This window comes from Coleofasciculus sp. H7-1 (assembly GCF_057473865.1).
On record NZ_JBYCCT010000042.1, the window covers coordinates 1 to 56,840 of the forward strand.

The window sequence follows — 56,840 nt, forward strand, 5'->3', positions numbered from 1 at the left end:
CGATTCCAGCCGTCTCTTTGCCACTTTTTCTATGCCCGGAATCATCTATTATTAACGTAAATCCTCTTCTTACCTTTGTTTGGCTGCATTGCTGCATTACTTGCAACCTTCGCTCGTTAACTTTTTCTAAGTCCCAGGTCGCTTCTGTTAAAAAATGATGCAATTGGTGGTAAACCACTCCTACTGCGTTGTTCGACATTTGAGTTAAATTTTTTCGCTCACTTTCCCCCAATAGTCCTCCCAAATAGTGCCTAAACCCTTTTTTTTGGGCTTGATGGCTGAAAACATCATCAAACCGACTGCACCATTTCTCAAAGCATGGAGGCATTGCGTCGGGTGTAGTTTCCTTCATGGGTATTTTTCAACGTGAACTTCTTATCTGGCATGGATCATAACTCATTTGGTTTTAATTCATTGTTTAAGTCCCGTTAAGAGGACTTGCGCTATCAGCCAACGATTTAAACCCCTGGCTGACTGAATTAAATTTGATGCGTCTTTTATCTGGGATACCAATGGGACGGAGAATCATCTTGATGATTATATTCTTCCAAAGACGTTACAGTAGTCGCGTTCAAATGATGTGCTTTCTGATTTTGAACGTATGCTACGGCTTGATCCAGTTGCTTACCTCCCAGAGAAAACACACCATATCCTTCTTGCCAACCAAATTTATTTGGAGAAGCAGATAATGCATGATTTAGATAATGGGCGCTACTACCTTTTATATTTTTAACAAAATCAGCAATTGATAAAGTCGGGGGAATGGAAACCACTAGATGAATATGATCTTCTATGCCACCGATTGCATGAACGATACAAGCGAGAGCATCAGCTTTGCCAATAATGTAATCATAAAGTTTAGTTTTTCTGTCAGGACTAATCAGAGGTTGCCGCTGTTTCGTCGCCCAAACAAGATGGTAGTAAAGTCGCCAAAGAGCCATTAAAACTATTCGCTGTTATTTAATATAATTTAGCTATATTTTTCGCTAGCCTGCCAGTCCGCCTGGGGTTTAAACCCCAGGCTAATAGCTCAAGTCAGTTGAAACTGACTAAAAAGAGCCAAAATAGCAATTAATTTGTTTAGTCCTCTTTAGAGGACTTGCGCTATGAGCCAGCGATTTAAATCGCTGGCGTGTGTGTTGTTTAACATAATTTAGCCACATTTTTCGCTTATCCGATAGTCCGCCTGGGGTTTAAACCCCAGGCTAATAGCTCAAGATAGTCCGCCTGGGGTTTAAACCCCAGGCTAATAGCTCAAGTCAGTTGAAACTGACTAAAAAGAGCCAAAATTTCAATTTGATTTGTTTAGTCCTCTAAAGAGGACTTGCGCTATGAGCCAGCGATTTAAATCGCTGGCGGATGTAGGCAAGACAGCTTACACACAATTAATCCACCTTCCGCAACAATGTTCCAGGTGCAACAACCCCCTCCACTGTCGCTATTCCAATTAAGCCATTACGCGATCGCAACGTTACTTTACCCGAACTACGTCCCCCAGCACCGATAATAGTAAACACCGTGCCATTAGCCAAATCTGCTAAACCTTTTTCATCAAAGCCACCCAACCACAACGTCGCTTTATTCCCTTTAATCTCGGTAATTACTGCATTTGCTAATAAACTTGGGTTGTTGATGAAATAGATGGGTTGCTTTTCATACCCACTGGCAACTTTCACCTCAAAACGGGGAGTTTGGTTATATTCCTTAGGTAGATTTTGAATAGCGTAGGCGATCGCATCTTCAACTGTGCTGGTTTGCTGCCAGAGATACTGCGTCAATAGGTAGGTAAAGATTCCCGCATAGAAGCCATTAAACTTAGCATCTGCCGCAGTTTGATTTGGATCTGTTGCCGCCAGGACAACTCCTTTGGCAACTCCCGCCTGATATCGCCTAACAAACTCTTCGCGAGAAAGATTCAGACGTGACAGCCACTTTTCTTGGTATAATTTTTCTTCTGGAGAAATCTGTACCTTGCTGCCTCCATCGCGCGATCGCACTCGACGATCCCTAGTGGCACCGCCAGAGTAACAGCTATCTAGAACAGCGGTGAAATTATCACTTTTCACAGCTGACATCAGCAAGAACAAGGTGTGTCCCATAATGTCCTTCACCACACCGCCTTGTTCTGGGTATCCAACAGGTAGCGAAGCATCAACCGGGACGAAAGTGCCATTTAATCCATTCTTGTCGTTACTTGAACTAACAACCATAGGATCTGGATCGAGAACGCGGGAACCATGCCCTGAGTAGTGATATACAACCACATCCCCAGGCTTGGCTTGCTTAATCAGATGCTCTTCAAATGCCTCTAGAATGCCAGAGCGAGTGGCTTTTTCATCTATCAGGGTATAAATATCTTTGGGATTAAAACCAAAGCGGTGAATCAGGAGATGACGCTGCAATTCCACATCACTGACACATCCCCGCAAAGGTTGAGATGAATACTTATTGATGCCGACGAGTAAAGCAATTTTGCGCGGGGTACTTTGTGCCAGAACCTTGCCGTAGCTTTCCGCTTGTTGATGAATATTTAGCTGACTTAGCCCTAAGGTTGCCAGAGTAGAGCCAGCGAATTGGAAGAAATGACGGCGAGAAATTCGTGCCATAATCACCCTATTTATAATGCTTTTTAAGGTGTTTCTACCTTAAGCGTTTATCTGCTAATTCAGGAATTTGTATCGGAATCTGTAACAGTAACATCTTATGAAGACTAATTTAAATAGAGACATCAATTTTTTCGGGAATATCTACTAGCAGTTCAACGATTAGCTAATAATGCAAAGTGCCATCCGGGAGAATTGCACTATTGAGCTGGACGCCCTCCAGAATTGCATTCTCAAAATCAGCATTTCGCAAATCCGCCCCCCGCAAGTCTGTTCCTCGGAGAATGGCATTGCTCAAGTCAGCACTAATGAGATTAGTTTGCCGCAAATCAGCCTTTGTGAGATCAGCGCCCGGTAACTTCGCCATCGTTAACGCAGAACCGGCAAGGTTAGCACTGGTGAGATTGGCTTTAATCAACGCAGCTAAATTCAAATTAGCGCCGCTCAAATTGGCACCGCTGAGATCGCTATTAATCAAGCTGGCACCGCCTAGATTCGCCCCCCCTAAATTGGCACCCCTTAAATCGGCAGCACTGAGATTGGCACCGGCGAGATTAGCACGCCTCAAGTCAGCCGCCCTTAAGTCCACATCTCTCAACTCAGCACCCCTCAAGTCACACTGAGGACATTGTTTAGTTTTTAGCAACTGTTTAACGTGTTCCAGATTGGCGGCTTTGAGTGGTGTTGCTAATCCCAAAAGTGAGAATAAAAGAGCGAACAGCCACGTTAGCGTTAGCGTAGCGAAGCGCCGATCTGCGTTAGTGTGGCATACGCTAAGAGCGATCGCGAGTCTTGTTCCTTTCATAATCTGCCTGCTGGAATTTGCCAAGATTTTATACTGGTGATAGTAGCCTTCGTCCTTGAGGAAAGCACATGGCTCCCAATCCCACCCTCATGCAAGCAGTTGAACACCTGGGCTACCGAGTCACGGTTGGCGATGTGGCAACCCAAGCTGGGTTAAATGTCAACATGGCTCAGGCTGGATTACTAGCTTTAGCATCCGACGCCCGTGGACACTTGCAGGTAGCAGAAACCGGCGAGATCGTCTACCTTTTCCCTAAGAATTTCCGGACAGTTCTCCGCAATAAGTTCTTGCGGCTGCGACTGAAGGAATGGTGGGAAAAAATTTGGAAGGTTTTGTTTTACCTGATCAGGATTTCCTTCGGGATTATCCTGATTGCTTCCATTGTCCTAATCTTTGTAGCGATCGCGGTTATTCTAATCGCCGTCAACAGCAGCCGCGATAGCGATGATTCCGGCGGCGGTCACTCTCACGGCGGCGGCGGTATGGTGTTTATGCCCCACTTCTGGTTTGGTCCTGACATCTGGTGGTTTTTCTATCCAGACTATAGCGATCGCTACCAGCAGCGTCGTGTCTCATCCCCCGAAGGAAAGAGACAGATGAACTTCCTAGAAGCCGTCTTCTCCTTCCTATTTGGCGATGGGAATCCCAATGCCGATTTAGAAGAACGCCGCTGGCAAGAAATCGCCACTGTAATTCGCAATAACCAGGGTGCCGTGACAGCCGAACAAATCGCACCTTATCTCGATGACATTGGCGAAGGCTGGGGCAAAGAATACGAAGATTATATGCTGAGTGTCCTCACCCGTTTTAACGGGCAACCGGAAGTCAGCCCAGATGGAGAAATCGTCTATCACTTCCCAGAATTACAAACTACAGCGCAAGAGCGAAATTCGCAGCCGGTAGGTGCTTATCTCCGAGAGCGTCCTTGGCGCTTTAGCCAAGCCGATAGCGGACAAATTATGCTATCCGCAGGGCTAGGTGCCGTGAATATTATCGGTGCTTTAGTTCTCAATTCCCTGTTGCGGGGTGAGATAGGGATTCAATTAGCCCAATCCGGCGGACTCATCGCCTTCGTACAGTCAATTTACTGGATTTTACTCAGCTACGGCATCGCTTTCCTGTCAATTCCCCTAATTCGCTATTTCTGGATTCAGTGGAGAAATCAGCGAGTTGAAGCCCGAAATCAACAACGACAAGAACGAGCCATCTTGTTGAATCAAGCCAATTCTGCTTTGCACAAGAAAATTGCTTATGCCCAACAATTTGCCGCTAAAACAGTAATCGGTCGCGAGGACTTAGCCTACACGACCGAAACCGAGCTTATAGAACAGGAGATCGAGCAAGCCGATAAGATTGATGCAGAATGGCAGCGTCGCCTAAATAATTAACAATTAAAAATTAAAAATTAAAAATGGGGAAACTTAATTTTTAATTTTTAATTGTAGCGATCGCTCCTGGGTGAGCCAAGCGATGTCACGAGTGTGGCTACCGCCTGCTTTGGGGCGGAAACAGTTGCCCCCTACTGCACTTTCATACTGGCGATCGCGGTGCGCTGGTAATAGTGCCCCAAAATTTGCTGGTAGTTTGTCCCCTGCTGAGCTAAATTGTAAGCCCCCCACTGGCTTAAACCAAGACCGTGTCCAAAACCACGACCGTTGAGCTGAAAACCCGTTCCTGTGGAACTAACGGTGAACAACGTACTCCTAAGGTTCAGCGCTTGACGCAGCTGACTTCCGCTCATCCGCCGCGTGCTACCACTCCCAACCACTTTCATCGTCATAATCCGTCCGCTGGGGGTAGTGCGTTCCGGTACCAGAGATTTAACGTTGCTCACACCTAGAAGCCGACTGAGTTCGTTGCGGGAGAAGCTTTTCTGCCACTGGTAGCCCGGTGTCCCTTGGTCGTAGTCTGGGACGCCGCGCAGGTAAGCCAGGGGTTGCGACCAAACATTTTCCACATTTTCCGTGTGTCCTCCAGAAGCAGAGTGGAAGACAGCGAGAATAATTTGACCGTTGTAGGTCAATACTTGCCCAGCGGTGGCATTCACAGCCATTTGCGTTGACTCAGCTTCGGTTTCCAGACCTTTGTAAACTTGCCAAGTCTGGGTATCGCCGACATCAAAAACACTATTGCCAGCAGTTTGGCGCTTATACAGGGCGTAGGAACGAGCGGCGACAGCTTGCGCCTTCAGGGCTTCCAGAGGCCAATTAGCGCTCATTTCCGAGCCTAAGACGCTGTAAAGATATTGTTCTAAATCAACTTGGTTGACGGCGGTGAGTCCTTTGCCAGTGGGAACCAATCGAGTGCGTCCCCGATACCAGCGATCGCCGATCCAAACATAGCCGCCACCCGTCGGTTCCACCAACAGTTGCGTGCTTTGCTTTCCGCCCAGCGCCACACCACCGCCTGTAGCACGGGCTTCCATGCCATCCATTGCCGCCATTTCTCCCACCACTCGACCAGCACTATCGCGGATTACGGCTTTGGTGGAACTGCCCACGGTAATCTTGCTGACACCTTCTTGAATCGCCACGCGCAGTTCCATCGCTTTAGCGGGAGCAACCAGCATGAGCCACAACAAGAAAGTCAGCCACCATTTAGAAGGATGTAGCCGCCCGGAGGACGCCTTCAAGAAGGGTAAGATGAAGCATGAATTCTGAAGCATGAAGGATTTCTGTTTGCCTAGAAGCTGTTTAGTTATCATTTATTAAAATTTCCTCACACGATGCCAAAGGGAGTGCTAGGTATACTCATCATTAAATTCCAGTTAAATTGAGAGCCAGAATCCTGTCCTTAAACTTCACTGAATTCAAGACCCTTGAGAGCAAATCCGCTTGTAAATTGGCACAACCCGCTGACTTTTCTTAACGTGGATATATTTACCATGTTTGTTGCCGGAGTGCTACTAATCAATCCTGTGAACTTTTATCCTGAGTCTTCAGAGGAACTGCGTGTTCCCCAGATGCTGTGTCAGGATAGTTACGGGAGGCAATTCCTAGACTTTGCGACCGTTTTCTTGCCAAAATGCAAATTACTTTTTTAGGGACAAGTTCCGGTGTACCGACGCGATCGCGCAACGTGTCCAGCGTGGCTTTACGGCTACCTCAACGAGGAGAACTCTGGCTGTTTGACTGTGGCGAAGGTACCCAACACCAGCTATTACGGAGTGACTTGAAAATCGGTCAACTGAACCGTATTTTTATCACCCATATGCACGGAGACCATACATTCGGCTTAATGGGTCTTTTGGCAAGCTGTGGTTTGGCTGGCAATGTTCAACGCATTGACCTCTACGGCCCCCCCGGTCTCAATGAATACCTCCGTGCTTGCAGGCAGTACTCTTCAACCCATTTTTCCTACCCGGTTCAGGTTCACACCGTACAACCGGGAGTGGTCTATGAAGACGAAGAATTTATCGTCACCTGTGGTCCCCTGAAGCATCGAGTCACTGCCTTTGGCTACCGAGTCACTGAAAAAGACCGTCCAGGGCGCTTCGATGTGGAAAAGGCTACAGCACTCTCGATTCCTCCGGGTCGGGTCTACGGGCAACTCAAACGCGGCGAAACTGTGACGCTGCTAGATGGGCGGCAAATTCATGGGGCAGATTTGTGCGGACCGACAGAAATCGGTCGCAAAATTGTTTACTGTACCGACACGGTTTATTGCGACGAGGCGGTGGAACTTTCGCGGGATGCGGATGTGTTAATTCACGAAGCTACCTTTGCCCATCAAGATGCCCAGCTAGCTTTCGATCGCTTGCACTCCACTTCAACGATGGCGGCTCAAGTTGCTCATGCTGCTAGTGTTAAGCATCTGATTATGACCCATTTCAGCCCCCGCTATGCCCCCGGTAATGCAATTGGGCTGGATGACCTGCTCAAGGAAGCGCGTGCCATTTTTCCGAGTACAGAATTGGCTTATGATTTTCTAAATTATGAGGTGCCTCGGCGGCGGCAGGAGGAATTAGGAATTAGGAATTAAAAATTAAACAAGGGAATCGTTAATTTTTAATTGTTCCGAAGCCGGTCGCGTATTTCAACGAGACGATTTTGATTGCTGACAGGCGATCGCGGTAGTGGAACTTCCGTGTTGGGCCAGCCCGTGAGATCGTTACAGGGACACAGCAAAGGCGGCATTCCCGCAGTCCGGACGGGTACGGGCATGGTGCAACGAGAACAGGGCGACATATCCCATGCCGGTGTCAGCAACTGGGCAATCGATTCTTCGGTGCCCTCTAAGTAGCAGTCCCCTGACTCTGGGGAGAGGATTTGCTGCCAGCAGTTTTCAAATTCTTGAGAGTAGCGATCGCCCCGAATCACGGGTTGCAGCAGCAGCGCTTCTTGACCATTACGAATCAAAACTTTTTTGCCTAACTGAAACCAATAAGCAAGATACTCTCTGACTTGGTGTTGAGATGCCATAACAACGCAGTTAACGGTAATACGTATAGGGTAATGAACAACTAGCTTTTTCTCAATTAGCCATGAGTCATTGGCAATTGCCAGTTTGCCTTTAAGTTTTTCTATGCTAGCGCCTATGATAATTTTGGTAAGGGCGTTCCCAGGTGGCTCAGGTTGAGAACGTGACCGGCAGTAACTAAGTAGACTGGGTTAGCGATCGCGCCTACTCGACGCACCAGCCCTCCCAAGCGATCGCGGAACACCCGACCGAGGGGATAGGCGGGAACAACGCCCCACCCCGCTTCCTCTGCCACCAAGATCGCATCACTGACGCTACTTTCCAAACTTTCCAGCAACTCCTGGCACGTCCTCTCCCAAGATTCATCGTCTTGGTCTAAAAAATTAGCCACCCAAGTTCCCAAAGAATCAACCAGGAGACAACTAGAATTCTGAGATGCCCGAATCGTTGCCGCCAGTGTTATCGGCACTTGCAGCGTTGCCCATTCGCTAGGGCGTCGTCGTCGATGTTGTTCAATTCGGGAAAGCCATTCTAGATCGTTGGGGTCAACTTGAGCCGTTGCCACATAGATAACTGGCTTACCCGAACGCATTGCCAGAGTCTCCGCCCACTCACTTTTGCCAGAACGGGCTGGGCCAGTCACTAAGATTAAATGCTTAATAGAAGTCATTCAGATGAGGTCACGAAGAACTTTTTCACCCGTTTCCGGCGAGTTGTGCATTAAAGTTAAATTCAACAGTGGCAAAATTTGTATCTTACCCACCTGTACAGTGTCTGGGTTATTCTAGCGGTCAGACTTCCCAAAATTTTCGTTGTGTCCATTGAGACCGTTAATCCTACCAGACAAATAAACAAATAAAATAGAAACAAAAACCCAGGAAAAGCAACAATCCCAATCTTTTAGAGATTCTAGCGGCAGTTAACAGGTTTGATTTGCAGGAGTGGCGTCAGATAACTATGAAACCAGAATTAAAACGGATTGAGACAACACTGGATCGATTGGCGGATCAAAGTCCTGTCATCGACAACCCGTCCCCTTGGGAAAATCAGCCCGATACGATGGGTTGGGGTTCAGAGGCATCATCAGATGCCAATCGCTCTATTTCGATGACGGTACAGCCTTTCGCTGACCAAAAGCAATCTGGCAAGACGCCAGTCCTGCCAAAATTAAAACCTCCCAGTTTCACCAACCATCGGAACGCTGCCAATCCTGCCTTGGCGATGACTCTGTTGCAAGAAATTGAAGTGATTGTCGGGGGTTGGCAGAAGGAACTCCATCAAATCTTGCGCCAAATTCAAGATATTTATCTAGAAGGGCCGATTGTTGATGGTTGGTTAGAGTCTCATTCCCGCGAACCGGAGGTTGGCGTTGAGGCGCTGCGTCAGGCGGTAGAAAAGGGTCATGCCAAGTCAGTACACCAGCTGATGGACTATGTAGAAGAACTGTGCAATCAACCCGATGAAAAGGTGACTTGTGAATCTCCACGGACTGGATACCGCCTTGTAGGAATGGATGAGAATGGTCAATTTTGGTCGCGTCCCTGTCCACCCGAACAGATTCCGAGTGTGAGTGTAGCGATCGCTCGTTATCAAAAGCTGCGCCTGCTGCTGAATCGCAAAGAGGATCTGGAAACCCGCCTCAGTCAACTGGCGGAAACACTCGTTGTTCTACATAGTCATCTAAGTGAGAATTAAAAATTAAAAATTAAAAATTAGGAATTTCTGCAATTTTTAATTTTTAATTTTGCATTTTTAATTGATCTAGCCCTAACCCCAAATTTATGACAGAGCCTAAAATTTCTGCGATTATATGTACTCACAATCGAGAGCAGTATTTAGGTGCTGCCATTGATAGCTTACTGAATCAAGATTTTCCGGATTTTGAAGTGGTGGTGGTGGATAATGCCTCCAGCGATCGCACATCCGAAATAGTCAAAGCCCGACCGGGTGTAAAGTACGTCTACGAAAGCGTTACAGGTCTATCTGTCGCCCGCAACAGGGGTGCCAAGGAAGCCAAAAGTGAAATTCTCGCCTATCTAGATGATGATGCCGTTGCTAGCCCATCTTGGCTGTCGGCACTCTATGATGCTTATCAAAGCAATGAAAAACTAGCGATCGCCGGTGGCAAAGTCACCTTAATCTGGCCCGATGGCACCACGCCTCCTCAGTGGCTTTCCCCCGGACTATCAGGGTGTCTGGGAGCATACGATTTAGGAGATTCCATCGTCTATATCAAACAAGCCGGTATGACCCCCAGAGGCTTAAATTACTCGCTCAGACGTACCTTTTTAGAGCAAATTGGGGGGTTCGATGTTAATCTGGGTCGAGTCGGCAAAAATTTGTTATCAAATGAAGAATTACACATGACAGAACGGGCACTGAAATTGGGTTGGCAAGTTGCCTATCTGCCTGACGCCTTAGTTGCCCACAATGTCTCTCCCGAACGCCTTGAACAAGCCTGGTTTTTCAGCCGGGGCTGGTGGCAAGGCATCAGTGAATGTTACCGCGAACAAATCGCTGGTAAGGCAGGACCGCGCCAGCTATTGTTGGGAGGCGAACGAATCGTGCGAGGTCTCTACAAATCTGTTAAATATTTTGGCGATCCCGCCCAACGGTTCGACAATCTGGTGTATGCCTACGGTCAGATGGGTTATTTGAGTGCAGCAATTCAAGGGATGTTATCTGCTCCTTTCAAAGTGCAAAGTCCAGAGTCGGAATTAAAGATTAAAAAAGAAAAATCTTAGTTTTTAATTTTTAATTGTTAATTTTTAATTGTTCCTTCATCCTTCATGGTCATGACCTCCACCCCCTCCAAACTTCCCGTTTCGGTTCTGATTCCCGCTAAAAATGAACAAGCAAATCTGGCGGCTTGCCTGGAGAGTGTAGCCAGGGCTGATGAAGTTTTTGTCGTAGATTCCCAAAGTAGCGATCGCTCGATTGAAATTTCCGAAAGTTACGGCGCAAAAGTTGTTCAATTTCACTTCAACGGTCGCTGGCCTAAAAAGAAAAACTGGGCTTTAGACAATCTGCCTTTTGGTAACGAATGGGTACTAATTGTCGATTGTGATGAGCGCATTACCCCCGAACTCTGGGATGAAATTGCAACTGCCATTCAGAATCCAGAATACGAAGGCTACTACCTGAACCGCAAAGTATTTTTCCTCGGTAAATGGATTCAACATGGCGGTAGATATCCCGACTGGAACCTGCGTTTGTTTAAGCACAAAACAGGTCGCTACGAAAACTTGGGGACAGAAGAAATTCGCAACACAGGCGACAACGAAGTTCACGAACACGTCATTTTGCAAGGCAAAGCAGGCTATCTGAAAAACGATATGCTGCACATTGACTTTCGGGACATATTCCACTGGCTGGAACGACATAACCGCTACTCGAACTGGGAAGCCCGCGTTTATTTAAATATCCTGACCGGCAAAGACGAAAGCGGCACGATTGGCGCTAATTTGTTTGGGGATGCGGTACAGCGCAAGCGGTATCTCAAAAAAACTTGGGTGCGCCTCCCCTTCAAACCGTTGATCCGGTTTATTTTGATTTACATTATTCAGCGAGGCTTTTTGGATGGGAAACCTGGATACATCTATGCACGGCTGATGAGTCAATACGAGTATCAAATTGGCGTCAAACTTTATGAATTGATGGAGTTTGGCGGTCAGTTGAACGTAGCGGCTGCCTCCTCCGTGCCTCCCCAACCGGTACCCCAGCCAGATTCATTAAAAGGAAGCGTGTAGGGTGTTGGAACCAGGCGAACAACCGCCAGCGATCGCGTCGGAATCTCTCGTTGATTTACGCCGTTACGACCAATCCTGGTTTGACAGAGGACGACCGGGTTGGTTTGTCTTGCTGTGGTGGTTGGTACAAGCGATCGCCTTCCCCTTAACTCCCCATCCCTTTAGTGGCATCCGCTGCTGGCTTTTGCGCCTGTTTGGAGCAAAAATTGGCACCGGCTTAGTCATCCGACCAACCGCCCGCTTTACTTATCCCTGGAAAATCGAAATCGGAGACTACAGCTGGATTGGGGATGATGTCGTTTTATACAGCCTTGACCGCATTCACATCGGTCAGCACTGCGTCATTTCCCAAAAAAGCTACCTCTGTACCGGCAGTCATGACATCCAAGACCCAGCTTTCAAGCTGATGACAGCCAGTATCACGATTGGCAACGGCGTCTGGATTGCCACAGATTGCTTTATTGCGCCTGGGGTTGAAATCGGAGCGAATTCTGTGATTGGGGCACGTAGCAGCGTTTTCGGCAACATTCCACCCCAGCAGGTTTGCTGGGGCACCCCCTGCCGTCCCCACTACCCCAGAGAAATTAAAAATTAGAAATTAAAAATGGGGGAAAGAATACCTCTTCTTTAATTTTTAAATGCAAGCATTTTTAATTTTTAACTATTCATTCATATTCCGGTAAGTAGCAACGGCTGACGGAGAGATTCGGTTTAAGTAGCGGAAAATCCAATACTTAAATATCGTGTCCAAAATGACAGGAAAGGTGGCAATAAATATAAAGTTAAAATCTCTGCTTTCTGGTAAGCCTAAATGCCTTGCCATTCCTTCCAGAATCACTTCCCAGCCGTGAGGAGAGTGAAACCCTACAAAGATGTCAGTGAACAAGATAATAATAAAAGCTTTAGCACTGTCACTGAGACCATAAACTACGTCATCTATAAAAGCTTTGAAAATTGCAATTTCTTTTCGGCTATTAAGAAGTAACAAGTAAAGAGAGCCAGCTGCAATTAGATCGGCAAAAACATTTTTGATAGCGTTGGCACTTCTTTGACTATATTCCTCCCCAATTTTTAATGCCTTCCCTTTGACTTCTTCTTCCATTTCCTCCTTAGATAGTTGAGGAGCGACACCGATTAAACTTTTAAATTTTAGTAATTCTTCAAATCTTTGTAATTCCTGAAAAGCCTCTTCTTCCAGATCGACATTTAGGAAGATTTCAGTTTTGTTTGGCTCCCGGAAGCGATCGACGAGAGGCCCAACCAAGAAAGTTTTACTTACTTGTTGAGTTAATAGAGGAACTAAAATTAAAACTAAAATAAACCGAATAGAAATAATGGTTTTCGTTTGGGAGGTGCGAAAACTTTGAACAACTTCTTCTTCTGAGTTGGGGTCAAAGTTTCTCTTGAGTCGATCTAGCGTACTCAAGATTGAGCGAGGCACAAAACTGGTTGTATCAGTCATTGTTTCAGCCTCCTCAGCCACTCGTTCGTCTGTAGGAAACAAAGTTGGCTGATTGACTAGATTCTTGGCTTCAATCCGGTCAACATTCCTCAAGTTCACTTCTACAGATTTAGATTTAGGGACGGGGACTAAGGCTGATGAGGAACGATTTTTTCCAGGCTTGTATTTAGATAAAACATCATCAATAAATTTAAGTTTTTCTAAAGTTATGGATTGTTTGTCTTGAAGGTCAAAATCCTCTCTTCTAGAATTTGCCGCTCCGGTCGTTTTTGTTTTTCTTGCTAAATCTGGATTAGAACCAGTCACTATTGAAGCGCTGACCTGAAACTCTGCCAGCCCAAATTTAGCAGTCTTTAAGTGATTTTTAAGTTTTGTTTCAAAATAAGACATGGCATTTTCACGGTATTTTTGGCAATCTGGGGAGATTTTTTTACCGTCAAAATGTTCATCTTCCAAAGCCTTAATCATTAAGGCTGCCTTATATGCCCGATCCAAGGCTCTCTCTGGGGTTTCTGAGAACCACTGGTTGGCATTCTCTAAGTAGGATTGGAGCTGTGTCAAGAAAGATAGTTTCATAATAGAAACCGAGCTATTACACAAGTATCACCCAGCGTTTAGCAATGTTAACGCAATCGCAGACCATCTGGATCGTCGGGCCGACTCGCAGTGGAAAGACAACACGCCTCGTAAATCTGTTTTGCCAGTGGGCTGAAGGGGAATCTCAACCGCGAGGTTCGCGTCGGAAGGCGGGAAGGCGGGCGCAGGCACCGACAATCTTAGTCTTTGCTGCCAATGATGATAATCGGAGCGAATTAGCTGACCGCTTGGTTACGGCGACACAGGGGCGGTATCCCATTCAATCTAAAACACCTCTGGGTTTCTTTCAGGATGAGGCGATCTTATTTTGGCCTTTGTTGATTCAGCGGTTGAATCTCAGGGCACAATTTCCAGTCAGACTGCGCCCGGAAACTGAGCAGGAGTTAGCCACCCGGTTGTGGCGTCCGGAGTTGGATAATGGTAGCCTCCAGTTTTTGGGGGTGAGCGAGTCTCGTTCGGTGCGTCGCGTTCTGGACTTGTTGCAGCTGTGCGCGATCGCAGGAAGACCCATTGAGGAAATTCCCAGTCTTCTCGAACAAGGTTTAGCAGAACAACAAGGGTTTGCCAGGGACGACGATCCGGTGGTGGAGCGTCCCGACTGGGCGAAAATAGGAACTTTGCTGATAGATTGGCGGCAATGGTGTTTGGAACGGGGATTGCTGACGTATGGGATTATTTGCGAACTTTATTGGCGTTATCTGCTGCCAGACGAAGCTTATCAGCAGCACTTGATTCGCCGATATCAGGGAGTACTGGCGGATAATGTGGATGATTATCCAGCGATCGCCTGCGATCTATTCAACTTTCTTTTAGATAAAGGAGCAGCGGGAGCCTTTACTTATAATCCGGATGGGGCAGTGCGACTCGGTTTGAACGCCGACCCAAATTATCTTGCCAGTCTGGAGTGGCGCTGTCAGGTAGAAACTTTGAGCCAGCAACCGAGCAATGTGGCGGCACTTTACGGAAAGCCGGTGGTGGAAGCGGTGAGCGACCCCATGTTTCTGTTGACCTTACCGGAGTCGGTACAGTTGATTCAAACCACTTCCCGCGCTCAGTTGTTGCGAGAAACCGCTTTGGCGATCGCCAAAGCCGTACACAGCGGACAGGTGCAGCCTCAGGACGTGGCAGTGATTGCCCCTGGTTTGGATGCGATCGCTCGCTATACCTTAATCGAAATCCTCTCCAGCCAGGATATCCCCGTCCAAACCTTGAGCGAACAGCGCCCTCTGAGTGCTTCCCCGACGATCCGGGCGCTGCTGACGCTGCTGGCGCTCGTTTATCCAGGCTTGGGGCGGCTGGTAGACCGGGATGCCGTGGCGGAAATGCTGGTGGTACTCACTCAGGAGTCCGGAGTCAGCAGTCCGGAGTCCGGAGGTAGCACAAATTCATCTCCGATCGTTCATCCTTCATCCTTAAGGATTGACCCAGTCAGGGCGGGTTTATTAGCAGATTACTGCTATTCCCCCGATCCAGAGCAACCCCGGTTGCTGCCGGTGACGTATTTTCCCCGCTGGGATCGGCTGGGACACTCAGCCTGTGCTGCTTATGAAGAGATTTTGCAGTGGCTAGAGGTGCAACGAGGTCAGCTGGAACAGCGTCTCATTCCCAACTGCGTCGCCCTGCTTGACCGGGCAATTCAGCAGTTTTTGTGGAAAGGCAGCAATCTCCCCTACGACCAGCTAGCCGCCTTACGCGAACTGATGGAAACCGCCCAACACTACTGGGAAGTCGATGGAAGGCTGAGGCAGAGCGATCGCATTGAAACCCCAGATTACACCACCATTGAGCGGTTTATCTGCTTGTTGCGTCGCGGCACCGTCACTGCTAACCCTTACCCCGTGCGTCCCCTCGGTCGAGACCGTCACGCCGTGACTTTGGCAACGATCTTCCAATATCGGGCGGCTCGTCGGTTCCACCGATGGCAATTTTGGCTCGATGCCGGTTCGCACCTCTGGTCAAAGGGTGGTGCTGCCACTCTCTACGGTGCCCCTTTGTTTCTCAAGGATTGGTCGGGACCGCTAACAGAAGAAGATACCCAAGAAGCAGATGAGCAAAGACTGCGGCGGATTTTGCTGGATTTACTGGGGCGAGTGGGAGAGCGAATTTATCTGTGCCATAGCGAATTGGCTACAAATGGACAGGAGCAAACTGGTCCCTTATTGTCCTTAGTCAATGCCTCGGTTCCTTTGAACCCTGATTATGCACTCAGCTAACAACGCGATCTTGCCGAGGTTTTTAGAGGGAATGGAGAAAAAGGGTGAGTATCCAGATATATGCCCAAGCCATCGGTATCCCGATAAACAATCCCGCGATCGCCCAGCCTCTTTGATGGGCTTTGAATTGTTCAATACTCCGCCATTTTTTACTTTTCCAAGCCCATTCATTGCCCTTAGAACCGAGGGCGAACCCCATCAACCAACCGACACTGGGTACCCAGGCTAAAAGCCCAATCCAAACATGATTGCTCAAAGGCCATAGATAAGGCATCAGAAATGCTCCCCAATTCCAACCTTTGATTTCATCGGGTACTGGTACTGTCTCATCCAATAAACTGCCTTGCCCAGAATTATTGACCAGTGTTGATGGATTTAAAGGTTGGATATCCGTTGATGTGTTTAGATTTCTGCCCGATCGCAGCGCTTCTAGGGCAATTTTTGCACTTTTGAACCGTTTTTCTAGAGCTGGTTCAGTTAATTTTTCAATCCAGCTAACCATACTGGAACTGAGGCTTACTTGATGAGAAAAATGAATTCGTAAATCCCTAGAAGGCAAATCAGCCGGTGCCGTACCTGTCAACAAATGAATTAAAGTTGCTCCCAGCGAATACAAGTCTGAAGCTGGAACAGCCCTTCCACCAAATTGCTCCATCGGGGCATAGCCATAAGTTCCCACAACAGTAAAGGTGGCTCCCTCTGTCGCTGCTTTATCTTGCACCGCGCCAAAATCAACTAAATATATCTTGCCCTCCTCACCCCAAATTAAATTGCTCGGTTTGATGTCTCGATGTAGCACTGAGGGACTAAGTTCGTGTAGATAAATCAGAATATTAAGAATTTCAGAGGCAATCTTACGGACTTCCTTTTCACTGAACTTTTTGCCTTGTGAGAGTAATTCCTTAAGAGAGGCACCGGGGATGTATCCTTGGACTAAGCCGAACCAGAGCGATCGCTCATCGATACAAAAATAATCTCGATACTTGGGAATCCTCGGATGATTCAACTGCTTGAGTACCTGTGCTTCTCTTTCAAACAGTTTGAGATCGTCCCACTGCACCTCGTCGCCAAAGGCAAGAAGTTTGACAACTACCGACTCGCTAGGTTGGGTTTCCAAATCATCTGCCAACCAGGTTTGTCGCCCAGCATTTTGACCCAATCTTTGTTTGAGTTGATAACGCCCCTGTAATATTTGTTCGGCTTGCAGCATTATTAGTTATTTTCCGTAGAAAGCTGAGATGAGGGATTTCGAGACTTAATATTTGCCTTGGCGTATGAATTCGGTTTTTCATATTGTCACAGCGCCTTTATCTACCTTTCTATCTCTCTTGTGTCTGCACCACAGGCTAGTCTGCCTTTGTCATAAATTGGCTCTGCCAATTGGGTAGCACCAACAGCATTAGATTCACACAAAATTGCCATTGTCATCATTTTATTCTTAGCAGCAGATGAGTATTTTACACGTACTATAAACACAGCCCCAATATAGCTTTTGATATTAGAATTCCGGGCTATCCCGTAGTTGAATACAGATCTGCTCCCCAACCCACGAGTTGCATAGTCGTAGTTTACTGTCTGAGTTTTAATGCCAATCCCTAGTTTTTCAACCGAATCAGGAAAGTCATTGTTTTCTAAAAAATAAGCTTGCTGGGCACGCTTCATCGAGCTAATATATTGTTTTGCTTCCGACTGCTGACCTTTAGCGGTCTTGGCGAAAATATTTGGCTTAATAGCAGCAGCAAACATGAGAATAAATAATGGCAGCGATCCTAAGAGCGCTAAACGACCATAACGAACCGAATTGCCCCTTGGCTGAGCCTCTGTTTCGCTATAGGAGCTTTTAAATTCCACTTGTTGCAGAGCTTCAAGTGCCTCGCGTGCCGTGCTGAATCGTTTTTCTGGAGCTGGCTCTATCAGCTTTTCAATCCAACTGCTGAAATTGGGATTGAGGCGAACTTTATCGCTAAATTGAATCCGCATTTGATGCTGCGGTAACTCAGATGGCGGCGTTCCAGTTAATAAGTGAATTAGGGTAGCTCCTAGTGCGTAAAGGTCTGATGCTGGAACTGCACGTCCCCACAGCTGTTCTGGCGGCGCATAGCCATTGGTTCCTACTACAGTAAAGGTGACACCTTCTGCCTTCGCACGGTCTTGAACGGCACCAAAATCAACCAAATAAAACTGCCTATCTTCCCCCAAAATTATGTTGCTAGGTTTGATGTCCCGATGTAAGACAGGTGGACTTAATTCGTGCAGATAAATCAGAATTTCTAGGATGTCCGTGGCAACATAGCGTACCTGCTCTTGTGTAAATTTTTTGCCCTTATCTAATAGCTGACGCAGGGAAGTGCCGGGAATGTAATTTTGCACTAATCCAAACCAGGGTAAACCGTCGCCCGCCTGTTCATCAAGAGAAAAATAATCTCGATAGTTCGGAATTCTGGGATGGTTTAAATTTTTCAAAACTTGAGCTTCGCGCTCAAATAGCTTGAGTTCCTCCCACTGCATTTGAGGGCTGAAAGCAAGCAATTTGACAATTACCGATTGTCTGGGTTCTGCTTCTAAATCTTCTGCCAACCAGGTTTGACGCCCTGCATTTTGTCCTAGTTGTTTTGTGAGCTGATAACGCCCCTGTAAGACCTTTTCTGCTTGCAACATGATAATTTTCCTTGGTTAGTTGAAGGATTGAAGGATTGCTAATACCTAATTGGGGATTGCCCTTGGTCATTAGTTCTTATCTCAGCCAGTCTTGGATCTGTCGAGCTATCCAGTTACGTTCAGGTTCAGTCAAGTTTTGAGCGAAACAGTATTTCAACAGCCAAGTTTCGATAGTGACTCCTCCCAAAGGAATTGCTTCAACATTTTTGATGCTAGAAACTTTTCCCCGATGGCTAAAATATTTCACTCCGAACAATTGCCTTTCAATTACAAAGTTATCCAGATAGAATTCAATGCAATAATCTCCCCAGTAATTCAGCAGAGGCCATTTCAAATCGGCTGGAATTTTCCACAATTCATTGTGTATGCTCATCCATAGCCGACCCAATATCAGGGTTAATAGAATGGGGAAAATCAACAAAAACATTAAATGAATCGATGACAACAGGGACAGGAGCATGAAAAATATTAAGCAAGCCAGCCCTAACAGCAAGAAACCTAGCAAGAATAGAGAGATTGTGGAGGTCGCTACTAGCATCAATTTCCCTGTAAAGGCGATAATGTCTGTAAGTAGCAATATTCCCCGCCCAGGAATTTTAATTTTTAACTGAGTAGAAGACTTCCAAAACTGAACGCGACTGCCAGCAGGCTGACGAATTTGTTGCAGGAGGGCGTTGAGAGAACGATTGGCTTTAAGGTCTTCTAGTGCTTGACGGGCGGTGCGATATCGTTGCTCTAAATCGGGTTCGGCGATCGCTTCAATCCACCGTACAAAATTGGAGTTAAGGCTAACCTTGTCGCTAAAGTGAATCCGTAAATTCTTTTGGGGCAAATCTGCTGGGGCGATGCCGGTTAACAAATGGATCAAAGTTGCCCCCAGCGCATACAAGTCGGATGCCGGAACTGCCTTTCCCCAAAATTGCTCTAGCGGCGCATAGCCAGTGGTTCCCACCACAGTAAAGGTGACTCCCTCAGTCGCGGCAGAATCTTGAACTGCGCCGAAATCCACCAGATAAATTTGTTCGTCTTCTCCCCAAATCAAGTTGCTGGGCTTGATGTCGCGGTGCAGCAACGGCGGACTCAACTCGTGCAGATAGATGAGAATATTCAGCACCTCGGTGGCAATCTGCCGCACCTGGGCTTCGGTAAAGCGTTTGCCCTGTTTCAATAATTCTTGCAGGGAGGCACCGGGAATGTATTCTTGCACCAATCCAAACCAGCACAAACCAGCGCCAACCTGTTTATCGAGGGAAAAATAATCTCGATACTGAGGAATTTTGGGGTAATCGAGATTTTTCAGAACTTGCGCTTCGCGTTCAAATAGCTTAAATTCGTCCCACTGCATCTGGGGGCTGAAGGCTAGCAGTTTGACGATGACTTGTTGTGGTGGTGATGCCTCAATGTCAGTTGCCAGCCAGGTTTGACGCCCAGCATTTTGTCCTAATTGCTCTTGGAGTTGATAACGCCCCTGCAATACCTGCTGTGCTTGCAGCATCTCCCTGTCGATTCCTTAGCGCCTTACCTACTCCAATGTAGCTAGCGATCGCTAAAAGTCCACTATATTTCACTCAATACTTACAAAAGCGATCGCCCCAACCCCTTGTTTACGCAACTTTTAGCGGCTTGGTGGGCAAAGTCATTGGTTCTGGCAGAGGCTTTCCCTGCTCTTGAAACCATTCAATCAGAGACTCAATCACCTCCTGTCCGTGTTTTGCAGCTTCCTCATACGTCTTGCCGTGAGTGTGAAATTGCTGCCAAGGAAATTCGGGCAGGTGTACCAAGTAGCAATTATCCTCATCTGACCACTGGATGACCATACTATAGCGGCTCATTCTTCCTGCGATTCCTCTAGCTTCTCCAAAACGCGATTGACAAGCTTTCTCTAAGTATCGCGGTGCATCATCTCATTCTTCCCTATAGAAATCAGGGAGCGATCGCCTCTTCATCTCACCCAACAAACGAGATCTAGTCGATTAGTTCTCAGCCTCGTTAGCTAACTCTTGAGCAGTTCGATACAGCACCTCATTCATGTGAAACCCCGAAGCCATCAATTCATCCAGCAACGGAGTAACAGCAGCAATCAGTGTATTTTGCCTTGCTTGAATTAATACACCCACCGTGCCAATGTAATTGAGTCCCTGAGCTTGTGCTACTCGTCGCCCTCTTGCTTCATCGATTAATAGCAACTCGGCTTCTAACTCAATAGCCAAAACAATTGCTTCGCTCTCACCCCTATCTAATCGTTCTCTCAGAAGTTGAACAGCAGTTTGATTTCCAATTGTAACAATGTGTATCCATTCAGCCACCTCTAGCTCAATTGCTCCGGGACGGGTTTCCCCAAACAAAACTACCTCATCTCGAACAGCAGTTGGTATGTACAATTCGTTGTACAGCAACCGCAACAAAGCAAAATGACCAATCCGAGCTAAAGCAATCAAAGGTCCAGCATTAGCAACAACAGTCATAAGCGATAGCTACGCTTGCCCCCGGAGGGGATCGCGCTTATAGATACTTTGAGCCATTGCCACTTCTGCCGCTAACTCATCTGGTGACTCTGTAAAGTAAGAAATATTATGCTGTGCGAGTAACTGAATAAACTCCCATTTGGAAATTCCGAGTAACTCAGCCGCTTTGCCTGTCGAGATTCGCTCTTGCCGAAACAACTCTAGAGCAACTAGCTCCAGAATACACCCTTTTAGTTGTGCCTCTGGAATGTCAAGCGCTCCAAGTAAATCTCTTGGTATCTGTAAGTTAACATTGAGGTTACTCATTGGGGTTTAGAGAGTGTTATAAGTCCGCAAAGCATCCTCAGTTTATCAATTTCCATGCTGAAAGCTGAGAATAAATGCCAACTGATTTTAAGCAAAAGGCGATCGCCTTTTTTCATCTGACAAAATAGTAAGGTATAACATGATAAGCATAAATGCTTACTGAGCTAAAATCTTGATTTACCTCCCGCGAACAATAAAGGCTATATACAACAGCTAATAAACTTAGAATCAGTTATATCTATACAACTTTAAAAAGCTATAGCGGTTCTCATCCGAGTGAGGTACAGATAGACCCCTCTCCGCATCGGGGAGGGGAGCAAGACTCTGGTTCCCCCTTCCCTACAAGGGAAGGGGGCTAGGGGGTTAGGTCTAGGCGTACCGCACTCAAGTAAGAACCGCTATATCTAATATTAAGTAGTTAATACAAAAAGATAAAGATATGATGAACGGCGATTAATTGTCTTGACATCCCAGGAAATGTTTTGTTACGTTGGACAAAATTCACCTGAATTTATATTGAGCAGGAAATTAAATGATAGAAGTGCTAAACACAGCAGCTAAGGCTCCAATTCAATTTGTATTGAATTGGTTGACTGCATCCTTTCGGGGAATATTAGAAACACCTGAATATTTAGTAAAAGGTGTGCAGGCACTAATGACTCTAATAGCCACGGCTCTCCTGATTCCTGCGGTTGCTTGGTTTGTTGCATTTAAAGCCACTCAAATAACAGTCAAAATTACTGCTACAGCAATAGATATTACTGCGTCTGCTGTATCAGGCTCATCCTCTTAGTAAAGACTCAAGCATAGGATTAACTTAGTTATAGATAAAGTTAGTCATTCAACCAAGTTAAGAAAGGTGGGCAATGCCCACCTTTTTAGTAGAAGCCCAGCCATTCAAACGTGATCGCCTCTTCATCTCACCCAACAAACGCGATCGCCTCTTCATCTCACCCAACAAACGCGATCGCCTCTTCATCTCACCCAACAAACGCGATCGCCTCTTCATCTCACCCAACAAATGCGATCGCTGATTGGAGGACGACAGCGAAGCAATATATCCCAATAACCGTAGAGACGCGATTAATCGCGTCTCTACAAGAATTTTATTTGTTTACTCTTAGGGCTTACGCCTCATCCAACGCCGCAATACCAGGGAGTTCCTTGCCTTCCAGCAACTCCAGACTTGCGCCACCGCCAGTGGAGATGTGGCTCATTTGTTCGCCCAAGTTTAACTGTTCTACCGCTGCCACCGAGTCGCCACCGCCGATAATGGTGGTAGTCCCGCTCTTAGTGAGATCGGCAAGAGTCCGGGCGATCGCTTCCGTCCCCTTGGCAAATTGCGGGAACTCGAACACTCCCATCGGGCCATTCCAAATCACCGTCTTGCAATCCGCAAGCGATTCCTGAAAGAATTTTACCGAGTCGGGACCAATATCCAAACCCATCCAACCATCGGGAATGGCGTCAATGCTGACTGTTTGAGCGTTAGCATCAGCAGCAAAATTATCTGCAATTACCACATCCGTCGGCAATAACAGTTGAACACCACGCTCTTTCGCCTTAGCTTCCAAAGACTTCGCCAGTTCTAACTTATCTTCTTCCACCAGCGACTTACCGACACTTAGCCCACGAGCCTTGTAGAAGGTAAAAATCATGCCGCCGCCCAGGATCAGCTTATCGCACTTATCCAGCAGCGTTTCGATGACGCCAATCTTGCTGGAAACCTTGGAACCCCCGATAATTGCCGCCAAAGGACGCTGAGGATTTTCAATCGCGCTTTGCAAATATTGCAGTTCCTTCTCAATCAAGTACCCAGCCACCGATGGGCTGAGATACTTGGTCACGCCCTCCGTAGAAGCATGAGCGCGGTGAGCTGTTCCAAACGCATCATTCACATATAAATCGGCAACTGAAGCCAGTTTTTTAGCGAAGTCTGGGTCATTCTTCTCTTCTTCCGGGTAGAAGCGGACATTCTCCAGCAGCAGCACGTCGCCATTTTGCATCGCCCCCACCGAAGCTGCGACATCATCACCGATACAGTCGTCAGTCTTAACAACTTCTTTACCCAGCAATTCAGACAGGCGCTTTGCCACTGGCGTCAGGCGGTATTTGTCATCTACACCTTTGGGACGCCCAAAGTGGCTGGACAGAATCACCTTAGCGCCTTTGGAAGTTAAATCCTCAATTGTAGGCAGAGCTGCCCGAATGCGAGTATCGTCAGTAATGTTGCCATTATCCAGCGGTACATTAAAATCCGCCCGTACCAGTACCCTTTTGCCAGATAAATCGGATGCCGATAAATTTGCTACAGTTTTCTTGGACACAGCGTAAACCTCCTAATTGCGTCTTTTTATACTCTTCACTAGCAACCGCGTGTCACTGGTGTTTGCCCTTTTCCCTCAAAAGCTAGATAGACCAAACCAAATGCAGGAGTAAGGTTATTTCTAGCTCTCTAGCCGTCCACATTTTACAAGAGTTGGGGTTTCTACAGGAGCGTGCCATGTTCAAGACTGTTCTGTTTCCTGTCGATCAAAGTCGAGAAGCGCGCGAAGCGGCTGATGTCGTTGTAAATATTGTGCAAAAGTATGCTAGTAAATTAATTTTGCTTTCGGTGGTAGAAGAACCCAGCCAAGAGCCAGAGGCGTCGCCGCTAATTTCAGATGCGGCGATGACATCGCCAGAAGCTGTCGCCGAACTGCTCAAAACAGCTCAAAATCTGTTTGCCGATCAAGGCATCCAGTCTCAAACGATTGAGCGTCAGGGCAAACCAGCTTTTACCATCTGCGATGTTGCTGACGAAATTGACGCCGATTTAATTGTGATGGGCTGTCGAGGGCTGGGTTTGACTGAAGAAGGCATGACTGACAGCGTCACGAACCGGGTGATTAATTTATCTCCTTGTCCGGTGTTGATTGTTCCTTAGTCAAATTTTAGATTGAGGATTTTAGATTGAATCTAAAATCCTCAATCTAAAATCTAAAATCCTATGACGACTCCTTCGATTCAGTGGTATCCCGGACACATTGCCAAGGCTGAGAAAGCGCTTAAAGAACAGCTCAAGCGTGTGGATGTGGTGTTGGAAGTGCGAGACGCCCGAATTCCCATCTCTACTCACCATCCCCGCGTGCCAGAGTGGATAGGCAGCAAGGCAAGGGTATTGATACTCAACCGCACGGATATGATTTCTCCCGCAGTCCGGCAACTGTGGACAGAGTGGTTTAGGGAGCGGGGGGAAACGCCTTATTTCACAGATGCCCAGCATGGTAAGGGTGTGGCAGCAGTAGCACAGGCGGCGCAGGCAGCGGGTGTAGAGATGAATAAACGAAGAAGCGATCGCGGGATGCTTCCTCGTCCAGTCCGTGCCGTTGCGATTGGGTTTCCCAATGTGGGCAAATCGGCGCTAATTAATCGTTTATTGGGAAAGCGGGTGGTAGAAAGCGCCCGTCGTGCTGGGGTAACGCGCCAGCTGCGCTGGATACGCATTTCCGATCAGATTGAACTTTTAGACGCCCCTGGCGTTTTGCCTTCCAAGTTAGAAAATCAGCCTGCTGCCTTCAAGTTAGCGATTTGTGATGATATTGGTGAGGCGTCTTACGACAATCAACGAGTGGCATCTGCGCTAGTAGATTTGCTCAAAACTCTCAACGCCCCCGATGCCGATTTATTTCTGTTGAAGTCTTTAGAGTCTCGCTACGGAGTAAATCCCACTTCGTTTGCAGGCGACGAATATCTACAAGCTGTGGCAAATGAACGTCATAAAGGCGATGTAGAGCGCACAGCACGACAGCTATTAAATGATTTTCGCACGGGTTTATTAGGTGCGATTCCCCTAGAGTTACCACCAGTCTGAATAGTAAAAGCTCTTGACAATTAAATTTCTTGGAGTAAGAACTTTTGCTATTTAGAAGGACAGGTGTTTTTTGTACGACCTTTCCAAACCCAACCGGAGACTGGAGAGTTAATTTCTATCCAGCCACCTTCTTCTTTTCCGGTGACAGAGACTTTGGTTCCTGCTTTCACAACATCCCCTGTTTTCTTTCGTCCATCCAAAGAGCGTACATTGGATGAACTAAGAACAACAACACAACTGTTTTTTACTGCATTTTTAGCTGGCTCGGTAATTTGATTTTTAGCAGTGTCAGCAGAGGAGGGTATTTGACGACTTGCAAAAATCACCCCGATTGCAATCACAAAGATAGCAGTGCCTGCCCCAATTAGCAGTGGCAAATTTTTGGGGGATTTAAATACAGAATTCAGGCTAGACGGCGAACTAATCGGCGCTTGGGAGGGATTTCCAGGAGCAATTGTCACCGTGTTCTGCGTGGGGGGGACGGTTGGAGGCGTTGCTTCATCTGCGACGCTAGCTGGAGAATCCACCGACTTTCCCGATGAATTGCCTGTAGCAATGGTTACGGTATTGTCCGTAGGGGGCGAGAGCGCCGGGGCGGAAATAGGAGCAGGGGCGTTATTGGGCGAGAGGTGGGGATTGGTGCGTTCTTGGAGCGATCGCAGTGCCTTATTAGCCGACACAGAACCGTCTTTCCAGTAACCGCGCACCTTCTGGCTCAAGACTGCCGCGATCGCTGCCGGGGAATTAGGATTGGTTAACGAGGCGAGCGATCGCAATGCCTCGGTTGCTGACTGGTAGCGGAATTTGAAGTAGTGGCGTACCATCTGGTTCAGGACAGCGGCTAACCCATCGCTAACTTGAGCCAAGTGCCGCCAGAGAATCTCCCCGCTGTCAGGGTCTTCTGCTAATTGCCTGGGATTCAGCCCGGTCAAGGCTTGGATACCAATCATGCCGAGGGCGTAAAGATCGCTGCTGGGGCGGGGTCTGCCTTGTCCCTGTTCGCTTGGCATATAGCCTGGGGTGCCAATCGCAACCGTCTCATTCATCCCTTCTTGAGCGATGACCGATTGCATCTGCACCTGTTTGACGGCACCAAAGTCCACCAAAACTAACTTGTTATCGGAAGTACGGCGAATTAAATTATCCGGCTTGAGATCCCGATGGATCACCCCGTTCCCGTGTACAAATTCCAAAATGGATAAGACTTCACAAAGCAGTTGAATCACCTGACTTTCGCTCCACTGCTGACCTGGTGGCAGTTCCACACCCAGAGGATGTCCGTCAATAAATTCCTGCACTAAGTAGAACTCTTCCTTCTCCTCAAAGTAAGCTAACAGCCGGGGAATTTGGTCATGGTTCCCTAACTTTTCTAGGGTTTCGGCTTCGCTATTAAACAGGCGTCTCGCTGTTTGTAAAAATTCGGGATTGCTAGTGGCGGGTTTGAGGTGTTTAACAACGCAGTTAGGGTTCCCAGGTCGGCGAGTGTCTTGGGCAATGTAAGTATGACCAAATCCACCTTGGCCTAGCGCTTGGATCACCTGGTAGCGCTGGTCTAGTAATATGCCTATCATGGTGTCGCTGCCCTGAGGTAAACCGTTTAACATAATAGAGTTTTCCAAAAAAGAAGCAGTATCTTCCGGATGTTTAATTCAGATATGCACGGATCAAAGGCGGATGTACATCTCTTACCTCACCAGTATGAAAGGGTTACGCCCCCTTTAGGGAATCGCTCTCACCCTCCGCACTCTTGATTGGCTGCGCGTGAAAACCGCACTTTTGCGTGTTCTTCTCTGGTGTCCACTTGTCAATGTTTCGACGGTCGTTTCGCTACAACCTCGACCCGACATCGGGTACCAGCGAATACTATGATACTGTTGTTCAAGGAATGAGGGGTATGACCCCTCATTGTCACCAGATAAGTCTGAACGGCGCGGAGGCATTAAAGCTAAAACTCAAATGATTTGCCCGATTAAGCTACCCTAAGCGTGTAGCTTGGGCAAGGTTGCATAAATGCCTTTGAGAATGCCATAACTTTGGGGGAAGTCAGGGAAAGCAACCACAAGTCCTTGCTTTGCTGAGTTTTTGCACGCTTGTTCGCTTTGCTTCAAAAAGGGATAGGAGTCATGGCTGAACTCAAACTGCGTCTACGAGAGGGAGAGACAGAAAGAACGGTTACGGTGAATCGGGATGACTTTACGATCGGTCGTTTGCCAGAATGCAACTTGCATCTGCCTTTCGAGGGAATTTCCCGCTACCATGCCCGCTTTTTGAAAACGCCTTCTGGGGTGTGGACAGTAGAGGATATGGACAGCAAAAACGGAACGCGATTGAATGAACGCCCTGTCACCTCGCCTCAACAGGTAAATCACGGCGATATTCTTTGGCTGGGGGATATTAGCCTGAGTATTCTTTTGAGAGATCCTCCTCAACCCCATAAAACACAGCTGGTGGAACCCGTGGCGCAAGGAACCACCATCTTTCGCAATGTTCAAGAGCTGCAACAGCAATGGATACAAGCTGAGGGTACGCTAGACGAAGTTAGCAATAAGGAAAAAGCGATCGCTCGTCTCAAAGATTTGGTGAATATCGCCAAGAATTTGAGTGCAGCTGAATCGATCGAAGCAATTTTCTACCAGGTGCAGGAAGTCGTTTTCCGCGAACTTCAAAGTATTGAGCGCTTGGCATTGTTAATCGATGTAGAAGGTTCCGGCGAACTGGAATTGCTGAATGCCGCCGCTAGAGATATTTTGGAACAGCAGAATCTGACGGCGGATGGCGGTTGGATTAGCCGCACCATTTGTCAAAAGGTATTTGCCGAGAAAGTAGCAATTCAAACCGCTGATGCCCAGATGGATAAACGGTTTGAGGGGCAACAGAGCATTTTAGTCAAAGGCATCAAGAGCGCGATCGCCGTCCCGCTTTGGGATGAAAATAAAGTAGTCGGTGTTCTTTATGCCGATGCTCATCTTTCTTCTAGCCATTGGACGAAAGGAGGAGAAGAAGACCTCAGCTTTTTTTCGGCTTTAGCGAATCTGGTGGCATCCGCCGTGCAACGTTGGCTGTTAGCGCGGAAACTTAGAAACGAAGAAACCATTCGGACTCGACTAGAGCGCTATCACTCCCCTGCCGTTGTGCAGCACATTATGAATGTAGGAGGATTAGAAGACGGTCGTCTCACGCCTGCCGAGGTTGATATCAGCATCCTCTTTGCCGATATTGTTGGCTTCACCGCCCTTTCGGAACGGTTGAGTCCTACAGAAATTGCCCAATTGCTCAATGATTTCTTCGAGGAAATGCTACAGGAAGTTTTTGCCGCCGGAGGAACGTTAGATAAGTATATTGGAGATTGCATAATGGCATTTTTTGGCGCTCCGGAATCTCAACCGGATCATGCCGACCGAGCTTTCGCCGCTGCCAAAGGAATGCTGACTCGTCTAGAAAAATTAAATGCCGATCGAGTCTGGCGCGAACCGCTGCAAATCCGGGTTGCCATCAACAGCGGTAGAGCCGTGATTGGAGATGTCGGTAGCTCTCAAAGAGTAGACTATACCGCTTTAGGAGCAACGATTAATCTAGCCTCCCGCATGGAAGGAATCTGTCCCCCCGGTGAATGTGTCGTCAGTGAAGCCACTTATTCTTTGCTGAAGCCCTCCCAAGACTTGCAGACGACAGGAGAACACCATTTCAAAGGAATCGACCGACCTGTAAGAGTTTATCAAACCAAGCGGCATTAAATTGCTGGCTCCCGTCTGGGTTTTGGTGGAGCTAAAGGGTAGATTCCAACTTTTCGGTTAAGACACCAACCCCCAAACCCCTTCCCGACTATGGAATCGAGGAGTTTATCGCTTCTCCCCACCAGTCAAAAAAATTTATTTCTCACCTTCTCCTTGTCGGGGCGGATTAGGGAGAGGTGGCAAGAGGTTGGGGAGAAGGTTAACCGAAAAGTATGGGACTGCAATTTTCCGGCTACCTATGGCAACACAGCGTATCATCTGTCGAAGGATTTCGTCAGAGTTAAGATGGTGGCAGTAATTGCCGGAAAAACGCTTGCTTTGTGGTGCTTTCTTTGACTATTGCTTTGTCCAGGAGTTTTAGCACGCCTTGTTCGCCTTGGTTCAAGGAGGTTTGAAGTCATGGCTGAACTCAAGCTGCGCCTACAAGTTGAGGAAAATGTTGAAAGCACCGTGACGGTGGATAAAGAGGAATTTATCATTGGTCGTTTGCCAGAATGCGATCTGTACTTGCCTTATTTTGAAATTTCCCGCTGTCATGCCCGGTTGTTAAATACACCGGATGGCGTGTGGGTGGTCGAAGATATGCACAGCACAAACGGAACGCGGTTAAATGACCGTCTGCTAGCATCTCCCCAAAGAGTGAATCATGGCGATGTTATTCAGATGGGTCATGTTTTTCTCCATGTTCTTTTAGCCAATTCTCCTCAACAAAAGACTCAACTCAATCCCATAGAGGCAGATCCGATCTCCGAAGGAGTGACTATCCTTCGCAATGCCAAAGAACTGCAACAGCAATGGATACAGGCTGATGACGAGGGTAGCAATAGTGCTAATCCCCACAAAGCGATCGCTCGTCTGAAAGACTTGGTTGATATCGCCAGATGTCTGAATTCTGCTGAATCGATCGAAGCAATTTTCCAGCAGATACAAGAAATTGTTTTCCGCGATCTCAATAGTATCGATCGGTTGGCATTGTTGATCGATGTCAATGGTTCGGGCGAACTAGACTTACTTCAAGCAGCAGCTAGAGATATCTCTCAACAGCAAAATCTAGCAGCAGATGGCAGTTGGATTAGCCGCACCATTTGTCAAAAAGTATTTACTGATAAAGTTGCGATCAAAACCGCTGATGCCCAGATGGATGAAAGGTTTGAAGGCGAACATAGTATTTTAGCGAAAGGCATCAAGAGCGCTCTAGCGGTTCCTCTGTGGGATGAAAATAAGGTAGTCGGCGTTCTTTATGCCGATGCCCATCTTTCTTTTACCCATTGGAATAAAGGAGGAGATGAAGACCTCAGCTTTTTTTCAGCTTTAGCGAATCTGGTGGCGTCGGCGGTGCAACGTTGGCTGTTAGCACAGAAACTCAGAAGCGAAGCCAGCATTCGACACCGATTAGAACGCTATCACTCTCCTTCAGTTGTGCAGCACATTATGAATGTAGGAGGATTAGAAGATGGTCGTCTTACCCCCGCAGAAGGCGAAATCAGTATTCTCTTTGCCGATATTGTTGGCTTTACTGCCCTTTCGGAACGCTTAACTCCGACAGAAATTGCCAATTTGCTCAATAGTTTCTTCGAGGAAATGCTCAAAGAAGTTTTTGCCGCCAGAGGAACGCTAGATAAATTTATTGGAGATTGCATTATGGCATTTTTTGGCGCTCCAGAACCCCAGCCGGATCATGCCGAACGGGCTTTTGCCGCCGCCTGGGGAATGCTAGAGCGTCTAGAGCATCTGAATGCTCGTAAGTTCTTCCAACACCCGCTGCAATTGCGGATAGCTATCAACAGCGGTAAAGCTGTGGTTGGAGATGTGGGCAGCTCTCAGAGAGTAGACTATACCGTATTAGGCGCTACGATTAATCTTGCCTCCCGCATGGAAGGGATTTGTCCCCCTGGTGAATGTGTCGTGAGTGAAGCCACCTATTCTTTGCTGCGTCAGCCAAAAGGCTTGTCTCCGATGGGAGAGTACCGTTTCAAAGGTATTGACCGACCGATACGAATCTATCAGACCAAGCGGCATTGAGACTCCCCACGATGGCATTTAGCCACATTTGAGATGAGATTAAACCTGGAACCCGATTTCTTGCAATCCTTGGCGTAGTCTAGCGGCTTCCTCTGGGTTGTGTTGTTCGTGAAGCGCGATCGCTTTCCCAAACGCTTCTAAACTTTCTAATACGTTACCCATTTTCAAAAGGGCAACTCCCAGATTTTGATACGCCTCTGCATAGTCCGGGTTCCGTTGAATGGCTTGGCGGTAAGCAGCGATCGCATCCGGCAAACGCCCCATTGCCTTTAATGCCATGCCTAGATTGTACTTTCCGACCGCAAAACTAGGGTCAATCTGCAAGGTAGTTTCATAAGCTTTTTGAGCATTGGTGAAATCCCCAGCTGCCATCAACAAGTTGCCCAAATTGTTATAAGCGCCCAGTTTAAGTTTAAGCAGAATTGGCTGTTGAAGTGCGACTTGATAGTGTGTCGCCGCTTGTGCAAGATTATTTAGCTGAGTATAGGCATTGCCCAGATGGTAGTGAAATTCGTATAAAACAGAAGCATCAATCTCTGTTGATTTTAAACCGCGCTCTAAGAGTTCGATTCCCTTACCGATTTCACCCGTTTGTACATAAAGTGCCCCCAATTTACAACAATCATAGGGATCGTTGGGATGGCTTGCCAGATAGCCTTCCATCGCCGCTTGCGCCCTAGAGAATTTGTTTAAAGATGCGATCGCTCCCGGTTGATAGCCATAGTGTAAAATTGCTACATCCGACAGAGAAACTATCTGCCACTGGGGTTCTCGCTGCAACAGTTCGGCAACGCTATCATCCACTAGCGAATGGTAAGGACGAGAAAAGCGCACGTCTGGGTGATTGCGAAATAGACGAGAAACCAGAGAATAAGGCGATTGAGATGCTCCGACTTCTTGCCGAATTAGGTTGACGACGAGGTGGCGATCGCTTTCCATCGCTTGCTTCATCTGCGGTACAATTTCTGGTTTCAGCACCTCATCCGCATCCAGCACCAGCACCCAATCTCCCTGAACGTACTTCAACGACTCATTCCGCGCCGCTGAGAAGTCATTGCACCATTCAAAGTGATAAACCTTCGCCCCAAATTCTCTGGCAATTTCAACGGTTTTGTCACTGGAGCCGGTATCCAGCACCACCATTTCATCTACCACATTCTTGACGCTATTCAAGCATTGTGGTAAGGAGGCTTCCTCATTTTTAACAATCATGCAGAAGCTTAGCTTCATTTGACACCATGAACTGGCTTAAGGGACTCGTGGTAATTTTAGATGCGATCGCACAAAGCTAATTAAACAGTAAAAACAAAGAATTCTTTTTTTGCCTGTCCTTCGGCAGATAGGAATAAAAACTTATATTTTTGATGCATGACAGCATCAGAAATCAAGATACAAGAGATCGGCTCCATGCTAAAAATAGGATTTACTGGTCTGAATCAACCTGCAAAACGGGAGTTTATAATACATTTGTTCTTCCGAAAGAGGATAGGCTTGTATGACCCTTGGTACCTTGAATCACCTGAGCTTGACGGTTAGCGATCGCTCGAAATCGGAACCGTTTTATAACGCAATTTTGGAATTCATGGGCTACCAGCAGGTGGAGAAAAACGATGAGTTCATCATGTGGTGGTCAAAGGATGTCGGGGCAATTTTAATTTCTGCCGCGAATCCAGATTCCCCGAACAAAGTTCACGATCGCTACTCGCCAGGACTACACCATCTTGCCTTTAACGCCGACAGCCGCGAACAGGTAGATAACTTATACAAGCTGATTCTTGAGCTGGGCGCTACAATCCTCGATCCGCCAGCCGAATACAACCAGTATGCACTAGGCTACTACGCTGTCTTCTTTGCCGATCCCGATGGGATCAAACTGGAATTAGTTCATCTGCCCAATCTGCCCTAGGGCACTTTCTTGCTCGCTGGATCTTGCAGTTTCTGAGTGCCCTTTTGCCTTATTTACTGACAGCGAGGATGACGCCCTCCTTGGTCGCAAATTAAGTCAATTTGCTTGGCATCTAAATTCTTGGCTTGGGAAAAATCGACGCCCTTGACACGAGCTAAGGATGCTGAGTTGGGTGCCTCTTGAATGAATTGATCTGACTGGAGCGGTTTTGGGGCGGCAAAGGTTGCCCCCTTCAAATCAGCCCCTGCTAGATTCGCCCCGCGCAGGTCTGTCGCACTCAGGTTTGTGTTTTGTAAATTGGCATTTTGCAGCTGAGCCTGAGCGAGATTAGCACCAACCAGTCTGGTGGCGCTGAGGTCGGCTTTTTGGAGATTGGCGTTCTGAAAATCTGCTTCTGAAAGGTCTGCTCCTTGCCAGTTGGAGTTCATCAGCAGCGCAAAGGTAAACTTAGCCCCGACAGCGCTAACTTGTCCGAGACGGGCACTAGAGAGATTGGACTGGGTAAAGTTGGCATTCGCTAAATCTGCACCCGTCAGGCTGGCATTTTCTAGAACTGCTTGACGCAAATCTGCACCGATTAGCTTGGCACTGCTGAGATTTGCTCCCACGAGTTGAGCATTGGATAAATTAGCCCGATTCAAGGTGGCACGGATCAGGTTGGTGCGATTCAGGGGGACATCGCTCAAAAGAGCGCCAGTGAGGTTCGCTTCTTTGAGGTCGGCTCCATTGAAGTCGGCAATCCAATCGTCAAAGGTGCCCAGACGCCCGTCCTCACCGGCACCCAAGAAGCGGCTATTGCGTAAACTGGCACCTGTGAGGGAGGCTCCTTTGAAGAGAATCCCAGAAAGGTCAGCTTTGTCTAGAACTAAGGTAAATAGAGCTGGCCCTTGGCGTACCTCCGAGAGGTCGGTGCGACTGAGGTCAGCGTTATGGATTTGAGTGGGGTAGATGCTAAGAATTTTAGCGATCGCGCGTTGAGTGCCCACGAGCCGCCTTGCAATTAACTGTCGCTCCACTAATCCACTCCCTTGCAGCAGCGCTGAGTCCTTTTGCAGGGAAAGATTTAAGCGTTGTAAGTATGGTAAAGCTTCCGGACCCGTACTGACCAAGGTTTGCCCAATTGCCTCCATCAAAGCGGGTACCCTTTCTTGACCCAGCAAATCTACTAAGAAGGGAATCGCACGCGAGTCGTCCAACCTTGCCAGCGCCAGGATAGCACTCCGTCGTTCTTCTAATTGGTTGGGGGAAGATTGACTTAACCGCTCGACCAGCGCCAGAAACACCTTGTTATTCTGTTGCTTGGATGAGCGCCAATTTGCCTGACTTTGAATGTATATTTGCGTACCGACAAAGGTTCCCAAGACAGCACTTATGCAAGAAAAGCCGATCGTTATCAGCGTCAGACCGGGGTTTTGGCGCATCCAGTACCAAAGATGCAGCGATCGCTTGGGAGATTGAGAAGTTAGGACGATGGTAGTGACGGTTTCCCGATGTCCGTCATCTGGCTGTGTCCAGCTGCTTTGCACTTCTAGCTTGACTGGATGTCCGTTTCGCAGCAGTCGGTTTGACTGAGAAGAATTCCGCTCCGGATAGGGTACAAAAGCCCTAGCTCCATCGATAACAAAGGTTCCAGCGATTCTATCGTGCAGGGTGCGGCGTTCGGGATTGAATAGGGCGATCGCATTTTCCCCCAGCCACATCAAAGCCGACAATCCCAGCAAAATCCCCAGATCCGGAAAAGCACCGCTGTAGCGCCAAATCAGATAAGCCGTCGAAAGCGGCAATCCCCACCTGCCGACTCCCTCTCGCCAAACAGCGCCAATCAATCCTGGCGGGTCGCCTGATTCTTGCACTACTTGGACGCCTAGCCAGCGCTTGGGCGAGGTTTGTCCGGTTTTTCCCAATTTATACAGTTGCCAGCCTACGACCACGATAGGAGCCACCAGCGCCCCGCACCAAAACAAGTTGGTGAGTGGGGCAACCCGTTGGTTGCTTTCGCGTCTGGGAATTGCCAGCGTTTTAGCGATCGCATCCTCGGTCGTTGCTAGCACTGGGTTGAGGGGAACGGTTTCCGGAGAGACACACGCGCCAGCATTCGTACAGAACTTGGCGGCAAGACCGATGCTATAGGGAACTAAAGCACTCGCAACCACCAGCGAGATTTCCACAATAGTGGCAGCACCCCGTCGGGTACCCAGTGGCAGTCGGTGCATCTGTATCCGCCAAGACGGGCTTTTGCGATTCGAGCCTTTTTTCACGCTTTGGGTAGCCATTCGAGCAGTCCACAAATAGCAGTTCGCTGTTCGCTTTTAGCAGATTTTGTCCGAGCAGGCAACCCTTATTTTGCTGGTAAAGATCCGCATTAGCAATGAACCTGCCCTACGTCCTTAGACGAATATACCCGTTCAGAGTCCATAATCCTCATAGCTACCAAAAAAATCAACACTTTCTAATCGGGGGACTTGGGGGCAATAAACAGTTTGTACGCCAAATACACTAACCCTGCCAAGATGGCGAGACTAATCAGGGATGCAACCAGATACAAAACGCTTCTGAGTAGCCCAAAACCAACCAAAGCTGCGACGGCGACAACAGCAACTTTACCAGCACCAGGAAGTCCTTGAAACCAGTTAGAAATTTTGTTGAACAGAGACTGAATTGATTGAGATTCTTTAGTTTGAACCTGGAGAGGTTGTCCCGGTTCGGTTTCTATCGTTGGCGAGGGAGGGAGGCTCTGATTGATTTGGGCATCTAGTTCTTGGAGTTTACGCTCCCAGTCTTGATTTTCTTGAGGATTCATCTTTTGTTTTTATAGTGGAAAAAAGAAAATGACGGTTGCAAATGACAAACTGACACTCAAGCGTATATTGTCTTGGTGATTTAAACAAAAGCCTGTTTTGGAAACACCTTGACTTAAAGAAGAGCGAATTTTAACGCCCTCTAAGATACGTGACACTTTGAGAAAAGGAACACACTCGAAACACGTTTATTTACTAATGTAGGACACTTATAGTAAGACTTCCTTAAAAAGGCAAGGGGATGACAAAATGAAGATGCTTCGCAAATGGATAGTTATTCCCACAACCTTGGCGTTGATCTTAACAGGCGCTCTTGCGGCTCGTAGTGATGCCCCAGCGTTAGAACTGTCGTCGAAGTTGTCGAACGATCCGGTCGTCCTTAGCGGGACTTCTGGCGGTCAAACAAGTAGTAATTGCGGTTATATCTCCCAGACACCGAATCAAGTTGTTCGGGTAACGGCAGATCGGATCGACTACTTGCGACTGAGTGTCCAAAGCAGTGGTGAGCCTACGCTTCTGGTTGATGGCCCAGGAGGACGGTTCTGCGTGTTGGCAGATAGTGCTTCTGGAGATAAGCCGGAAATTTCAGGAGTTTGGCTTCGGGGGAATTATAACGTTTATGTCGGCGATCGCGCAGGTGGCGCGCATCCTTATACTCTGTCGATTACTGGACAGAATCAATAACTAAGAACTTTTGCCTGGGTTTTAGTCTTCGAGAGAGCGGGCGGATACCTCAACCGCTTCAACGTCAATCGTTCCGGGAGGCGTCAAACGGTTAAAGTGTCCCTGTTCGATTTTCAGCGACTCGCCGCAATTCGGGCACTGGCACTCGGTGCGATTCAAAGCCGTAAATTCATAGCTACAGACGGGACACTGGTCGGCAATAAGGTTGCGTTGCAACCACCAGCGAAAGCCCAGGAAGGCAAGGACTGGTGCGACGAGGATTAAACCTATCAGAATCAGAAAAGACTTCACCAACCAGCCCAGCCCAATCGATCCCAGCAACCAAATGATTAGCAGCAGGGTAAGCCAAGAGCCGACGCCAGAAAGCTTGAATTGAAAGGTATTTGGGCTGTTCTGGTTCACGGCAATCTCCAACAAAAGCAAGGTAGTATGGACTCCTTCCATCGTGACATACTCCTACACTTACCCGAAGGGTAAGTGTAGGCTTCTCACCAACTCCAGCGATTGCTTAGGATATTTAATGAGCTTTATTGACGACACGGGATGCCCCTCCGCGCCGGAACGAATACAAAAAGTATGTTCTACCTATGTACCGCTAGAATTTTACCCACTCACGGTTCAGGACAATCAATGTCTGTTCTTGGGTGGAACCCTATATTCTAGATTTTCCAGGTTCAAGAGACTGACCAGCATTTTCGGCTCGGACAGAGGTGTTAATTATAACACCAACTGGCGATTCCTCATTTATATATTCCCTTGCTGACCGCATTGGTCATAGATAGAATCGTCACCGCCTGCTATTCATCCTGACGCTATATCCTTTGGATATAGCGCGGGGCTTCCGCAAAAACCAAGCTAAATCAGAATCGATTGTGTCTGAGAACAGAGGGAGTTCGGCAATTATTTTCAAGAGTGCCTAATTGCAATTTTCAAAGAAGCAGCTGTTTTAACTGCTGAGCAAGGGCATCTTTCCCAAACAAGGCGAGACTTTGTTCTCGCAACCACTGAGGGTCGCAGCGCCGGTCGTCCCCTTTGAGGATTTCAATACAGGCATTTGCCACGGCTTCGGGATTGCGATGGGGGACGCGCCAGCCTAAACGTCCATCCTGAAGGGGGTCAGCGGAGCCATCATCGTCACCGGATAGCACGGGGATGCCACAAGCCATCGCCTCTAAATAGACAATGCCGAAGCCTTCCTGGGAGGGCATGATGTAAGCATCGGCGACGCGGTAATGGTCTACAAGGTCTTGTGTGGGAACGAACCCGGCAAATACAACCCGGTTGGCAACTCCTAAATCTTTGGCAAGCTGCGCTAGTCGGGGTTGATCGTCGCCGCGACCGATCACCAGATATTTGACCTCTGGGAATAGTTGCGCGATCGCGGGGATGGCTCGAATGGTGACATCTACGCCTTTGTAGATATCGCCCGACCACAGCCGCGCTACGGTCATCAAAACTTTGGCACCGACAAGATTATACCGCTCGATCAATGCTGGTGGCTTCGGGCCTGGAGTAAAGTAATTCCCATTCACCGCACAGGGTAGCATTTGCACTTTCTGGGGGTCTAGGTCATTGATGGCGCAGGCGCGATCGCGGCTATAGCGACTGATTGTCCAAATCCCAGCCGCCTGCTTGAGTGCCCTTCGTTCTCGATTGGCTAAGGGTTCCCAAAACTCTTTTCCGTAAGTTAGCACCGTATAGGGAATCCCCAGCGGCTGACACAGCACCCTCACCAGCGGTGCCAGATTAATATGACCGCAAAAAACATGGTGGGGACGGCGTTGCAACAGACACGCTAGCAGTGAAGTTGCCAGCCTTAACCGTCCCTTTTGGGGATTTTGGCTTTTGAGATAATGAAATTCGAGGTTTTTTCCCTCAAAGGGATTTGGGCATCCAGCGCCATCCCGTAGCAAAAATACCTCACCTTTGGCTTGATTTCCCAATGAGATATAAGACTGCAAAATATCCTTAACGTAGGATTGAATGCCCCCTTCGCATCCAAAAACTTCTAGGAAAATAAATATATGGTTAGCGGCTGGTTTAACGGTCGGCTCTAAATAATCTATATTTTCTCCCACTTCAATATCCCTGAATTTTAGGAGTTTTGTTCTATCTGGGCGATGGATGGCACCTCAGCGCTTTGTAAACGTTCCAAGTCCTTCAACACCATTTTTTCCAAAAGACCCTCGAAGCTGACTTGTGGTTCCCAGTTAAGTTGGCGCTTGGCTTTCTCTGGATTTGCCACCAGATAGAAATGTTCATCCGATCGCAGAAACTTGGGATCGACAACGACATAACGAGTCCAATCTAGCCCCACACATTCAAAAGCAGTCGCCACCAATTCCCGAACGCTGTGCAACTGACCCGTCCCAATCACGTAGTCTTCCGGTTCATCTGCCTGCAACATCCGCCACATAGCTTCCACATGATCGCCAGCATAACCCCAGTCGCGTTTGGCGTCGAGGTTGCCCATTTCCAGGCGATCGCTTAACCCCAATTTAATTGATGCCGCCGCTAAAGACACCTTCCGCGTGACAAAATTTGGAGGTCGTCTCGGTGACTCGTGGTTGTATAAAATACCGCTACAGGCAAACCAACCGTAGCGCTGTCGGTGATGTACCATCGTCCAATGGGCGTGCAACTTTGCCGCTGCATAAGGATTCATCGGGCGAAAAGGTGTATTCTCATCTTGAGGCGACCGATCCACCTGCCCAAACATCTCGGAACTGCTAGCTTGATAAAACCGCGTGTTCAATCCAGCCAGCCGCACTGCCTCTAACAGCCTGGTTGCCGTACCCGTTACCAAGTCCAGCGTTCCCAACGGGTCTTGCCACGAATCTGGGACGAAACTGGGAGCTGCTAAATTATAAATTTCTTGGGGCTGTAGTTGTTCCACCACTGCCAACAGAGCCGCACTATCCCTCATGTCAACCGCACAAACCTCAATTTGGCTGGCGAGGGAACCCAGTTTAGCCAGACTCGATTGGCGGTGCAGCGGTACCAACCCCGCCACCCGATAACCCCGTTCCAAGAGTAAGCGGCTGAGGTAGTAGCCGTCTTGCCCAGTGATTCCTGTAATTAGCGCTGTCTTTGCCATGAGTTAAGTTTAACCACTTAATTTTGCTCTGGGGCTGGAGTTAGGTTCAGGCAGCTGCTGCATCCTATGTTCTTTTATACTTTGCTTTTTCAGAAGCGACCAGATAATGCTTAACGCCCGTAGATGTTTCAAAAGCAGCACAAAGGCACTACTTTTGAAACCCACAGGCGTTAATAGGCGCAATTGATTGTCTTAAAAAAGACCCAGTGTCAAAGATGTGTCAATAGGTAAGGTGGCACCAATACCCAACCAGAGGGTGACGAGGGTTCCAAAGAGGAAAACTGTCGTGGCGACTGGACGACGGAAGGGATTTTGGAATTTGTTGACGTTCTCAATGAAGGGAACGAGAATCAAGCCCAAAGGAATCCCTGCCATGCAGGCGATACCCAGCAGTTTATTGGGTAAAATCCGCAGAATTTGGAAAACAGGCCAGAAGTACCATTCTGGGAGAATTTCCAGGGGGGTGGCAAAGGGGTTTGCCGGTTCGCCAATCATCGCTGGATCAAGCACAGCCAAACCGATACACAGTGCAATCGTCCCCATAATCACTACAGGGAAAATGTAGAGTAGGTCGTTGGGCCAAGCGGGTTCGCCATAGTAGTTATGACCCATGCCTTTGGCAAGTTTTTCACGTAACTGCGGATCGGTTAGATCCGGCTTTTTTTGGGTTCCCATTGTTGTATGTGTTCTCCTATGCGTTTTGAAAGCTTTGAGCTAAGCAAGAGGCAAAGTGGTGAGGGGATGATAGGGGGATGGGTAATGGAGGGAAGAAAAATTACTTTCCCACTTTCTCTCCTCTCCTCATTGGCCGCTCGGCAGGGACAGGAAGACCCCGCCCCGACGATGGCTCCTTTACAATGGGCCAGAGATGCCCTGCTTGCGAATCATCAAGAAGTGTAGCAACATGAAGACGGCAATCAGCCAGGGCAGCACAAAAGTGTGCAGGCTGTAGAAGCGTGTCAGAGTGGCTTGTCCAACGCTGGAACTACCGCGCATCAGCTCGACGATTTGATCGCCGACTAAGGGAATCGCAGCGGGGACGCCGGAGACAATCTTAACGGCCCAGTAACCAATCTGATCCCAAGGGAGTGAATAGCCGGTGACGCCGAAAGAAACGGTGATCACAGCCAGAATGACACCCGTTACCCAGGTCAGCTCGCGGGGCTTTTTGAAACCGCCGGTGAGATAAACCCGAAAGGTGTGCAAAATCATCATCAGCACCATCATGCTGGCGGACCAGCGGTGGATGGAGCGAATCAGCCAACCGAAGTTGACGTCCGTCATCATGTACTGGATGGAGGAAAAAGCCTCGGCGACGGTCGGCTTGTAGTAAAACGTCATGGCAAATCCAGTGGCAAACTGGATTAAAAAGCAAGTTAGGGTAATCCCACCAAGGCAGTAGAAGATATTTACGTGGGGAGGTACATACTTGCTGGTGACGTCCTCGGCAAGCGCCTGAATCTCCAGGCGTTCCTCAAACCAGTTGTAGGCTTTTGAATCAGTTACCTGCTTAGAAAACATGAACCCAGAGTTCCTAAAAATTTATTGCTGTTTTTGACACGAGCCAACCCCATGAGACAGTTTGCCGCTTTTTTAGGGGGCTTGAAGCGGCAAGGAGGATACCAGACACCGCGATAGATAGAAGTCTAGGCGTAGCCTCTACAAAAAATGTAACATAGCCCGAAAGGGGGATTGGAGTGTCATGCACAAACGAGTGTTAAGGGTTGTATTCGTACTAATCATACAAACTATCTTTGCGTTTAGCTGGTGGAGTTCGCCAGCGATCGCTTTAACGGAGGAACAGCAGCTCCTCTCTGAAGCATGGCGAATTGTCAACTATGCTTACGTGGATGACAGTTTCAATCAACAAAACTGGTGGATGGCGCGTCAAAAGGCGATCAAGCAGCCTCTGTCTAATCGCGAGGCGACTTACACGGCAATTCAAAATATGCTCAAAAGTCTGGAAGATCCCTTCACGCGGTTTTTGAAACCCGACCAATACCGAAGTTTACAGGTGAATACTTCCGGAGAGCTTCAAGGGGTGGGACTGCAAATTGCCCTTGATGCCGAGACGGGCGAGTTGCAAGTGGTGGCTCCGATTGACGGTTCGCCAGCCGCGAAGGCGGGAATCCGATCGCGCGATCGGATTCTGGAAATTGATGGCATCCAGAGCGCCCAACTGACCCTCGACGAAGCCGCCGCGCGGATGCGGGGCGCTGCGGGCACAGAGGTGACGCTCGTGGTGCAACGGGAGGGAAAAACGCCTGAAGAACTTAAGCTAGTGCGATCGCGAATTGCCCTCAACCCCGTTTATGCAGTCTTAGATTCCAGCCGTTCTAGCGTCCCGGTGGGTTACATTCGCCTGAGTCAGTTTAGTGCCAACGCCCCATCTGAGCTGGCGAATGCCGTCGCCAAGCTGGAGAAACAAGGGGCACAAGCTTATCTGCTCGATTTGAGAAATAATCCGGGAGGACTGTTGCAGGCAGGCATTGAGATTGCCCGGATGTGGTTGGATGAAGGCACGATTGTCTATACGGTCAACCGACAAGGCATTTTGGGCAGTTTTGAGGCATCTGCACCAGCACTTACCCACGCTCCCCTAGTTGTTTTAGTGAATCAGGGATCGGCAAGTGCCAGCGAGATTCTAGCTGGGGCGCTTCAAGACAATGGTCGCGCCCAATTGGTAGGCGCTCGAACCTTTGGTAAAGGCTTAATTCAATCTTTGTTTGACCTCTCAGATGGGTCAGGATTAGCGGTAACAGTTGCCAAGTACGAAACGCCAAGCCACCACGATATCAACAAGTTAGGCATCACGCCAGATCGGGAAGTGCCTCTGGAGCCAATTACGCTTGACCAAGTGGGTACGGAAGCAGACCAGCAATACAAAACGGCGTTGGAGGTGTTAACCGCTAATGCGGTCGTTGCTGGTGCTAGTTGATTCGGGAGTGAGGAGGGAGGAGTCAGGACTGAGGACTGAGGGCTGAGGGCTGAGGAGGGAGGAGGGAGGAGTCAGGACTGAGGACTGAGGAGGGAGGGCAGAGAGAGGAGAATTCTTACCAGGACTTACGCAAAGCTTATACATATAGCGTTTTTTCGGGTTCAATCCCTCTGTGGTTGCCCTCAGATGTGGTGCTGTTGCGTAAGCCTTGCTTACTTAGGTTTTCAGTCCGTGCTTCGCACCGAACAGAACGCTAAAAGCGCTAACGGATGTCGCCTAACGGCTGGCGTAACGGTGACGTTAACAGCCTTCAGTTTTTTTATTTCAGTTCTGTGTAAGGACAAAGTTTCAAAAAAGGGGAAATTGACTGCAATTTAGATAAAACTTAATAGTGCATTTACCGAAGCTAGTGAAGTAAATTGGGAATCAAGCGATGCTCGGCTTGAGTGGAAATAGATTCTGGAAAAATCTGAGGCTGAGAGGGTTTCAACCGCGATCGCACAGACCCGTGCGGTTGGTTAATTTTTATGGCACGCTTACCACATCTGGTGAGTGTTTTTACCCCTAAATATAGCGATCGCGCTCATGGTTTTCCTGGCAAACGATCTCAGATACTCTATCAGTCGGTCAACAGTTTTGTCTGTTGCCCACTCATTGCTGAAGTTTTTAGCTTCACAACAAGATTCCAGAGTGGTACTCATCGCCGTGAGTAAGTCTGACTTTACTCCGAGCGATCTGTGCCCGGAGAGAGGATCAAAGGGAGAGCGGTGGGGGTATGCATCCCCAGAAGCCGGTGCTTTGGGTTTGCCGGAGCTGCTGACTTCGCACAACTGTTATTTGAATCTGGCAATGGGGGAGCCATCGGCAACCCATTGTGAGAATAAACGCAGATGGTTGCCTTGTTCGTTGAAGCTGCGGAAGTTAACTCGAACCCTGGGGTCAACACCAGAGAGTAAAAGCAAGGTGCCCTCGTTGGTGATTTTGGGACTGGGCGATCGCTTCAATGTGATGTTGCACAGCTACAAAGCCACTGAGAATTCAGCAGCAAACGCCAATACTTACGAGCTGTGTTTTGGATTCGATCCGGCGATTTTGGGCAGCATTTGCGCCGAAATTCCGCGCGGGTTGCACTTAACCCCAGAAATCTCCCCTCTTTTCGAGCGAGCCATTGCCGATTGGTGCCCTCAACCCAATCTCCCAGGCTTGCAGAGCGAATTCACATCAACGCTGGTGAGTGCTATATTAACCAGTCAAATTAGCACTCAGACGCCAGGAAAAGCAGCAGCAGATGCTTGTAGCAGTGCCGGGGCGAGTTTAACCGACAACCGGAAAGACGCCATAATTCTTGCCTCTCCAACCGACATTCGGACTAAACCCGCCTTATCTAGGGAGCCGGGAACCCAGGCGAATCTTGCCCAATCCCCCATTCCCAACGCTCTAATGCCGAGTTGGCAACAGCCAGAAAAGTTACTGCAAGAACTGCTACGCATTAGCTGGTCAAGCCAGGGAGCGCAGGTAATTTTGCAGCGCTCGGCGGTGTTGATTCAAGAGGCTTTTGGGGTTAGTCGGTGTTTAATTGGGTTCTATAGCGCCAAAGATGAGCGTACCCTGTGGAGTGCGATCGCTCACGATTCATCTATCCCCGTTTCGGCGCGGCAAACTCAATATCCTGAATGGGCAAATGTCGAACATTGCCTTCTCAAACACCATCAGGGCAACCCTTGGGCGGCTGAGCGAAACATTGGCTCGACGGCTGCCCAATCTGTCTTTTTGACCTGGTTGCATACACACCCGCAGGAAATCGAGCCGCGAGAGATGGCATCTCTACACGGCGCGTCTGGACTCGTTGGTTTGCTGGTGCTTGAGCAATGGGATGAGAAGCGGGAATGGCAGCCGGGAGAGCGGCAATTACTGCATCTGGCGCTGCAATTGGTAGAGCGAGGACACAACCTGGCAACGCTTTACCAGCAAGCAGAGGAACGGATTACTCATACGGCGCTATTAAATCGACTGGTTGCCCAAATCCGGGCTTCTTTAGAACTGTCCCATATCTTTGAAACGGTGACGCTGGAACTGGGACATCTTTTGGTGGCAGACCGATGTTTGATTTTTCAGTATTTAGAGGAGCAGCGGTGTTGGAAGCCGCTGACTGAATATCGCGCTCATGCTGATATTCTCACAGCTATGAACTTGATCGTTCCCGATCAAAAAAACTATTGTTCCAGATCGCTGCGGAATTTACAGATTGTCCAGGTGAGCGATACGCGCTTGGTGGATGACCCTATGAGTCGCTCTTTAGCGGCAAAATATCCTGGCGCTTGGTTGATGGTGCCGATTCACCGGCAGCAAAAAATTTGGGGCTGCTTAACCTTCGCTCAGGATCAATTTCCCCGCTACTGGCACGAGTCGGAGTTAAGGTTTATCACGACTGTTGCCGACCAACTGGCGATCGCTATCTACCAAGCAACCCTTTACCAACAAATTCAGGAGCAAAACCAAACTCTAGAAGCCTTGGTGCGAGAGCGCACCGCTGAGCTGGAAAGTTTTTTTGACGCTCACCCAGACTACATTTTTGTGGTCGAGCGCGAGAATCTGCGTCTGCGCTTTTGCAATCATGCTTTTGCTCAAAGGATGGGGTTTGACAATCGATATGCCGTTCAGGATCGGTCGATTCTAGAATGCTTCCCGCCTCTGATTGCCAAGTCTTTTGTTAAACAAAATTTGCGGGTTTTTGAATCGGGAGAAACGCTACACGAACAGGAAACGCTGGTTTTCCCAGATGGGATTCACCACTTCGACACTTTCAGAGTGCCGCTGAAGCACTCCAATGGCGAGGTTTATGCTTGCTTGGGGACTTTCCGTGAAATTACGGAGCTAGTGGAGACGAAGCAGGCGCTATCTCTGAGAACCGAGCAGTTGCAAGATGCCTTGACTGCCGCGAATGCAGCTTCTCAGGCGAAAACTGAGTTTCTAGCAACCATGAGTCATGAATTGCGGACACCGCTCACGTCTGTAATTGGAATGTCCTCCGCTTTAATGCAACCGTATTTTGGCGAACTGAGCGGAAAACAGAAAGAATATCTCAAGATTATTCACAATAGCGGACAGCACCTGTTGCATCTGATTAACGATATTCTCGATTTGTCTAAGATTGAATCCGGTAAGGCGTCTTTAACCCTCAGTCAGTTTTCTCTGGGTCAGGTAGGGATTGAAAGTTTGGAACTGCTGCAAGAAAAGGCTCAAGTCCAACAGGTGAAGCTAACGGGGGATTTTGCTGGGTTGCCTCCCGCCGATGAATTTTGGGGGGATAAACGGCGCGTGCGGCAAATCTTGCTGAATTTACTCTCGAATGCGGTAAAGTTCACACCGCCTGGGGGCGAGGTATGGCTGCGGATGCAGTATGAGGGCAACCGGGCGATGATTGAGGTGGCAGACACGGGAATTGGGATTCCGATGGAGAAACAGCATCTTTTGTTTGAGGCGTTTCAACAAATTGATAGCTCTCTGAATCGGCAGCACGAAGGGACTGGGTTGGGATTGGCTTTGACTCGCCAGCTGGTGGAAATGCACGGCGGCACGATTAGCTTCCATTCGGAGGTAGACGCGGGAACGGTATTCGTGGTCTATCTTCTAGCCCAAAATCCCAATTGAGGTGGTAAGGGATGAGCGATCGCCGGGAATGGATGAAATCTACCGACTCCCGACTGCCTTTTCTGGAAACCTTCAAAACAATCGATCGGGATATCCCTTGGGTTTTCTACAATGGAATGGGGTGTTCCATCTAATGTGTCCCGATTGGGTGGAGAGGCACAAATGGTGTCAAGGACAGCGCGTTGAAGTTTTACGTGCCGGATGCGGCTGTTCCTTCGAGGGGTTATCAGTCGGGATGGTGGCGCTGTATTCTGGAGAATCTACTTGCACTTTGCTCATTTAAGCAATTGGCTGGCACGTTAATTGCCAATCTGGAAAATGGCTAATTGCTAGCCAGTTAATTCTCCTGTAGACCAATTCAGATTTAGATCATGGAACTCTGGTTGCTCCTACTGTTATTAGGACTGGTTACTTACTTCATCGTGAAGCGCAGTGTTGCCAACATCACCCGAACCCCAGTCTGGCTTTTGTGGATGGTGATGATGACACCGGCATTCATTTGGAGTGCCTGGATTCTGGTCTACGGTGAAGATAAGCGAATGCCGCCAGTTTTGGAGATTTCCCCGTTTATCATTTGCCCGTTATTGTACTGGCTGCTGATTCAGTGGGGTCGTCGAGATTTTACCCCGCCGCCAAAACCGCAAGAAATGGTGGCGGAAAACCAAGCTCAGAATCCATCTGAGGTACAGCCTGTCTCTGCTGGCGACGCAGGGAGTACCGTTCGTCCGATTGATAAAACGGAAGAAACCAATCTTCGCAATTGCTTTCCCTGGTCTATCTATTACCTCCAGAACATCGATTACCGACCCCAAGCGGTGATTTGTCGCGGCAAGTTGCGAACTAACCCGGAGGTGGCGTACCAGACAATTCGGGAGAATATTGAGAGATTATTTGGCGATCGCTTCTTTGTTGTCTTTCAAGAAGGTTTGAATGGGAGTCCGTTCTTTGCGCTGGTTCCCAATCCCCAAGCTCACCCGCAGGCACAAGAGCAAACCGAACCTTTAAAACGACCGGCTTTAGCCTTAGGGCTGCTGATCGTGACTTTGTTTACCACTACTTTAGTGGGGGTGGAAATTGCAGAAGTTTCTAACGCCGCCCTGCAATCTAACCCGGCTTTGCTGTTAAAAGGACTGCCCTATGCTTTGGCATTGGTGGCTATCTTAGGCATCCACGAACTGGGTCATTACCTGAGTGCCCAATATTACAAAATTCGCACCACGCTGCCTTACTTTATCCCCGTACCTTTTTTCCTGGGCACGTTTGGAGCGTTTATTGGGCGGCGATCGCCCGTACCCAGCCGCAAAGCGTTATTCGATCTGGGCATTGCCAGTTCCGTCGCTGGTTTTTTGGTGACGTTACCGCTGTTGTTTTGGGGATTGGCGCACTCGGATGTGGTTGCTTTGTCGGAGCAGTCGAGTATCTTAAACTTCACTTCTTTGAATCCCCGGTTTTCTCTGTTATTAACTTTGCTGAGTAAATGGGCACTGGGATCTGAACTGACCGCAAACATGGCAATCAAGCTTCACCCAGTGGGAGTGGCGGCTTATATCGGTTTTGTGTGGACGGCGTTTAAGTTGATGCCGGTGGGACATCTGGATGGCGGTCACATTGTCCACGCCATGTTTGGACAACGAACTGGGGCGATGATTGGTCAAATTAGCAGGCTGTTGATGCTGGGATTGTCTCTGATTCAGCCGGATTTGTTTTATTGGGCAATATTCTTATTCTTGATGCCAGTTTCTGATGAACCGGCGCTGAATGATGTGAGCGAACTTGACAACAAGCGCGATTTCTGGGGATTGTTGGCTTTGGCGCTTTTAGTGAGCATTCTATTGCCAGTTCCAGGAAGTCTCGCGCAGTTGTTGAAGGTTTGATCGGGTAAGTAAAAGAACTCAATTAAACCCGATCGTTTTGTAGGTTGGGTTGAGGGACGAAACCCAACATTCTACCCATCCTACAAATAATTAAGTCTGTCTACTTAATTGGTAATTGCCATTAGCCATTAGCCATTAGCAAACAAATAAAAATGATGGAAAAACAGCCGATTCATGTAATAGGTGGTGGTTTAGCGGGGACAGAAGCGGCGTGGCAAATTGCTAATGCGGGTGTGCCGGTGGTGCTGCACGAAATGCGACCGCTGCGGTTTAGCCCCGCCCATCACTCAGAACACTTGGCAGAACTGGTGTGCAGTAATTCTTTTGGGGCGATGTCGAGCGATCGCGCCGCCGGTCTTTTGCATGAAGAATTGCGTCGTCTCGGCTCAATGATTATCAATAAAGCCGACGAACACGCGGTTCCCGCTGGGGGTGCCTTGGCGGTGGATAGGGGCGTATTTAGCCGCGAATTGACAGAAACGCTAGCGAATCATCCCCTGATTGAGTTACGACGCGGTGAATTGCGCCAAATCCCCACAGAAGGGATTGTCGTCCTCACCACTGGCCCTCTCACCAGTCCCGATTTGGCTGAAGATTTGCAGCAGTTCACGGGCATGGAATACATGAGCTTTTTCGATGCCGCCAGCCCGATTGTGGTGGGAGAATCAATTAACCAGGATGTGGCTTTCTTGGCTTCTCGTTACGACAAGGGAGACGCGGCTTATCTCAATTGCCCGATGAATCGGGAGCAATATCTCCACTTTTGGCAGGAACTCTGCAAGGCTGAACAGACGGAACTGAAGGACTTTGAGCGAGAAACGGCTAAGTTTTTTGAAGCTTGTTTGCCGATTGAAGAACTGGCGCAGCGGGGGGAAGATACGATGCGCTATGGTCCGTTGAAGCCGGTGGGATTGTTTGATGCCCGTAAAGGCGATTTCCGCGCCCCAGAAAATCAGTCGCAACGTCCTTATGCGGTGGTGCAGTTGCGCCAAGAAGATAAGGCGGGGCAGTTGTGGAATCTGGTGGGATTTCAGACGAATTTGCGCTGGGGCGAACAAAAGAGGGTGTTTCAGCTGATTCCAGGGCTGGAAAATGCTGAGTTTGTGCGGCTGGGCGTGATGCACCGCAACACGTTTATCAATGCGCCCCAATTGTTAAAGCCTTGTTTGCAATTCCACAAACGCGCTACGTTACTAGCGGCGGGGCAATTGGTGGGAACGGAGGGCTATACGGCAGCGGCGGCGGGTGGCTGGCTGGCGGGGACGAATGCGGCGCGGCTGGCTTTGGGGAAAGATCCGCTAACGCTACCGGGAACGACGATGATGGGGGCGCTGTTTGAATTTATTAGTTCGGCGTCACCAAAGCATTTTCAACCGATGCCGCCTAATTTCGGGATTTTGCCGGAACTACCGACTCGAATTCGCAATAAGCAGGAGCGATATGGAGTTTACCGCGATCGCGCCCTTGCCGATTTAGCGAGTTGGAAAGCCGCGATCGCCTAATCGTTTTTTTTGATTATTTGTATCAAATTATACTTTTCAAAATTGTTTTGAGAGGTATACTTTTATAATGGGAATCTGTGCGCTCAGGTAAATTGGTTCTCAATTAGCCGCACTGCCTCCACAGCACCATTAGGATAATCCACAGGGCGATTGGATACATGATTTTGCAGCATTGCCACAGTAGCGATCGCTTCATGAATCTCTTGCACGCAGTAGGCGCATCGTAAAGCCCTCACATTTTGACGGTCATACAGTCGCTTAAAGGCAAAAGCGACTAACGGGACGCCCACAGCAGCACATTCATAAACCGTGTTATAACCAGCCCCGCCGACAACGATATCAGCCGCCGGTAGGCATTCAATTCCCGGCGAGTGAGACACCCATAACTGCGGCGGACATCCCTCTGGACAAATGGGTGCTAAGACACGCACCGCCGCGTCTGGAAAAGCTTGATTCAGGTGAGTTGATAACTTACCAAAGAAAGATAATTCGGAAGCTTGTCCGGCGGCGCACACAAGGATAATCTTTTCTCTAACCCGCGCCGGTGGGCTTTGTTTGTGTACCCGCAAATTATATTCGCCAGGGCGATCGCAATTCAGACCAAGTAGCGATCGCGCCTTCATTCTATCCGGCAGTTCCTCAGCATTGCGAATTAACCAGGGACTGGTGTAATGCACAATTGGTAAATCTGCTAGCGGCAAATCTTCTCCATCTCCCGGTACAATAACCGCATCAAAGTTTTCTGCAACAAAAGAGCGCAACGCGAAGCGGTGAATATAGACTGGGCTAATATCGCGGTGAATTAAAATTCGGGGAATGTGCTTTAACTGGGGCAAAATATCTGCCAATTCACCACCCAACCCGCGAGGAAAAGTATCGACAATTAAACAGTCGTATTGGGTGTTTAATAAAACATCCCGCACTTGTTCGCAAGTCGCCGCAAAACCAGCGTCAGGTGCAATTACTTGCACATCGCAACTCTCATCGCGCAAGTAAGTTGCATAAGGGCTATTCGTAAGAATTTTAACGCGATGATGACGGGCGGCAATTCGTCCGAGAGATAAGCTACGGGTAAGATGTCCCCAACCACCTCCTAAAGCATAGATCAACCAAGTTGCCATTTTTTGAGTTTTCAACGCAAAGAACGCAAAGGTACGCTAAGGAATCATTTTTTCTTGGCGTACCTCTGCGTTGAAAATTTAACTTGCCCCCATATCTATCTCAAAATCTGCGTCCATTTCCCCTTCCAAACTTATATTGTCTGCTTCGGTGAAATCTACATTGCCGGTTTCAGAGTCATAATAATAGCGATCGCGGTTGTCATAGTAGTTGCTGCCCCAATAACCGCGATTATAATTACCATATCCAGAGTAATAGGAATAGTCGTAGTAATAGGGGTTATTATCCGGGTAACTACAGTAAGGACAGCCGATGTTTGTGGTGCGTCCGCAGCAGCGTTTGAAGAGAAATCCTACCATGCGATCGCATTCTCCACTTGCACCGATTCCCGATGAACTGGTAGCTTCTCTGCTTCTGGGGTTGAGTTGAATTTCGTAGGAACCAATTTGCAAGCGATCGCCATCTATTAGCGTACTACTGGGCAACCTGACGCTGTTAATTAAGGTGCCGGTACTGCTATTTTGATCGACTACGATTAACTCGCCATTCGCTACATCAATTAGAGCATGATATTCAGCTACTTGCTCGTTGGCTAACACAATTCTAGCAACCCGATTGCCATCAATTTCTTGGGGCATTGAGGCAAATTCTCGACCCAAGGCGACAGGCGTCTCTAACACGGGTTCTCGTCGTTCGCCGGTGACTGGATCTATCCAACTCAGTTGAATTTGCAAGGGTTATTTCCCTCCCGAACGATTAACTGCATAAGCTAAAGCGGCTTTTTGTTCTTTGCTTAAAACGTCGAATCCGAAACTAGCGATCGCAATTGGGTTTACCTGCGATTTTGTATAAAAAACTGGTTTTTCGGCTGCATTTATCAGAGAAACTTTCCCATTTTTTACTTTTACTTTATAAAGCGACTGTTTATCCGGTGACTCAATTTCAAAACCATAGTCCCGCGCTTTAATTCTGTAAATTTCTTTATTCGCCCCATCTTCTAACTTGTAATCTCCATCATTCTGTCTTCGCAGAATATACAATTCTTTTGTCTGATCTGCGTTTTCAATCTTCCAGTAGCCGTCTTTTGTTACAACATAGCCTAAAACTTTATCGGTAGGATTCTTAATTTTTACTTTCCCCCCATTATCAACATTAAATCGAGCTAATTCTTTGTCCTTGCCATCAACTAATTTAGCTCCATCCGCCTCTGTTTTCAGGGCAAAATCTTCCGTCCCACCCTCTTGTTTAAATTTGATTTTATCTGTACTGGTAGCCACCGATGACGGGTTATTATTCTGGGCGACTGGGGATATTTGCGGACTAGATGTTGTAGATACTTCCGGTGCCTGCTTAACAGAATTACCGCAAGAACCTAGCAGTATTACTGCTGCCAAAGCTAAGCCCGAAAAAAATGTTCTACTCATTTTATTCATACTTCAAAGTTTCAACCTAAATTACTTCTTTATTTAGCAACAGTTTGCAAGATAAAAATTCTGGATTTTTGCAAACAAACTAAATACTATTTTGTTTTTACTTACTTTGCTTTAGATAGCATCCGAGCTAAATTTAGAACTTGATAAAGGCTGAGAAACATCATCGTGATAGTTTGATACAATTTTTCTTGATCCCAGAACATAGAAGGTGGCATTTTTACGACCAATTTTATCTCCTTATCCGTCACTCTCATCCGTTTTACCTTAGTCATTTGGGGAAGTTTTACTGCATTCACTACTTCATTGTTCAAAACTTTGATTGCTCCGTACCGTCGTGGCGGATAGGTTAAATTTAAACTGATATCTAATCCCTTAGCTTTCGACTTTGTTTTGTATTTTGATTTGCCACTCATAGAACGCTTCCATCCATAAGCGGTCTGATTTAGCTCAGAAGTTGTTACTACAAAACGAGTTTTATCTAAAAATTGTCCTTCCATCTTTAGCCAATCATCTTGGAAAATATCTATCTTAAATCCTGACTTCAAAGGATGCTCAACTGTTTTAATTAGCTTAGATTTTTGATTAGCTGGACTGAGAACTAAATGAACACTGACATTAGCTTCCTTATCCACATCTCGCTCCAGCATTTCCAAAACTTTTTTCGTTAATTCATAGCGATGATTTGGGAGATTCAATCGCCTATATTTACTCCGCCTTATCCCTGCATAAATTGCTACGATTGTACATCCAATACCAGCCAGAAATAATAAGAATATTAAAAGGGTTCCAAATAATTGAAAACTATCTCGCAGTTCTCCTACAAATATCATTAAAATGAAGGCTAGAACAATTGAACTAATCGCCCCAATAACACATTTAGTTGCCAAACTACCAAACTCTGCCTGCTTTGCCTCTGAGGCTCTATCTAGGGTTGCTATTTCACTTAAGTCTTTGACAATATCAGAAATAGTAGCAGTCACAGAATAAGTCAAATCTTTGCGAAACTTTTCTAAATTTATTGGCATTTGTAAAAAAAATTTAATCTCAATGAATAGGGTATTACGTAAGGTAGCGATCGCTTACATCAAATCACGCTCAACCGCTTTGATAGCAGATGCATTCTCAGAAGTGGCAACTATTGTTACAAAAAGTTAGAATTTTATGGCAAAATTGAGTCATGGTCTAATTGATGAACGATTCTAGAATAGCCTACATTTCTTTCGATACCGTACCAGCGCCCAAGGGAGCCGCAATTCATATTGCCGCTTTTACTCAAGCTTTGGCAGATGCTTTTGCTGACATTGAGCTAGTGACAGTTTCCCCGACAGCCTACGCGGCGAATCAGCGGGAATCACCCCATGTTATCCAATCTATGTTACCTGCGCTAGGAGATACGCTCATTAACCGAGTGTTGTATTTCCGTGCCATGCTGGGCAGTTGGTGGCAGAATAAGTGGTTTGAGGCGGTGCATATCCGTTCTATTTATGAAGGTTTTCCCATTGCGCTGAATAAAGAAAAAATATGTAATAACTTAATTTTTGAAGTCAATGGATTGCCATCCATTGAACTCAAGTATCGCTATCCAGCAGTGGCAGATGATCGGGAATTGTTGCATAAATTGAAGACACAAGAACAAATTTGTCTAGAAGCCTCAGATTTAATTTTGACACCTAGTTTCGTCACCAGAAACTATCTCCAAACAAGAGGTGTTCCCGAATCAAAAATCCGCGTCATTCCCAATGGAGTTGATTTAGATGTATTTACATATTGTCCTTCAAAGTTTAGGGATGTAGAGTATCCAAATATTTGTTATCAGGAGGAAACCCCACCCCTACAGATTGGAAATGATTCAAGAAAGGCTCAGCCTCGGTTTCGCCTGTTATATTTCGGTACGTTTTCCGCTTGGCAAGGGGTCAATCTTGCCGTTGAAGCGCTGGCACTTGCTGTCCGCGATTTTCCTACTGAATTGACAGTAATTGGGCAGGCTCGTGACTTTCAGCTTTTAGCCTTAAAACAGCTAGCTTTAAAGTTGGGAGTAGCAGAGTATCTCACTATTTTAGACCCTGTATCGCAAGCGGAACTCGTCCAAAAAATCCATGCTGCTGATGTAATTTTGGCTCCATTGACGCCGAATGACCGAAATCTGGTTCAGGGTTGTTGTCCTTTAAAGATTTTGGAAGGAATGGCGACAGGTACGCCGGTGATTGCTAGCGATTTACCAGTGGTGAGAGAATTGGGTGTGGATGGGGTGCATTTCCTGCTGGTTAAACCGGGTTCCGCGAAGGCAATTAAAGATGCCTTGCTGAGGTTAAAAATAGAACCGGAATTGGCAACAAATTTGGCGAGGAATGCCCGTCAGCAGATCGAGAATGATTACACTTGGAAACACGCGGGTGATGCTTTGGTGGCAGCTTATGAAGAAATTGGTATTAAACGATCGATAACAGTTTGAAGCCGCCGGTTTTCATGTTTTAGAGAAAATTCAGCGAGAATGCGATCGCGCCCTGCCATCCCAATCTGACGCCTAGCACTTGGTTCTAAATCTAAACACTCCAGCACCGCCTCACCCAGTCGATGTAACTGGGAACGAGGCAGCAAAAATCCACTTTTTCCATGCTCAATCACCTCTGGAATCCCACCTGCATCGCTGGCAATACAGCAACAACCACAGGCGATCGCTTCTAGCAACGCATTCGGCATCCCCTCCCACACGGACGGTTGCAGATAGACATCACACAGCCGCAGATGCCCAGCTACCGCCGCAGGACTCTCTAAATGTCCGGTGATAATAATCCGCTTCGCGTCTTCTGGATGCTGAGTCGCATAAAGTTGTAGTGCCGCTTCTTGAGACGCCCGCACTTCCCCGATAATTAATAAACAGGCAGGACGTTGGGCGCGGACTGTTGTTAAGGCATTCAGCAGAAACTGCTGTCCTTTCTTTTCTCGCAATTCCCCGGAAAATCCCAGTACCGCTTCATCAGGGGCAATGCCCAAAGATGCTCTGAGAAGGGATGATTCATGAGTTGCCCCGACAATGGCGGGCGAAAATACCCGCTCGTTGACGCCATTTTTCAAAACCATCACATCATCCCGCTGGGCGAGTAGCTGAATCTTTCGCGCCATATCAGCACTCACCGCCGTAATCAAACGGGCGTTTAACAGCGTCCATTGCAGTCGCGCAAAGTCCCCCGGTGGAAACATGGCTCGATCGATATCATTCCCACGGGCGCTTACGGTGCTGGGAAGTCCATTTGTCGCTGCAAACCAAGTGGCTAAGAAACCACTGGGGAAGACATAGTGCCCCCAAACAGCATCGTACCCACGGCACTGATGCAGCCAGTCGAGGACGTTGAGCGTATGGGGCATCGTCATATCCCAGTGGCGATATAGCCCCACCCGATGGACTTTGAGATGTTTGATGATTTGGAAATTTTGACTTTCGGCGTGCCCGGTTGCCCCGCTAGCAACATCTGAACTCCGGACTTCTCCCGGTTGCAAGTAACGACTCCACGCCACAACGTCTACTTCAATGCCCAACTGGCAGAGGGCGGCAGCGATGCGCCCCGCACTACTCGCTAACCCGCCCATATCTGGGGGAAATCGTTCCGTGAGAAAAAGAAGACGTCTCAAGCGACTCTAAAGTATTGCTGTATCGGCTAGGACTGTCTAAAGTCTCGCGCCCCGCGATCGCTATTCCTTCTCACTCGCGCCGTCAATCGCTACCAGCACCACTGTGATATTGTCTCTGCCCCCCTTATCTTTAGCAGACTCGACAAGGGCGGCGGCTGCATTTTTCAAGGAGGTAGACTTGAGGTGAGTTGCAATCAACTGATCGGAGAGTTCTTCGGTGAGTCCATCGCTACACAGCAGCAGTCTGTCGCCTGCCTGCACATCCAGCGGTTGGATATCAATCAGACGCAAATCTTTACGACCCAGACACTGAGACAATACGTGACGCCACGGGTGCATTTTAGCTTGTTCGGAAGTCAGCTCCCCGGCTTTCATCGCCCGTGCCACCCAAGTATGATCCTCAGTTATTTGCTCTAGAGTTGCCCCTCGCATTCGATAAAGGCGAGAGTCACCCACATGAGCGACCCAAGGCTGCTGTTGGCGAAACATCACCACAACGCCTGTCGTGCCCATATCTGAGCGTTCTGGATGATTAGATTGATCTTGTAGAATCGCCTGATTTGCTTCCAAGAAGGCTTTTTCTAATAACGCTTGGCAAGTCTCGCCGGAATGCCAATGCTCGTTGAGATAGGTGTGGATAGCCTGAGTGGCGATTTGGCTGGCCTCCTGGCCTCCTGCATGGCCTCCCATGCCATCAGCAACTATGAAAAATCGCCCATCAGGGTCGATATGGTAGTCATCTTGGTTGACGGAACGAAGAAGTCCCGCATCAGAGAGGCCCGTGGAGCGAGGAATCATATATTGTCTGCTGGCAACAGCAACTTTACTTTACCCGAATCAAAACATCCGATCAAATCGGTCGAGGCGCATGAGCAAGCGAATGAGGACAAAAGCTAGGGCAGATGCCGCCAGAGCAACCACGACTGCCAGCCCGACATAACCCTGAACGAAGAGGATAGTGGCTGATAGGGTGAAGGCACTGATGAGCAAAGTATAGTTAGTTCCCAACTGAATGCTACTCATTCGCCGGAGAATGCGATCGCTTTCGATAGATCGCACTCGAATTCGCAAGTCCCCCTGCTCTAATTTCTCAATCGTATCCTCAATCCGCCGGGGCAAACTCAAAGCCGTACTGCTAACTTGAGCCGCTTGCCGTCCTAATTCATTAAAGAAGCTACTACTATTACTGCCATTACTATCTGCCATAAGCTGCATTGCAAAGGGTTTTGCAACCTCCATAAAGTTAAATTCCGGGTCTAAGCCTTTTCCAACGCCTTCTAAAGTTGAGAAGGCTCGCATCACAAAGGTAAAAGTCGCCGGAA

55 protein-coding genes (1 of these 55 running past the window's edge) are annotated in these 56,840 nt (G+C 47.9%); 22 read left to right on the forward strand and 33 right to left on the reverse strand.

The genetic code is table 11. The features are described 5' to 3' along the window. The 4 genes from AC2VDX_RS11120 to AC2VDX_RS11135 all read right to left on the reverse strand — a co-directional run. Positions 1–352: transposase (locus tag AC2VDX_RS11120; RefSeq protein ID WP_378180020.1), on the reverse strand; the 352-nt coding region annotated here is incomplete at its 3' end. A 145-nt stretch (positions 353–497) separates the two neighbouring features. Beyond that, positions 498–941 (reverse strand): IS200/IS605 family transposase, encoded by a 444-nt coding sequence (tnpA, locus tag AC2VDX_RS11125; RefSeq protein ID WP_378180023.1) that lies wholly within the window; start codon positions 939–941, stop codon positions 498–500. A gap of 444 nt (positions 942–1,385) precedes the next feature. After that, entirely contained in the window at positions 1,386–2,606 is a 1,221-nt protein-coding gene (locus AC2VDX_RS11130) for a caspase family protein (RefSeq protein WP_378180026.1), read from the reverse strand. A gap of 163 nt (positions 2,607–2,769) precedes the next feature. Further along, the gene (locus tag AC2VDX_RS11135) at positions 2,770–3,408 is read right to left on the reverse strand and encodes a pentapeptide repeat-containing protein (RefSeq protein ID WP_378180029.1); all 639 of its coding nucleotides are present in this window, start codon (positions 3,406–3,408) and stop codon (positions 2,770–2,772) included. Between the two features lie 68 nt (positions 3,409–3,476). Between AC2VDX_RS11135 and AC2VDX_RS11140 the strand changes: the two genes are divergently transcribed. Then, positions 3,477–4,796 (forward strand): hypothetical protein, encoded by a 1,320-nt coding sequence (locus AC2VDX_RS11140; RefSeq protein ID WP_378180032.1) that lies wholly within the window; start codon positions 3,477–3,479, stop codon positions 4,794–4,796. A 131-nt stretch (positions 4,797–4,927) separates the two neighbouring features. On the opposite strand, the gene AC2VDX_RS11145 is transcribed toward AC2VDX_RS11140, so the two are convergent. Then, entirely contained in the window at positions 4,928–6,073 is a 1,146-nt protein-coding gene (locus AC2VDX_RS11145; RefSeq protein WP_378180035.1) for a SpoIID/LytB domain-containing protein, read from the reverse strand. A 359-nt stretch (positions 6,074–6,432) separates the two neighbouring features. On the opposite strand from AC2VDX_RS11145, the gene AC2VDX_RS11150 reads away from it, so the two are divergent. Continuing rightward, positions 6,433–7,389, forward strand: coding sequence for a ribonuclease Z (locus tag AC2VDX_RS11150; protein ID WP_378180038.1), 957 nt, complete (start codon positions 6,433–6,435; stop codon positions 7,387–7,389). Between the two features lie 26 nt (positions 7,390–7,415). On the opposite strand, the gene AC2VDX_RS11155 is transcribed toward AC2VDX_RS11150, so the two are convergent. Together AC2VDX_RS11155 and cobU are read right to left on the reverse strand one after the other, a co-directional pair. Further along, a complete protein-coding gene (locus AC2VDX_RS11155) occupies positions 7,416–7,829 on the reverse strand; it encodes a hypothetical protein (protein WP_378180041.1) in 414 nt (137 codons plus the stop codon). 113 nt (positions 7,830–7,942) lie between these two features. Continuing rightward, positions 7,943–8,497: a bifunctional adenosylcobinamide kinase/adenosylcobinamide-phosphate guanylyltransferase gene (cobU, locus tag AC2VDX_RS11160; protein ID WP_378180044.1), complete on the reverse strand. Its 555-nt coding sequence runs from the start codon at positions 8,495–8,497 to the stop codon at positions 7,943–7,945. 287 nt (positions 8,498–8,784) lie between these two features. On the opposite strand from cobU, the gene AC2VDX_RS11165 reads away from it, so the two are divergent. The 4 genes from AC2VDX_RS11165 to hpsU all read left to right on the forward strand — a co-directional run bounded on the left by AC2VDX_RS11165 (position 8,785) and on the right by hpsU (position 12,171). Then, positions 8,785–9,522, forward strand: a complete 738-nt coding sequence (locus AC2VDX_RS11165) for a hypothetical protein (RefSeq protein ID WP_378180047.1) — start codon at positions 8,785–8,787, stop codon at positions 9,520–9,522. An 86-nt stretch (positions 9,523–9,608) separates the two neighbouring features. Beyond that, positions 9,609–10,571 (forward strand): glycosyltransferase family 2 protein, encoded by a 963-nt coding sequence (locus AC2VDX_RS11170; RefSeq protein WP_378180050.1) that lies wholly within the window; start codon positions 9,609–9,611, stop codon positions 10,569–10,571. 51 nt (positions 10,572–10,622) lie between these two features. Next, positions 10,623–11,576, forward strand: coding sequence for a glycosyltransferase family 2 protein (locus AC2VDX_RS11175; RefSeq protein ID WP_378180053.1), 954 nt, complete (start codon positions 10,623–10,625; stop codon positions 11,574–11,576). 1 nt (position 11,577) lies between these two features. Beyond that, positions 11,578–12,171 carry a hormogonium polysaccharide biosynthesis acetyltransferase HpsU gene (hpsU, locus tag AC2VDX_RS11180; protein WP_378180056.1) on the forward strand — a complete coding sequence of 198 codons (594 nt, stop codon included), beginning with the start codon at positions 11,578–11,580 and terminating at the stop codon, positions 12,169–12,171. Between the two features lie 66 nt (positions 12,172–12,237). On the opposite strand, the gene AC2VDX_RS11185 is transcribed toward hpsU, so the two are convergent. Next, complete coding sequence (locus AC2VDX_RS11185; protein ID WP_378180058.1) at positions 12,238–13,614, reverse strand: proton extrusion protein PcxA; 1,377 nt, start codon at positions 13,612–13,614, stop codon at positions 12,238–12,240. Positions 13,615–13,658: 44 nt separating this feature from the next. Between AC2VDX_RS11185 and AC2VDX_RS11190 the strand changes: the two genes are divergently transcribed. Beyond that, on the forward strand, positions 13,659–15,848 hold the full coding sequence (locus AC2VDX_RS11190; protein ID WP_378180061.1) for a recombinase family protein: 2,190 nt from the start codon (positions 13,659–13,661) through the stop codon (positions 15,846–15,848). 22 nt (positions 15,849–15,870) lie between these two features. On the opposite strand, the gene AC2VDX_RS11195 is transcribed toward AC2VDX_RS11190, so the two are convergent. The 6 genes from AC2VDX_RS11195 to AC2VDX_RS11220 form a co-directional block, all read right to left on the reverse strand. Beyond that, the gene (locus AC2VDX_RS11195; RefSeq protein ID WP_378180064.1) at positions 15,871–17,058 is read right to left on the reverse strand and encodes a serine/threonine protein kinase; all 1,188 of its coding nucleotides are present in this window, start codon (positions 17,056–17,058) and stop codon (positions 15,871–15,873) included. Between the two features lie 101 nt (positions 17,059–17,159). After that, positions 17,160–18,506 (reverse strand): protein kinase domain-containing protein, encoded by a 1,347-nt coding sequence (locus tag AC2VDX_RS11200; RefSeq protein WP_378180067.1) that lies wholly within the window; start codon positions 18,504–18,506, stop codon positions 17,160–17,162. Between the two features lie 76 nt (positions 18,507–18,582). Beyond that, the gene (locus AC2VDX_RS11205) at positions 18,583–20,001 is read right to left on the reverse strand and encodes a serine/threonine protein kinase (RefSeq protein WP_378180070.1); all 1,419 of its coding nucleotides are present in this window, start codon (positions 19,999–20,001) and stop codon (positions 18,583–18,585) included. A 109-nt stretch (positions 20,002–20,110) separates the two neighbouring features. Then, positions 20,111–20,338, reverse strand: a complete 228-nt coding sequence (locus AC2VDX_RS11210; RefSeq protein ID WP_378180073.1) for a type II toxin-antitoxin system HicB family antitoxin — start codon at positions 20,336–20,338, stop codon at positions 20,111–20,113. A 141-nt stretch (positions 20,339–20,479) separates the two neighbouring features. Beyond that, positions 20,480–20,971 (reverse strand): PIN domain-containing protein, encoded by a 492-nt coding sequence (locus AC2VDX_RS11215; protein WP_378180076.1) that lies wholly within the window; start codon positions 20,969–20,971, stop codon positions 20,480–20,482. 9 nt (positions 20,972–20,980) lie between these two features. Further along, positions 20,981–21,277 (reverse strand): UPF0175 family protein, encoded by a 297-nt coding sequence (locus AC2VDX_RS11220; RefSeq protein WP_378180079.1) that lies wholly within the window; start codon positions 21,275–21,277, stop codon positions 20,981–20,983. Between the two features lie 532 nt (positions 21,278–21,809). On the opposite strand from AC2VDX_RS11220, the gene AC2VDX_RS11225 reads away from it, so the two are divergent. Together AC2VDX_RS11225 and AC2VDX_RS11230 are read left to right on the forward strand one after the other, a co-directional pair. After that, positions 21,810–22,070, forward strand: coding sequence for a hypothetical protein (locus tag AC2VDX_RS11225; protein ID WP_378180084.1), 261 nt, complete (start codon positions 21,810–21,812; stop codon positions 22,068–22,070). A 73-nt stretch (positions 22,071–22,143) separates the two neighbouring features. Then, positions 22,144–22,311, forward strand: a complete 168-nt coding sequence (locus tag AC2VDX_RS11230) for a hypothetical protein (RefSeq protein ID WP_378180087.1) — start codon at positions 22,144–22,146, stop codon at positions 22,309–22,311. Positions 22,312–22,404: 93 nt separating this feature from the next. Here the strand turns inward: AC2VDX_RS11230 and AC2VDX_RS11235 are convergent, their stop codons facing one another. Continuing rightward, the gene (locus tag AC2VDX_RS11235) at positions 22,405–23,604 is read right to left on the reverse strand and encodes a phosphoglycerate kinase (RefSeq protein WP_378180090.1); all 1,200 of its coding nucleotides are present in this window, start codon (positions 23,602–23,604) and stop codon (positions 22,405–22,407) included. 176 nt (positions 23,605–23,780) lie between these two features. Between AC2VDX_RS11235 and AC2VDX_RS11240 the strand changes: the two genes are divergently transcribed. Together AC2VDX_RS11240 and ylqF are read left to right on the forward strand one after the other, a co-directional pair. Beyond that, positions 23,781–24,203: a universal stress protein gene (locus AC2VDX_RS11240; RefSeq protein ID WP_378180093.1), complete on the forward strand. Its 423-nt coding sequence runs from the start codon at positions 23,781–23,783 to the stop codon at positions 24,201–24,203. 63 nt (positions 24,204–24,266) lie between these two features. Then, the gene (gene ylqF / locus AC2VDX_RS11245; RefSeq protein WP_378180096.1) at positions 24,267–25,130 is read left to right on the forward strand and encodes a ribosome biogenesis GTPase YlqF; all 864 of its coding nucleotides are present in this window, start codon (positions 24,267–24,269) and stop codon (positions 25,128–25,130) included. Positions 25,131–25,177: 47 nt separating this feature from the next. On the opposite strand, the gene AC2VDX_RS11250 is transcribed toward ylqF, so the two are convergent. Further along, the gene (locus AC2VDX_RS11250) at positions 25,178–26,701 is read right to left on the reverse strand and encodes a protein kinase domain-containing protein (protein WP_378180357.1); all 1,524 of its coding nucleotides are present in this window, start codon (positions 26,699–26,701) and stop codon (positions 25,178–25,180) included. A 552-nt stretch (positions 26,702–27,253) separates the two neighbouring features. On the opposite strand from AC2VDX_RS11250, the gene AC2VDX_RS11255 reads away from it, so the two are divergent. Both AC2VDX_RS11255 and AC2VDX_RS11260 read left to right on the forward strand, forming a co-directional pair. Beyond that, positions 27,254–28,864, forward strand: a complete 1,611-nt coding sequence (locus tag AC2VDX_RS11255; RefSeq protein WP_378180099.1) for an adenylate/guanylate cyclase domain-containing protein — start codon at positions 27,254–27,256, stop codon at positions 28,862–28,864. 399 nt (positions 28,865–29,263) lie between these two features. After that, entirely contained in the window at positions 29,264–30,886 is a 1,623-nt protein-coding gene (locus AC2VDX_RS11260) for an adenylate/guanylate cyclase domain-containing protein (RefSeq protein ID WP_378180102.1), read from the forward strand. Between the two features lie 39 nt (positions 30,887–30,925). Here the strand turns inward: AC2VDX_RS11260 and AC2VDX_RS11265 are convergent, their stop codons facing one another. After that, positions 30,926–32,116 (reverse strand): glycosyltransferase, encoded by a 1,191-nt coding sequence (locus AC2VDX_RS11265; RefSeq protein WP_378180105.1) that lies wholly within the window; start codon positions 32,114–32,116, stop codon positions 30,926–30,928. Between the two features lie 265 nt (positions 32,117–32,381). On the opposite strand from AC2VDX_RS11265, the gene AC2VDX_RS11270 reads away from it, so the two are divergent. Next, the gene (locus AC2VDX_RS11270) at positions 32,382–32,792 is read left to right on the forward strand and encodes a VOC family protein (RefSeq protein ID WP_378180108.1); all 411 of its coding nucleotides are present in this window, start codon (positions 32,382–32,384) and stop codon (positions 32,790–32,792) included. A 53-nt stretch (positions 32,793–32,845) separates the two neighbouring features. Here the strand turns inward: AC2VDX_RS11270 and AC2VDX_RS11275 are convergent, their stop codons facing one another. Both AC2VDX_RS11275 and AC2VDX_RS11280 read right to left on the reverse strand, forming a co-directional pair. Further along, positions 32,846–35,065, reverse strand: coding sequence for a pentapeptide repeat-containing protein (locus tag AC2VDX_RS11275; protein WP_378180111.1), 2,220 nt, complete (start codon positions 35,063–35,065; stop codon positions 32,846–32,848). A 176-nt stretch (positions 35,066–35,241) separates the two neighbouring features. Next, a complete protein-coding gene (locus AC2VDX_RS11280; RefSeq protein WP_378180114.1) occupies positions 35,242–35,592 on the reverse strand; it encodes a hypothetical protein in 351 nt (116 codons plus the stop codon). A 247-nt stretch (positions 35,593–35,839) separates the two neighbouring features. On the opposite strand from AC2VDX_RS11280, the gene AC2VDX_RS11285 reads away from it, so the two are divergent. Next, positions 35,840–36,274: a hypothetical protein gene (locus AC2VDX_RS11285; protein ID WP_378180117.1), complete on the forward strand. Its 435-nt coding sequence runs from the start codon at positions 35,840–35,842 to the stop codon at positions 36,272–36,274. Positions 36,275–36,295: 21 nt separating this feature from the next. On the opposite strand, the gene AC2VDX_RS11290 is transcribed toward AC2VDX_RS11285, so the two are convergent. The 5 genes from AC2VDX_RS11290 to petB all read right to left on the reverse strand — a co-directional run bounded on the left by AC2VDX_RS11290 (position 36,296) and on the right by petB (position 40,892). Continuing rightward, positions 36,296–36,718 carry a hypothetical protein gene (locus AC2VDX_RS11290; RefSeq protein ID WP_378180124.1) on the reverse strand — a complete coding sequence of 141 codons (423 nt, stop codon included), beginning with the start codon at positions 36,716–36,718 and terminating at the stop codon, positions 36,296–36,298. Between the two features lie 485 nt (positions 36,719–37,203). Next, positions 37,204–38,358, reverse strand: a complete 1,155-nt coding sequence (locus tag AC2VDX_RS11295; protein ID WP_378180359.1) for a glycosyltransferase family 4 protein — start codon at positions 38,356–38,358, stop codon at positions 37,204–37,206. Between the two features lie 11 nt (positions 38,359–38,369). Then, positions 38,370–39,371 carry a GDP-mannose 4,6-dehydratase gene (locus AC2VDX_RS11300; RefSeq protein WP_378180127.1) on the reverse strand — a complete coding sequence of 334 codons (1,002 nt, stop codon included), beginning with the start codon at positions 39,369–39,371 and terminating at the stop codon, positions 38,370–38,372. Between the two features lie 192 nt (positions 39,372–39,563). Beyond that, positions 39,564–40,046: a cytochrome b6-f complex subunit IV gene (gene petD / locus AC2VDX_RS11305; RefSeq protein WP_378180130.1), complete on the reverse strand. Its 483-nt coding sequence runs from the start codon at positions 40,044–40,046 to the stop codon at positions 39,564–39,566. 177 nt (positions 40,047–40,223) lie between these two features. Further along, on the reverse strand, positions 40,224–40,892 hold the full coding sequence (gene petB, locus AC2VDX_RS11310; RefSeq protein WP_378180133.1) for a cytochrome b6: 669 nt from the start codon (positions 40,890–40,892) through the stop codon (positions 40,224–40,226). Between the two features lie 181 nt (positions 40,893–41,073). Between petB and ctpA the strand changes: the two genes are divergently transcribed. Continuing rightward, entirely contained in the window at positions 41,074–42,309 is a 1,236-nt protein-coding gene (ctpA, locus tag AC2VDX_RS11315) for a carboxyl-terminal processing protease CtpA (RefSeq protein ID WP_378180136.1), read from the forward strand. On the opposite strand, the gene AC2VDX_RS11320 is transcribed toward ctpA, so the two are convergent. Further along, entirely contained in the window at positions 42,274–42,453 is a 180-nt protein-coding gene (locus AC2VDX_RS11320; RefSeq protein ID WP_378180139.1) for a hypothetical protein, read from the reverse strand. The genes ctpA and AC2VDX_RS11320 overlap by 36 nt on opposite strands. A gap of 392 nt (positions 42,454–42,845) precedes the next feature. Then, the gene (locus AC2VDX_RS11325; protein WP_378180142.1) at positions 42,846–43,010 is read right to left on the reverse strand and encodes a hypothetical protein; all 165 of its coding nucleotides are present in this window, start codon (positions 43,008–43,010) and stop codon (positions 42,846–42,848) included. 4 nt (positions 43,011–43,014) lie between these two features. Between AC2VDX_RS11325 and AC2VDX_RS11330 the strand changes: the two genes are divergently transcribed. From AC2VDX_RS11330 to trmFO, 5 genes are all read left to right on the forward strand, one after another. Beyond that, positions 43,015–45,960: a GAF domain-containing sensor histidine kinase gene (locus AC2VDX_RS11330; protein ID WP_378180145.1), complete on the forward strand. Its 2,946-nt coding sequence runs from the start codon at positions 43,015–43,017 to the stop codon at positions 45,958–45,960. A gap of 11 nt (positions 45,961–45,971) precedes the next feature. Beyond that, positions 45,972–46,094: a hypothetical protein gene (locus AC2VDX_RS11335; RefSeq protein ID WP_378180148.1), complete on the forward strand. Its 123-nt coding sequence runs from the start codon at positions 45,972–45,974 to the stop codon at positions 46,092–46,094. 48 nt (positions 46,095–46,142) lie between these two features. After that, positions 46,143–46,286, forward strand: coding sequence for a hypothetical protein (locus tag AC2VDX_RS11340; protein WP_378180151.1), 144 nt, complete (start codon positions 46,143–46,145; stop codon positions 46,284–46,286). Between the two features lie 45 nt (positions 46,287–46,331). Then, positions 46,332–47,834, forward strand: coding sequence for a site-2 protease family protein (locus AC2VDX_RS11345; protein WP_378180154.1), 1,503 nt, complete (start codon positions 46,332–46,334; stop codon positions 47,832–47,834). Between the two features lie 155 nt (positions 47,835–47,989). Next, complete coding sequence (gene trmFO / locus AC2VDX_RS11350) at positions 47,990–49,336, forward strand: FADH(2)-oxidizing methylenetetrahydrofolate--tRNA-(uracil(54)-C(5))-methyltransferase TrmFO (RefSeq protein WP_378180361.1); 1,347 nt, start codon at positions 47,990–47,992, stop codon at positions 49,334–49,336. Between the two features lie 83 nt (positions 49,337–49,419). On the opposite strand, the gene AC2VDX_RS11355 is transcribed toward trmFO, so the two are convergent. From AC2VDX_RS11355 to AC2VDX_RS11370, 4 genes are all read right to left on the reverse strand, one after another. Beyond that, the gene (locus tag AC2VDX_RS11355) at positions 49,420–50,457 is read right to left on the reverse strand and encodes a UDP-N-acetylglucosamine--LPS N-acetylglucosamine transferase (RefSeq protein WP_378180157.1); all 1,038 of its coding nucleotides are present in this window, start codon (positions 50,455–50,457) and stop codon (positions 49,420–49,422) included. Positions 50,458–50,535: 78 nt separating this feature from the next. Next, positions 50,536–51,189: an FHA domain-containing protein gene (locus AC2VDX_RS11360; protein WP_378180160.1), complete on the reverse strand. Its 654-nt coding sequence runs from the start codon at positions 51,187–51,189 to the stop codon at positions 50,536–50,538. 3 nt (positions 51,190–51,192) lie between these two features. Next, positions 51,193–51,888, reverse strand: coding sequence for a hypothetical protein (locus AC2VDX_RS11365; protein WP_378180163.1), 696 nt, complete (start codon positions 51,886–51,888; stop codon positions 51,193–51,195). Between the two features lie 101 nt (positions 51,889–51,989). After that, positions 51,990–52,913 carry a hypothetical protein gene (locus AC2VDX_RS11370; protein WP_378180166.1) on the reverse strand — a complete coding sequence of 308 codons (924 nt, stop codon included), beginning with the start codon at positions 52,911–52,913 and terminating at the stop codon, positions 51,990–51,992. A gap of 164 nt (positions 52,914–53,077) precedes the next feature. On the opposite strand from AC2VDX_RS11370, the gene AC2VDX_RS11375 reads away from it, so the two are divergent. Beyond that, positions 53,078–54,340 (forward strand): glycosyltransferase family 4 protein, encoded by a 1,263-nt coding sequence (locus AC2VDX_RS11375; protein ID WP_378180169.1) that lies wholly within the window; start codon positions 53,078–53,080, stop codon positions 54,338–54,340. On the opposite strand, the gene AC2VDX_RS11380 is transcribed toward AC2VDX_RS11375, so the two are convergent. The 3 genes in view from AC2VDX_RS11380 to AC2VDX_RS11390 are tightly spaced (at most 60 nt apart) and all read right to left on the reverse strand, a layout consistent with a single transcriptional unit that may run on beyond the window. Then, the gene (locus AC2VDX_RS11380; protein WP_378180172.1) at positions 54,301–55,518 is read right to left on the reverse strand and encodes a glycosyltransferase; all 1,218 of its coding nucleotides are present in this window, start codon (positions 55,516–55,518) and stop codon (positions 54,301–54,303) included. The genes AC2VDX_RS11375 and AC2VDX_RS11380 overlap by 40 nt on opposite strands. Before the next feature lie 60 nt (positions 55,519–55,578). After that, a complete protein-coding gene (locus tag AC2VDX_RS11385) occupies positions 55,579–56,316 on the reverse strand; it encodes a Stp1/IreP family PP2C-type Ser/Thr phosphatase (protein ID WP_378180175.1) in 738 nt (245 codons plus the stop codon). Positions 56,317–56,355: 39 nt separating this feature from the next. Continuing rightward, positions 56,356–56,840: the final stretch of an ABC1 kinase family protein gene (locus AC2VDX_RS11390; protein WP_486928160.1), read on the reverse strand. The gene runs 1,243 nt beyond the window's last position; 485 of the gene's 1,728 nt are visible here — the last part of the coding sequence; its start codon lies beyond the right edge, outside the window; its stop codon occupies positions 56,356–56,358.

What these genes read in the sequence shown, in the direction of transcription:
- tnpA (WP_378180023.1), bottom strand. Translation starts at nt 941, where the DNA reads ATGGCTCTTTGGCGACTTTACTACCATCTTGTTTGGGCGACGAAACAG.
- AC2VDX_RS11130 (WP_378180026.1), bottom strand. Translation starts at nt 2,606, where the DNA reads ATGGCACGAATTTCTCGCCGTCATTTCTTCCAATTCGCTGGCTCTACT.
- AC2VDX_RS11135 (WP_378180029.1), bottom strand. Translation starts at nt 3,408, where the DNA reads ATGAAAGGAACAAGACTCGCGATCGCTCTTAGCGTATGCCACACTAAC.
- AC2VDX_RS11140 (WP_378180032.1), top strand. Translation starts at nt 3,477, where the DNA reads ATGGCTCCCAATCCCACCCTCATGCAAGCAGTTGAACACCTGGGCTAC.
- AC2VDX_RS11145 (WP_378180035.1), bottom strand. Translation starts at nt 6,073, where the DNA reads ATGCTTCAGAATTCATGCTTCATCTTACCCTTCTTGAAGGCGTCCTCC.
- AC2VDX_RS11150 (WP_378180038.1), top strand. Translation starts at nt 6,433, where the DNA reads ATGCAAATTACTTTTTTAGGGACAAGTTCCGGTGTACCGACGCGATCG.
- AC2VDX_RS11155 (WP_378180041.1), bottom strand. Translation starts at nt 7,829, where the DNA reads ATGGCATCTCAACACCAAGTCAGAGAGTATCTTGCTTATTGGTTTCAG.
- cobU (WP_378180044.1), bottom strand. Translation starts at nt 8,497, where the DNA reads ATGACTTCTATTAAGCATTTAATCTTAGTGACTGGCCCAGCCCGTTCT.
- AC2VDX_RS11165 (WP_378180047.1), top strand. Translation starts at nt 8,785, where the DNA reads ATGAAACCAGAATTAAAACGGATTGAGACAACACTGGATCGATTGGCG.
- AC2VDX_RS11170 (WP_378180050.1), top strand. Translation starts at nt 9,609, where the DNA reads ATGACAGAGCCTAAAATTTCTGCGATTATATGTACTCACAATCGAGAG.
- AC2VDX_RS11175 (WP_378180053.1), top strand. Translation starts at nt 10,623, where the DNA reads ATGACCTCCACCCCCTCCAAACTTCCCGTTTCGGTTCTGATTCCCGCT.
- AC2VDX_RS11185 (WP_378180058.1), bottom strand. Translation starts at nt 13,614, where the DNA reads ATGAAACTATCTTTCTTGACACAGCTCCAATCCTACTTAGAGAATGCC.
- AC2VDX_RS11190 (WP_378180061.1), top strand. Translation starts at nt 13,659, where the DNA reads ATGTTAACGCAATCGCAGACCATCTGGATCGTCGGGCCGACTCGCAGT.
- AC2VDX_RS11195 (WP_378180064.1), bottom strand. Translation starts at nt 17,058, where the DNA reads ATGCTGCAAGCCGAACAAATATTACAGGGGCGTTATCAACTCAAACAA.
- AC2VDX_RS11200 (WP_378180067.1), bottom strand. Translation starts at nt 18,506, where the DNA reads ATGTTGCAAGCAGAAAAGGTCTTACAGGGGCGTTATCAGCTCACAAAA.
- AC2VDX_RS11205 (WP_378180070.1), bottom strand. Translation starts at nt 20,001, where the DNA reads ATGCTGCAAGCACAGCAGGTATTGCAGGGGCGTTATCAACTCCAAGAG.
- AC2VDX_RS11210 (WP_378180073.1), bottom strand. Translation starts at nt 20,338, where the DNA reads ATGAGCCGCTATAGTATGGTCATCCAGTGGTCAGATGAGGATAATTGC.
- AC2VDX_RS11215 (WP_378180076.1), bottom strand. Translation starts at nt 20,971, where the DNA reads ATGACTGTTGTTGCTAATGCTGGACCTTTGATTGCTTTAGCTCGGATT.
- AC2VDX_RS11220 (WP_378180079.1), bottom strand. Translation starts at nt 21,277, where the DNA reads ATGAGTAACCTCAATGTTAACTTACAGATACCAAGAGATTTACTTGGA.
- AC2VDX_RS11225 (WP_378180084.1), top strand. Translation starts at nt 21,810, where the DNA reads ATGATAGAAGTGCTAAACACAGCAGCTAAGGCTCCAATTCAATTTGTA.
- AC2VDX_RS11230 (WP_378180087.1), top strand. Translation starts at nt 22,144, where the DNA reads ATGCCCACCTTTTTAGTAGAAGCCCAGCCATTCAAACGTGATCGCCTC.
- AC2VDX_RS11240 (WP_378180093.1), top strand. Translation starts at nt 23,781, where the DNA reads ATGTTCAAGACTGTTCTGTTTCCTGTCGATCAAAGTCGAGAAGCGCGC.
- ylqF (WP_378180096.1), top strand. Translation starts at nt 24,267, where the DNA reads ATGACGACTCCTTCGATTCAGTGGTATCCCGGACACATTGCCAAGGCT.
- AC2VDX_RS11250 (WP_378180357.1), bottom strand. Translation starts at nt 26,701, where the DNA reads ATGATAGGCATATTACTAGACCAGCGCTACCAGGTGATCCAAGCGCTA.
- AC2VDX_RS11255 (WP_378180099.1), top strand. Translation starts at nt 27,254, where the DNA reads ATGGCTGAACTCAAACTGCGTCTACGAGAGGGAGAGACAGAAAGAACG.
- AC2VDX_RS11260 (WP_378180102.1), top strand. Translation starts at nt 29,264, where the DNA reads ATGGCTGAACTCAAGCTGCGCCTACAAGTTGAGGAAAATGTTGAAAGC.
- AC2VDX_RS11265 (WP_378180105.1), bottom strand. Translation starts at nt 32,116, where the DNA reads ATGAAGCTAAGCTTCTGCATGATTGTTAAAAATGAGGAAGCCTCCTTA.
- AC2VDX_RS11270 (WP_378180108.1), top strand. Translation starts at nt 32,382, where the DNA reads ATGACCCTTGGTACCTTGAATCACCTGAGCTTGACGGTTAGCGATCGC.
- AC2VDX_RS11275 (WP_378180111.1), bottom strand. Translation starts at nt 35,065, where the DNA reads ATGGCTACCCAAAGCGTGAAAAAAGGCTCGAATCGCAAAAGCCCGTCT.
- AC2VDX_RS11280 (WP_378180114.1), bottom strand. Translation starts at nt 35,592, where the DNA reads ATGAATCCTCAAGAAAATCAAGACTGGGAGCGTAAACTCCAAGAACTA.
- AC2VDX_RS11285 (WP_378180117.1), top strand. Translation starts at nt 35,840, where the DNA reads ATGAAGATGCTTCGCAAATGGATAGTTATTCCCACAACCTTGGCGTTG.
- AC2VDX_RS11290 (WP_378180124.1), bottom strand. Translation starts at nt 36,718, where the DNA reads ATGGAAGGAGTCCATACTACCTTGCTTTTGTTGGAGATTGCCGTGAAC.
- AC2VDX_RS11300 (WP_378180127.1), bottom strand. Translation starts at nt 39,371, where the DNA reads ATGGCAAAGACAGCGCTAATTACAGGAATCACTGGGCAAGACGGCTAC.
- petD (WP_378180130.1), bottom strand. Translation starts at nt 40,046, where the DNA reads ATGGGAACCCAAAAAAAGCCGGATCTAACCGATCCGCAGTTACGTGAA.
- petB (WP_378180133.1), bottom strand. Translation starts at nt 40,892, where the DNA reads ATGTTTTCTAAGCAGGTAACTGATTCAAAAGCCTACAACTGGTTTGAG.
- ctpA (WP_378180136.1), top strand. Translation starts at nt 41,074, where the DNA reads ATGCACAAACGAGTGTTAAGGGTTGTATTCGTACTAATCATACAAACT.
- AC2VDX_RS11320 (WP_378180139.1), bottom strand. Translation starts at nt 42,453, where the DNA reads ATGTATAAGCTTTGCGTAAGTCCTGGTAAGAATTCTCCTCTCTCTGCC.
- AC2VDX_RS11325 (WP_378180142.1), bottom strand. Translation starts at nt 43,010, where the DNA reads ATGAGTACCACTCTGGAATCTTGTTGTGAAGCTAAAAACTTCAGCAAT.
- AC2VDX_RS11335 (WP_378180148.1), top strand. Translation starts at nt 45,972, where the DNA reads ATGAGCGATCGCCGGGAATGGATGAAATCTACCGACTCCCGACTGCCT.
- AC2VDX_RS11345 (WP_378180154.1), top strand. Translation starts at nt 46,332, where the DNA reads ATGGAACTCTGGTTGCTCCTACTGTTATTAGGACTGGTTACTTACTTC.
- trmFO (WP_378180361.1), top strand. Translation starts at nt 47,990, where the DNA reads ATGGAAAAACAGCCGATTCATGTAATAGGTGGTGGTTTAGCGGGGACA.
- AC2VDX_RS11355 (WP_378180157.1), bottom strand. Translation starts at nt 50,457, where the DNA reads ATGGCAACTTGGTTGATCTATGCTTTAGGAGGTGGTTGGGGACATCTT.
- AC2VDX_RS11365 (WP_378180163.1), bottom strand. Translation starts at nt 51,888, where the DNA reads ATGAATAAAATGAGTAGAACATTTTTTTCGGGCTTAGCTTTGGCAGCA.
- AC2VDX_RS11370 (WP_378180166.1), bottom strand. Translation starts at nt 52,913, where the DNA reads ATGCCAATAAATTTAGAAAAGTTTCGCAAAGATTTGACTTATTCTGTG.
- AC2VDX_RS11375 (WP_378180169.1), top strand. Translation starts at nt 53,078, where the DNA reads ATGAACGATTCTAGAATAGCCTACATTTCTTTCGATACCGTACCAGCG.
- AC2VDX_RS11385 (WP_378180175.1), bottom strand. Translation starts at nt 56,316, where the DNA reads ATGATTCCTCGCTCCACGGGCCTCTCTGATGCGGGACTTCTTCGTTCC.